Source organism: Catalinimonas locisalis (assembly GCF_038039535.1).
Classification (GTDB): Bacteria; Bacteroidota; Bacteroidia; order Cytophagales; family Cyclobacteriaceae; genus Catalinimonas.
In genome coordinates, this window is the sequence record NZ_JBBPHP010000013.1 from 57,672 (window position 1) to 113,674 (window position 56,003).

General features: G+C 39.8%; 68 protein-coding genes and 4 tRNA genes (2 of these 72 cut by a window edge). 61 read left to right on the forward strand and 11 right to left on the reverse strand.

What is annotated here, in order from left to right; translation table 11 throughout:
* From WJR50_RS16970 to WJR50_RS17220, 51 genes are all read left to right on the forward strand, one after another.
* Window positions 1-326: the 3' portion of a M1 family aminopeptidase gene (locus WJR50_RS16970; protein ID WP_341294503.1), read on the forward strand. 2,236 nt of this gene lie to the left of the window's left edge; only the last 326 of its 2,562 coding nucleotides appear in the window; its start codon lies off the left edge, out of view; it ends in the stop codon at window positions 324-326.
* Between the two features lie 136 nt (window positions 327-462).
* Window positions 463-545, forward strand: a tRNA-Tyr gene (locus tag WJR50_RS16975).
* 61 nt (window positions 546-606) lie between these two features.
* Window positions 607-679 (forward strand) — tRNA-Gly (locus WJR50_RS16980).
* A gap of 29 nt (window positions 680-708) precedes the next feature.
* A tRNA-Thr gene (locus WJR50_RS16985) sits at window positions 709-780 on the forward strand.
* 64 nt (window positions 781-844) lie between these two features.
* On the forward strand, window positions 845-2,032 hold the full coding sequence (gene tuf / locus WJR50_RS16990) for an elongation factor Tu (RefSeq protein ID WP_341294504.1): 1,188 nt from the start codon (window positions 845-847) through the stop codon (window positions 2,030-2,032).
* Window positions 2,033-2,103: 71 nt separating this feature from the next.
* A tRNA-Trp gene (locus WJR50_RS16995) sits at window positions 2,104-2,176 on the forward strand.
* An 18-nt stretch (window positions 2,177-2,194) separates the two neighbouring features.
* The gene (gene secE, locus WJR50_RS17000; RefSeq protein ID WP_341294505.1) at window positions 2,195-2,386 is read left to right on the forward strand and encodes a preprotein translocase subunit SecE; all 192 of its coding nucleotides are present in this window, start codon (window positions 2,195-2,197) and stop codon (window positions 2,384-2,386) included.
* A 2-nt stretch (window positions 2,387-2,388) separates the two neighbouring features.
* Window positions 2,389-2,964 carry a transcription termination/antitermination protein NusG gene (gene nusG / locus WJR50_RS17005; RefSeq protein WP_341294506.1) on the forward strand — a complete coding sequence of 192 codons (576 nt, stop codon included), beginning with the start codon at window positions 2,389-2,391 and terminating at the stop codon, window positions 2,962-2,964.
* Entirely contained in the window at window positions 2,957-3,400 is a 444-nt protein-coding gene (gene rplK / locus WJR50_RS17010) for a 50S ribosomal protein L11 (protein ID WP_341294507.1), read from the forward strand. Before nusG ends, rplK begins: the two co-directional genes overlap by 8 nt.
* Window positions 3,401-3,412: 12 nt before the next feature.
* Window positions 3,413-4,111, forward strand: coding sequence for a 50S ribosomal protein L1 (rplA, locus tag WJR50_RS17015; RefSeq protein ID WP_341294508.1), 699 nt, complete (start codon window positions 3,413-3,415; stop codon window positions 4,109-4,111).
* Window positions 4,112-4,113: 2 nt separating this feature from the next.
* Window positions 4,114-4,644 (forward strand): 50S ribosomal protein L10, encoded by a 531-nt coding sequence (gene rplJ / locus WJR50_RS17020; RefSeq protein ID WP_341294509.1) that lies wholly within the window; start codon window positions 4,114-4,116, stop codon window positions 4,642-4,644.
* Between the two features lie 46 nt (window positions 4,645-4,690).
* Window positions 4,691-5,068, forward strand: a complete 378-nt coding sequence (rplL, locus tag WJR50_RS17025) for a 50S ribosomal protein L7/L12 (RefSeq protein ID WP_341294510.1) — start codon at window positions 4,691-4,693, stop codon at window positions 5,066-5,068.
* Between the two features lie 174 nt (window positions 5,069-5,242).
* Window positions 5,243-9,118: a DNA-directed RNA polymerase subunit beta gene (rpoB, locus tag WJR50_RS17030; RefSeq protein WP_341294511.1), complete on the forward strand. Its 3,876-nt coding sequence runs from the start codon at window positions 5,243-5,245 to the stop codon at window positions 9,116-9,118.
* 64 nt (window positions 9,119-9,182) lie between these two features.
* Complete coding sequence (gene rpoC / locus WJR50_RS17035; protein ID WP_341294512.1) at window positions 9,183-13,517, forward strand: DNA-directed RNA polymerase subunit beta'; 4,335 nt, start codon at window positions 9,183-9,185, stop codon at window positions 13,515-13,517.
* A gap of 3 nt (window positions 13,518-13,520) precedes the next feature.
* A complete protein-coding gene (locus WJR50_RS17040) occupies window positions 13,521-13,856 on the forward strand; it encodes a DUF3467 domain-containing protein (protein WP_341294513.1) in 336 nt (111 codons plus the stop codon).
* Between the two features lie 94 nt (window positions 13,857-13,950).
* Window positions 13,951-14,325, forward strand: a complete 375-nt coding sequence (rpsL, locus tag WJR50_RS17045; protein WP_277477503.1) for a 30S ribosomal protein S12 — start codon at window positions 13,951-13,953, stop codon at window positions 14,323-14,325.
* A gap of 6 nt (window positions 14,326-14,331) precedes the next feature.
* Window positions 14,332-14,799, forward strand: a complete 468-nt coding sequence (rpsG, locus tag WJR50_RS17050; RefSeq protein ID WP_341294514.1) for a 30S ribosomal protein S7 — start codon at window positions 14,332-14,334, stop codon at window positions 14,797-14,799.
* A 3-nt stretch (window positions 14,800-14,802) separates the two neighbouring features.
* A complete protein-coding gene (fusA, locus tag WJR50_RS17055; RefSeq protein WP_341294515.1) occupies window positions 14,803-16,941 on the forward strand; it encodes an elongation factor G in 2,139 nt (712 codons plus the stop codon).
* 25 nt (window positions 16,942-16,966) lie between these two features.
* Window positions 16,967-17,272: a 30S ribosomal protein S10 gene (gene rpsJ, locus WJR50_RS17060; protein ID WP_277477511.1), complete on the forward strand. Its 306-nt coding sequence runs from the start codon at window positions 16,967-16,969 to the stop codon at window positions 17,270-17,272.
* A gap of 202 nt (window positions 17,273-17,474) precedes the next feature.
* Window positions 17,475-18,113, forward strand: a complete 639-nt coding sequence (gene rplC / locus WJR50_RS17065; protein ID WP_341294516.1) for a 50S ribosomal protein L3 — start codon at window positions 17,475-17,477, stop codon at window positions 18,111-18,113.
* 4 nt (window positions 18,114-18,117) lie between these two features.
* Entirely contained in the window at window positions 18,118-18,759 is a 642-nt protein-coding gene (rplD, locus tag WJR50_RS17070) for a 50S ribosomal protein L4 (RefSeq protein ID WP_341294517.1), read from the forward strand.
* A 3-nt stretch (window positions 18,760-18,762) separates the two neighbouring features.
* Window positions 18,763-19,050 carry a 50S ribosomal protein L23 gene (gene rplW, locus WJR50_RS17075; protein ID WP_341294518.1) on the forward strand — a complete coding sequence of 96 codons (288 nt, stop codon included), beginning with the start codon at window positions 18,763-18,765 and terminating at the stop codon, window positions 19,048-19,050.
* A 19-nt stretch (window positions 19,051-19,069) separates the two neighbouring features.
* Window positions 19,070-19,894, forward strand: a complete 825-nt coding sequence (gene rplB, locus WJR50_RS17080; RefSeq protein ID WP_341294519.1) for a 50S ribosomal protein L2 — start codon at window positions 19,070-19,072, stop codon at window positions 19,892-19,894.
* Window positions 19,894-20,172, forward strand: a complete 279-nt coding sequence (rpsS, locus tag WJR50_RS17085; protein WP_302240166.1) for a 30S ribosomal protein S19 — start codon at window positions 19,894-19,896, stop codon at window positions 20,170-20,172. The genes rplB and rpsS overlap by 1 nt, the downstream gene beginning before the upstream one ends.
* Before the next feature lie 2 nt (window positions 20,173-20,174).
* Entirely contained in the window at window positions 20,175-20,552 is a 378-nt protein-coding gene (gene rplV / locus WJR50_RS17090) for a 50S ribosomal protein L22 (protein ID WP_341294520.1), read from the forward strand.
* Between the two features lie 28 nt (window positions 20,553-20,580).
* A complete protein-coding gene (gene rpsC / locus WJR50_RS17095; protein ID WP_341294521.1) occupies window positions 20,581-21,309 on the forward strand; it encodes a 30S ribosomal protein S3 in 729 nt (242 codons plus the stop codon).
* Window positions 21,310-21,346: 37 nt separating this feature from the next.
* Window positions 21,347-21,769, forward strand: a complete 423-nt coding sequence (gene rplP, locus WJR50_RS17100) for a 50S ribosomal protein L16 (protein ID WP_341294522.1) — start codon at window positions 21,347-21,349, stop codon at window positions 21,767-21,769.
* A 2-nt stretch (window positions 21,770-21,771) separates the two neighbouring features.
* Window positions 21,772-21,966 (forward strand): 50S ribosomal protein L29, encoded by a 195-nt coding sequence (gene rpmC, locus WJR50_RS17105; RefSeq protein WP_341294523.1) that lies wholly within the window; start codon window positions 21,772-21,774, stop codon window positions 21,964-21,966.
* A gap of 7 nt (window positions 21,967-21,973) precedes the next feature.
* The gene (rpsQ, locus tag WJR50_RS17110) at window positions 21,974-22,234 is read left to right on the forward strand and encodes a 30S ribosomal protein S17 (protein WP_341294524.1); all 261 of its coding nucleotides are present in this window, start codon (window positions 21,974-21,976) and stop codon (window positions 22,232-22,234) included.
* A gap of 3 nt (window positions 22,235-22,237) precedes the next feature.
* Window positions 22,238-22,606, forward strand: a complete 369-nt coding sequence (gene rplN / locus WJR50_RS17115) for a 50S ribosomal protein L14 (protein ID WP_341294525.1) — start codon at window positions 22,238-22,240, stop codon at window positions 22,604-22,606.
* A gap of 4 nt (window positions 22,607-22,610) precedes the next feature.
* On the forward strand, window positions 22,611-22,928 hold the full coding sequence (gene rplX / locus WJR50_RS17120) for a 50S ribosomal protein L24 (RefSeq protein WP_341294526.1): 318 nt from the start codon (window positions 22,611-22,613) through the stop codon (window positions 22,926-22,928).
* Between the two features lie 2 nt (window positions 22,929-22,930).
* Window positions 22,931-23,509: a 50S ribosomal protein L5 gene (gene rplE, locus WJR50_RS17125; RefSeq protein ID WP_341294527.1), complete on the forward strand. Its 579-nt coding sequence runs from the start codon at window positions 22,931-22,933 to the stop codon at window positions 23,507-23,509.
* 5 nt (window positions 23,510-23,514) lie between these two features.
* On the forward strand, window positions 23,515-23,784 hold the full coding sequence (rpsN, locus tag WJR50_RS17130) for a 30S ribosomal protein S14 (RefSeq protein ID WP_277477540.1): 270 nt from the start codon (window positions 23,515-23,517) through the stop codon (window positions 23,782-23,784).
* A gap of 72 nt (window positions 23,785-23,856) precedes the next feature.
* Window positions 23,857-24,258: a 30S ribosomal protein S8 gene (rpsH, locus tag WJR50_RS17135; RefSeq protein WP_341294528.1), complete on the forward strand. Its 402-nt coding sequence runs from the start codon at window positions 23,857-23,859 to the stop codon at window positions 24,256-24,258.
* A gap of 10 nt (window positions 24,259-24,268) precedes the next feature.
* Entirely contained in the window at window positions 24,269-24,820 is a 552-nt protein-coding gene (gene rplF / locus WJR50_RS17140) for a 50S ribosomal protein L6 (RefSeq protein ID WP_341294529.1), read from the forward strand.
* Between the two features lie 8 nt (window positions 24,821-24,828).
* Complete coding sequence (rplR, locus tag WJR50_RS17145; RefSeq protein ID WP_341294530.1) at window positions 24,829-25,182, forward strand: 50S ribosomal protein L18; 354 nt, start codon at window positions 24,829-24,831, stop codon at window positions 25,180-25,182.
* Window positions 25,183-25,186: 4 nt separating this feature from the next.
* Entirely contained in the window at window positions 25,187-25,702 is a 516-nt protein-coding gene (gene rpsE, locus WJR50_RS17150; protein WP_341294531.1) for a 30S ribosomal protein S5, read from the forward strand.
* 6 nt (window positions 25,703-25,708) lie between these two features.
* Complete coding sequence (rpmD, locus tag WJR50_RS17155; RefSeq protein ID WP_341294532.1) at window positions 25,709-25,888, forward strand: 50S ribosomal protein L30; 180 nt, start codon at window positions 25,709-25,711, stop codon at window positions 25,886-25,888.
* Window positions 25,889-25,893: 5 nt separating this feature from the next.
* Complete coding sequence (gene rplO, locus WJR50_RS17160) at window positions 25,894-26,340, forward strand: 50S ribosomal protein L15 (RefSeq protein ID WP_341294533.1); 447 nt, start codon at window positions 25,894-25,896, stop codon at window positions 26,338-26,340.
* 4 nt (window positions 26,341-26,344) lie between these two features.
* Window positions 26,345-27,661: a preprotein translocase subunit SecY gene (secY, locus tag WJR50_RS17165; RefSeq protein WP_341294534.1), complete on the forward strand. Its 1,317-nt coding sequence runs from the start codon at window positions 26,345-26,347 to the stop codon at window positions 27,659-27,661.
* Between the two features lie 40 nt (window positions 27,662-27,701).
* On the forward strand, window positions 27,702-27,920 hold the full coding sequence (gene infA, locus WJR50_RS17170) for a translation initiation factor IF-1 (protein ID WP_277477556.1): 219 nt from the start codon (window positions 27,702-27,704) through the stop codon (window positions 27,918-27,920).
* A gap of 2 nt (window positions 27,921-27,922) precedes the next feature.
* On the forward strand, window positions 27,923-28,039 hold the full coding sequence (ykgO, locus tag WJR50_RS17175; RefSeq protein WP_277477557.1) for a type B 50S ribosomal protein L36: 117 nt from the start codon (window positions 27,923-27,925) through the stop codon (window positions 28,037-28,039).
* Between the two features lie 2 nt (window positions 28,040-28,041).
* Entirely contained in the window at window positions 28,042-28,419 is a 378-nt protein-coding gene (gene rpsM, locus WJR50_RS17180; RefSeq protein ID WP_341294535.1) for a 30S ribosomal protein S13, read from the forward strand.
* Between the two features lie 15 nt (window positions 28,420-28,434).
* On the forward strand, window positions 28,435-28,827 hold the full coding sequence (rpsK, locus tag WJR50_RS17185) for a 30S ribosomal protein S11 (protein WP_341294536.1): 393 nt from the start codon (window positions 28,435-28,437) through the stop codon (window positions 28,825-28,827).
* Between the two features lie 16 nt (window positions 28,828-28,843).
* Complete coding sequence (gene rpsD, locus WJR50_RS17190; RefSeq protein WP_341294537.1) at window positions 28,844-29,449, forward strand: 30S ribosomal protein S4; 606 nt, start codon at window positions 28,844-28,846, stop codon at window positions 29,447-29,449.
* A gap of 50 nt (window positions 29,450-29,499) precedes the next feature.
* The gene (locus WJR50_RS17195; RefSeq protein WP_341294538.1) at window positions 29,500-30,492 is read left to right on the forward strand and encodes a DNA-directed RNA polymerase subunit alpha; all 993 of its coding nucleotides are present in this window, start codon (window positions 29,500-29,502) and stop codon (window positions 30,490-30,492) included.
* 38 nt (window positions 30,493-30,530) lie between these two features.
* Window positions 30,531-31,178: a 50S ribosomal protein L17 gene (gene rplQ / locus WJR50_RS17200; protein WP_341294539.1), complete on the forward strand. Its 648-nt coding sequence runs from the start codon at window positions 30,531-30,533 to the stop codon at window positions 31,176-31,178.
* Between the two features lie 100 nt (window positions 31,179-31,278).
* Window positions 31,279-32,379 carry a glutamine-hydrolyzing carbamoyl-phosphate synthase small subunit gene (gene carA, locus WJR50_RS17205; protein ID WP_341294540.1) on the forward strand — a complete coding sequence of 367 codons (1,101 nt, stop codon included), beginning with the start codon at window positions 31,279-31,281 and terminating at the stop codon, window positions 32,377-32,379.
* Window positions 32,380-32,436: 57 nt separating this feature from the next.
* Window positions 32,437-33,711 carry a phosphopyruvate hydratase gene (gene eno, locus WJR50_RS17210; protein ID WP_341294541.1) on the forward strand — a complete coding sequence of 425 codons (1,275 nt, stop codon included), beginning with the start codon at window positions 32,437-32,439 and terminating at the stop codon, window positions 33,709-33,711.
* A 124-nt stretch (window positions 33,712-33,835) separates the two neighbouring features.
* Window positions 33,836-34,132, forward strand: a complete 297-nt coding sequence (locus tag WJR50_RS17215; protein ID WP_341294542.1) for an FtsB family cell division protein — start codon at window positions 33,836-33,838, stop codon at window positions 34,130-34,132.
* Between the two features lie 13 nt (window positions 34,133-34,145).
* On the forward strand, window positions 34,146-34,685 hold the full coding sequence (locus tag WJR50_RS17220) for a hypothetical protein (protein ID WP_341294543.1): 540 nt from the start codon (window positions 34,146-34,148) through the stop codon (window positions 34,683-34,685).
* On the opposite strand, the gene WJR50_RS17225 is transcribed toward WJR50_RS17220, so the two are convergent.
* Window positions 34,675-35,754, reverse strand: coding sequence for an Ldh family oxidoreductase (locus tag WJR50_RS17225; RefSeq protein WP_341294544.1), 1,080 nt, complete (start codon window positions 35,752-35,754; stop codon window positions 34,675-34,677). The genes WJR50_RS17220 and WJR50_RS17225 overlap by 11 nt on opposite strands.
* Before the next feature lie 16 nt (window positions 35,755-35,770).
* Window positions 35,771-36,718, reverse strand: coding sequence for a Ppx/GppA phosphatase family protein (locus tag WJR50_RS17230; protein ID WP_341294545.1), 948 nt, complete (start codon window positions 36,716-36,718; stop codon window positions 35,771-35,773).
* A gap of 123 nt (window positions 36,719-36,841) precedes the next feature.
* Here WJR50_RS17230 and WJR50_RS17235 point away from each other — a divergent pair, with 123 nt between their 5' ends.
* The 3 genes from WJR50_RS17235 (at window position 36,842) to WJR50_RS17245 (ending at window position 40,082) form a co-directional block, all read left to right on the forward strand.
* Complete coding sequence (locus WJR50_RS17235; RefSeq protein ID WP_341294546.1) at window positions 36,842-38,419, forward strand: acyl-CoA carboxylase subunit beta; 1,578 nt, start codon at window positions 36,842-36,844, stop codon at window positions 38,417-38,419.
* Window positions 38,420-38,491: 72 nt separating this feature from the next.
* Window positions 38,492-39,523, forward strand: a complete 1,032-nt coding sequence (locus tag WJR50_RS17240) for an endonuclease/exonuclease/phosphatase family protein (RefSeq protein ID WP_341294547.1) — start codon at window positions 38,492-38,494, stop codon at window positions 39,521-39,523.
* Window position 39,524: 1 nt separating this feature from the next.
* Complete coding sequence (locus WJR50_RS17245) at window positions 39,525-40,082, forward strand: rhomboid family intramembrane serine protease (protein WP_341294548.1); 558 nt, start codon at window positions 39,525-39,527, stop codon at window positions 40,080-40,082.
* Between the two features lies 1 nt (window position 40,083).
* Here WJR50_RS17245 and recN read toward each other — a convergent pair whose 3' ends face one another.
* The 7 genes from recN to WJR50_RS17280 all read right to left on the reverse strand — a co-directional run bounded on the left by recN (window position 40,084) and on the right by WJR50_RS17280 (window position 47,764).
* Window positions 40,084-41,733, reverse strand: a complete 1,650-nt coding sequence (gene recN / locus WJR50_RS17250) for a DNA repair protein RecN (protein ID WP_341294549.1) — start codon at window positions 41,731-41,733, stop codon at window positions 40,084-40,086.
* 239 nt (window positions 41,734-41,972) lie between these two features.
* Window positions 41,973-42,881, reverse strand: a complete 909-nt coding sequence (porD, locus tag WJR50_RS17255) for a type IX secretion system protein PorD (protein ID WP_341294550.1) — start codon at window positions 42,879-42,881, stop codon at window positions 41,973-41,975.
* Window positions 42,874-44,082 (reverse strand): bifunctional phosphopantothenoylcysteine decarboxylase/phosphopantothenate--cysteine ligase CoaBC, encoded by a 1,209-nt coding sequence (coaBC, locus tag WJR50_RS17260; RefSeq protein ID WP_341294551.1) that lies wholly within the window; start codon window positions 44,080-44,082, stop codon window positions 42,874-42,876. Before coaBC ends, porD begins: the two co-directional genes overlap by 8 nt.
* A 9-nt stretch (window positions 44,083-44,091) precedes the next feature.
* The gene (locus WJR50_RS17265) at window positions 44,092-44,415 is read right to left on the reverse strand and encodes a DNA-directed RNA polymerase subunit omega (protein WP_341294552.1); all 324 of its coding nucleotides are present in this window, start codon (window positions 44,413-44,415) and stop codon (window positions 44,092-44,094) included.
* Window positions 44,412-45,239 carry an outer membrane protein assembly factor BamD gene (locus WJR50_RS17270; protein WP_341294553.1) on the reverse strand — a complete coding sequence of 276 codons (828 nt, stop codon included), beginning with the start codon at window positions 45,237-45,239 and terminating at the stop codon, window positions 44,412-44,414. Before WJR50_RS17270 ends, WJR50_RS17265 begins: the two co-directional genes overlap by 4 nt.
* A 119-nt stretch (window positions 45,240-45,358) precedes the next feature.
* Window positions 45,359-46,060 (reverse strand): T9SS type A sorting domain-containing protein, encoded by a 702-nt coding sequence (locus tag WJR50_RS17275; protein WP_341294554.1) that lies wholly within the window; start codon window positions 46,058-46,060, stop codon window positions 45,359-45,361.
* Between the two features lie 99 nt (window positions 46,061-46,159).
* Entirely contained in the window at window positions 46,160-47,764 is a 1,605-nt protein-coding gene (locus tag WJR50_RS17280) for an OstA-like protein (protein WP_341294555.1), read from the reverse strand.
* A 68-nt stretch (window positions 47,765-47,832) separates the two neighbouring features.
* Between WJR50_RS17280 and tilS the strand changes: the two genes are divergently transcribed.
* The 7 genes from tilS to WJR50_RS17315 all read left to right on the forward strand — a co-directional run bounded on the left by tilS (window position 47,833) and on the right by WJR50_RS17315 (window position 54,660).
* Window positions 47,833-49,185, forward strand: coding sequence for a tRNA lysidine(34) synthetase TilS (tilS, locus tag WJR50_RS17285; protein WP_341294556.1), 1,353 nt, complete (start codon window positions 47,833-47,835; stop codon window positions 49,183-49,185).
* 47 nt (window positions 49,186-49,232) lie between these two features.
* Complete coding sequence (locus WJR50_RS17290; RefSeq protein WP_341294557.1) at window positions 49,233-49,754, forward strand: Crp/Fnr family transcriptional regulator; 522 nt, start codon at window positions 49,233-49,235, stop codon at window positions 49,752-49,754.
* 102 nt (window positions 49,755-49,856) lie between these two features.
* The gene (mdh, locus tag WJR50_RS17295) at window positions 49,857-50,786 is read left to right on the forward strand and encodes a malate dehydrogenase (RefSeq protein ID WP_341294558.1); all 930 of its coding nucleotides are present in this window, start codon (window positions 49,857-49,859) and stop codon (window positions 50,784-50,786) included.
* A gap of 217 nt (window positions 50,787-51,003) precedes the next feature.
* Window positions 51,004-51,336, forward strand: coding sequence for a hypothetical protein (locus tag WJR50_RS17300; RefSeq protein WP_341294559.1), 333 nt, complete (start codon window positions 51,004-51,006; stop codon window positions 51,334-51,336).
* Between the two features lie 19 nt (window positions 51,337-51,355).
* Window positions 51,356-52,477, forward strand: a complete 1,122-nt coding sequence (locus WJR50_RS17305; RefSeq protein ID WP_341294560.1) for a cytochrome-c peroxidase — start codon at window positions 51,356-51,358, stop codon at window positions 52,475-52,477.
* A 355-nt stretch (window positions 52,478-52,832) separates the two neighbouring features.
* Window positions 52,833-53,600, forward strand: coding sequence for a DUF3050 domain-containing protein (locus tag WJR50_RS17310; RefSeq protein ID WP_341294561.1), 768 nt, complete (start codon window positions 52,833-52,835; stop codon window positions 53,598-53,600).
* Between the two features lie 10 nt (window positions 53,601-53,610).
* On the forward strand, window positions 53,611-54,660 hold the full coding sequence (locus WJR50_RS17315) for a cytochrome-c peroxidase (protein WP_341294562.1): 1,050 nt from the start codon (window positions 53,611-53,613) through the stop codon (window positions 54,658-54,660).
* Between the two features lie 497 nt (window positions 54,661-55,157).
* Here the strand turns inward: WJR50_RS17315 and WJR50_RS17320 are convergent, their stop codons facing one another.
* Window positions 55,158-55,796: a hypothetical protein gene (locus WJR50_RS17320; RefSeq protein WP_341294563.1), complete on the reverse strand. Its 639-nt coding sequence runs from the start codon at window positions 55,794-55,796 to the stop codon at window positions 55,158-55,160.
* Window positions 55,797-55,949: 153 nt separating this feature from the next.
* Window positions 55,950-56,003, reverse strand: the 3' portion of a protein-coding gene (locus WJR50_RS17325; protein ID WP_341294564.1) for an Ldh family oxidoreductase. 1,053 nt of this gene lie beyond the right edge of the window; only the last 54 of its 1,107 coding nucleotides appear in the window; the start codon falls outside the window, past its right edge; it ends in the stop codon at window positions 55,950-55,952.

A 56,003-nucleotide genomic window follows, 5' to 3' on the forward strand; every position in this document is an offset into this window, starting at 1 on the left:
TAGCCGATTATTATGTAGAAAATCAAATTCAGGACAAATATTCATGGTTTTCGGAGAAGTTTACACAAATAAATGATGAAGCTTTATATTACTTACTTAACTATTTTGCCAGATATTTAATAAATTTGCCAGCGGAAGAACAGCAAAGTGGTATTGAGTTACTTGCAGAATATGCTGAGAAACATCCTAAATATTACATTAGGCTGAATGCTTATCGTTCTTTAAGTTTTTTTGATGATCAGGAGGAAGTGCAGGTATTGAGGCAAAATATCAAGGAAGGAGAAAAAGACCAGCGTTTACGCTCTTTATACGAAAGCATCCCATAGGAGGGGAATTTTTTTTGTTTCTTTTAAAGCAGAAGTTTGAATAAATCAAAAAAGCGTTTACTTTTGCACTTCCATTAGAAACAGAGGGGTTTTAAATTCGTTAAAAAAACTGTTTTTAATCGTTTTTTCACATCATGGGGAGATACCAAAGCGGCCAACTGGGGCAGACTGTAAATCTGTTGTCTTACGACTTCGTAGGTTCGAATCCTGCTCTCCCCACTTGTTTTTAATAGTTATTTTGAATTTTTCTTTCAAAGTAACTGTTTGGTTTGAACTTTAAGCGGGAGTAGCTCAGTTGGTAGAGCGACAGCCTTCCAAGCTGTAGGTCGCGGGTTCGACCCCCGTCTCCCGCTCTCTCTTGTAATGCTTGAGCATTGCTTAAGCCGATGTAGCTCAGGGGTAGAGCGCTTCCTTGGTAAGGACGAGGTCACGGGTTCAAATCCCGTCATTGGCTCAAAAGCTGTGGGTTCATTACCTTTATGACTTAAATTTATTTGAAACTGTAACTTATTTAGAAAATGGCTAAAGCAACCTTTGACCGTTCTAAACCACACTTGAACATTGGTACAATTGGTCACGTCGATCACGGTAAAACAACATTAACTGCAGCGATCACAAAAGTGCTTGCTGACAAGGGTCTTGCTGACCTCCGTGATTTTGCTACGATTGATAATGCTCCTGAAGAAAAAGAAAGAGGTATTACAATCAACACTGCTCACGTAGAGTATCAGACAGAAAACCGTCACTATGCTCACGTTGACTGCCCAGGTCACGCTGACTATGTGAAAAACATGGTTACTGGTGCTGCGCAGATGGATGGAGCTATTTTAGTGGTAGCTGCTACTGACGGCCCTATGCCTCAAACTAGAGAGCATATTCTTTTGGCTCGTCAGGTTGGTGTGCCTGCTATCGTAGTTTTCATGAATAAGGTTGACTTGGTTGATGATCCTGAACTACTTGAGCTAGTTGAGATGGAGATCAGAGAGTTGCTTTCATTCTACGAATTCCCTGGTGATGACATTCCTGTAATCCAAGGTTCTGCTTTGGGTGCGCTGAATGGTGAAGACAAGTGGGTAGAGAAAATTATGGAATTGATGACTGCTGTTGATGAGCATATTCCTCTTCCTGAGCGTCTGATTGACAAGGATTTCTTGATGCCTGTTGAAGACGTGTTCTCTATTACTGGTCGTGGTACTGTTGCTACTGGTAGAATTGAGCGTGGTGTGATCAACTCTGGTGACCCTGTTGAAATCATGGGTATGGGAGCTGAAAACCTTAAGTCTACAATCACTGGTGTTGAGATGTTCCGTAAGATTCTTGACCGTGGAGAAGCAGGTGATAACGTTGGTCTTCTGCTAAGAGGTATTGAAAAAGCGCAGATCAGAAGAGGAATGGTTATCGCTAAGCCTGGTACTGTAACTCCTCACCACAAATTTAAGGCAGAGGTTTATGTGCTGTCTAAAGAAGAAGGTGGTCGTCATACTCCTTTCTTTAAGAAATACCGTCCTCAGTTCTACTTCAGAACTACTGACGTTACTGGAGAGATATCTCTTCCTGAAAACGTAGAGATGGTTATGCCTGGTGATAACGTTTCTATCTCTGTTGAGCTTATCAGTCCTATTGCAATGGACAAAGGCTTAAGATTTGCGATTCGTGAAGGTGGTAGAACTGTTGGTGCAGGTCAGGTTACTGACATCATAGAGTAATTCTATAACATATATTCAGTAAAGGCTTGGCTTCCAGGGAGTACTCTGTAAAGTCAAGTCTTTACACTTATACGGGTGTAGCTCAGCTGGTAGAGCAACGGTCTCCAAAACCGTAGGTCGTGAGTTCGAATCTTACCGCCCGTGCTATAAATTGCTAAAGAGATGAATAATTTAGTTGAGTTTGTCAAAGCTTCCTATGATGAGATGAAGAATAAGGTGACATGGCCGAATTATTCGTCTTTACAAAGAAGCTCTGTCTTGGTGTTGATCGCTTCTCTGATATTTGCCTTGCTAATTGGGGTGATTGATTTGGGGTTTGAAAACACGATGACTTGGTTTTATAACGCGTTTTAAATATGGGTGACTTCAAGTGGTACGTGGTAAGAGCTGTTAGTGGAAAGGAAAGAAAAGTAAAGGAGTACCTGGAGAAAGAAATTGCCATTAACAATCTAGGGGAGCATATCCCTCAGGTACTTATCCCCTCAGAGAAAGTGATGGAGATGAGAAATGGCAAGAAAAGAGTGAGAGAGAGAAACTTTTTTCCTGGTTATATCATGATTTCTGCGGATTTGCAGAAACCAAATGTATATGACACTATCACCAACATCCCCAATGTGATTGGTTTTTTGGGCTCTAATGAAAAAGGAGCTGATAAAACTCCTATACCACTACGTCCAAGTGAGGTCAATAGAATTTTGGGTAAAGTAGAGGATACGGATGAGGACGAAGTTAAGCTGGAAACCCCTTATATGGTAGGCGAAGAGGTGAAAGTGATGGATGGTCCTTTCAGTGGATTTATTGGTAATATTGAAGAGGTTTTTGAAGAGAGAAAGAAACTGAAAGTGATGGTCAAAATTTTCGGAAGAAATACGCCGGTGGAACTTAATTACATGCAAGTAGAGAAATTAGATAATAGTAGCAACAATGGCTAAGCAAATAGTTGGATTTTTAAAGTTACAAATTAGGGGTGGACAAGCTAACCCCTCACCTCCGGTAGGTCCGGCACTTGGTAGTAAAGGCTTGAACATCATGGAGTTCTGCAAGCAATTTAACGGAAGGACTCAGGACAAACAGGGGCAGGTGTTGCCGGTAGTGGTAACCATATTCTCCGACAAATCTTTTGATTTCGTAGTAAAAACTCCCCCTGCAGCTGTGATGCTGTTAGAAGCTGCCAAGCAGAAGAAAGGGTCTGCTGAGCCTAACCGTTCTAAAGTTGGTTCTGTAAGCTGGGATCAGGTTAAAGAAATAGCTGAAACTAAAATGCCTGATCTTAATGCATTTAAAGTTGAATCGGCCATGAAGATGGTTGCGGGTACCGCAAAGAGCATGGGTATCACAGTAAAAGGTAAAGCTCCCTGGGATAATTAATAAAACTGACAAATGGCTAAGTTATCTAAAAAGAAAGCAGATATATTGAAGAAATACGACTTTACGAAGTTGTATTCTCTGGAAGAAGCATCCTCAATGGTAAAAGACATCACCACTACAAGCTTTGATGCTTCTGTAGACTTAGATGTTAACCTTGGAGTAGATCCTCGCAAAGCTGACCAAATGGTTAGAGGTGTAGTAGCCTTACCTCATGGTACTGGTAAAGAAGTAAAGGTGCTAGTCCTTTGTACTCCTGATAAGGAAGAAGAGGCTAAAGAAGCAGGCGCTGATTATGTAGGTCTTGACGATTACATCCAGAAGATTGAAGGCGGATGGACAGATGTAGATGTCATCATCACTATGCCTACCGTAATGGCTAAAGTAGGGCGTTTGGGTAGAGTATTAGGTCCTCGTGGACTAATGCCTAACCCTAAAGCTGGTACAGTTACTATGGATATCGGTAAGGCTGTACAGGAAGTTAAAGGTGGTAAGATTGACTTTAAAGTGGATAAATTCGGAATTATCCATACTAGTGTTGGAAAAGCTTCTTTTGATGCTAAGAGAATTGCTGAAAACGCTAATGAAGTTATTCAGACACTAAGCAGACTTAAACCTGCTTCTACCAAAGGAACATATATTAAAGGAATTTACTTGTCTAGTACGATGAGTAAAGGAATCCAAATTGATAAAAATAGTATAGCTGGATTATAATCATGACTAGAGAAGAAAAAGGTGTCCTGATAGACGAATTAGCTGAAAAGTTAAAAAACACCACTCATTTCTATATAGCCGATACCGGAGGCTTAAGCGTAGCTGAGGTAAATGCTTTTCGTGAAATGTGCTTTAAGAAAGGTGTTGAATACAAAGTTGTAAAAAATACTTTGATCAAAAAGGCGCTGGAGAAACTAGATACAGATTACACTCCTTTTGATGAAGCATTGAAAGGTACTTCAGGAATTATGTTCGCTGAAGTTGGTAATGCTCCGGCCAAGATCATCAAGGATTATAAAAAGAGAGACAAAGAGTTTACCAAGCCAGCTTTTAAAGCTGCTTCTATAGATACTGATTTATTTATAGGAGCTCAGCATCTGGATATGCTAAGCTCACTGAAGTCTAAAGATGAACTTATTGGTGAAATTATCACTTTATTACAATCTCCTGCTACCAATGTTATTTCTGCACTTCAAAGTGGAAAGCATAAGCTGGCAGGTATCGTAAAGACATTGTCCGAAAGAGAAGGATAGTATATTAATTAAGTAGTAAACAAATCAATTTAAATAGCGTTTTAAAATGGCAGACTTGAAAGATTTCGCAGAACAGCTGGTTAACCTTACAGTTAAAGAAGTTAACGAACTTGCTACCATCCTGAAAGAGGAATATGGCATTGAGCCAGCTGCAGCCGCTGCTCCTGTTGCTGTTGCAGGTGGAGGTGGTGAGGCTGCTGCCGAGGAAGAAAAGACTTCATTTGACGTAGTGTTGAAGTCACCCGGCGGTTCTAAATTGGCAGTTGTGAAACTTGTTAAAGAATTAACTGGTTTAGGTCTTAAAGAAGCAAAAGAACTTGTAGACGGTGCACCTAAGCCAATTAAAGAAGGTGTAAGCAAAGACGAGGCTGAAGGACTAAAAAAGCAGCTTGAAGAAGCTGGTGCAGAAGTAGAACTTAAGTAATCATTGAAATATTACTAGATTGCTTTGCAATTAGGCCTGGCCATTCAGTCAGGTCTTTTCCTGTTTGTATATACTTTTAAGTCTAAAGGTTCCTTGCACTTTTCAGGATAGCACCTGCAAGTTTTTGAAAACTACCTTTTTATTCCAAATAAAACCTTAAAAAACTAGAAGGCTTTGGCTAATTTATATAAACCCACTGAGCGCGTCAACTTTGCTTCCATTAAAACTGTACTTGATTATCCTGATTTTTTGGATGTTCAAGTAAAGTCTTTTAAGGATTTTCTGCAAATTGAGACGCCCGCTGAAAGAAGAAGTAATGAGGGGCTGTTCAAAGTATTCTCAGAGAACTTCCCCATTTCAGATTCTCGCGAGAACTTTGTACTGGAATTCATTGATTATGTCATTGACCCTCCCAAATATTCTGTTGATGAGAGTATTGATAGAGGATTGACCTTCTCTGTTCCATTAAAAGCAAAGCTTCGCCTTTCTTGTAATGACGAGGATAACGAAGATTTTGAGACCATTGAACAGGAAGTTTTCTTAGGAAATATTCCTTATATGACCGAGAAAGGCTCTTTCATCATCAATGGTGCTGAAAGAGTAATCGTATCACAATTACATAGATCACCGGGTGTATTCTTCGCTCAAAGTAAGCATACCAATGGTACCAAACTTTATTCTGCCAGAATTATTCCTTTTAAAGGTTCCTGGATAGAGTTTGCTACTGATGTTAATGGTGTAATGTATGCCTACATTGATAGAAAGAAAAAGTTTCCTGTAACTACCCTGCTCCGTGCTATTGGTTATGGAAGTGATAAGGATATACTGGATCTTTTTGGTCTTTCGGAAGAAGTAAAAGCTGAGGAAGCGAGTCTGAAACAATATGTTGGAAGAAAGCTAGCTGCCCGTGTGCTTAGAACATGGACGGAAGACTTTGTAGATGAAGATACTGGTGAAGTAGTTTCTATTGATAGAAATGAAGTGCTTCTGGAAAGAGACTCTGTATTGTCTGAGGAAGATATTGATACTATACTTGAGTCAGGTACTGCCTCTATTATTCTGCACAGAGAGGATGTAAATATCACTGACTATTCTATTATATATAATACCCTTCAGAAGGATAATTCTAACTCTGAGAAAGAAGCAGTTGAGCAGATTTATCGTCAGCTTAGAAATACTGAAGCTCCCGATGAGCAGACAGCTCGTGATATTATTCAGAGTTTATTCTTCAGTGATAAGCGTTACGATCTTGGTGAAGTAGGACGTTATAGAATTAACAAAAAACTGAATCTGGAAATAGATTCAGATGTACGTGTTTTGACTACTGAGGACATCATTAAGATTGTAAAATATCTTATTGGCTTGATCAACTCTCGTGCGGTGGTGGATGACATTGACCACTTAAGTAATAGAAGAGTAAGAACAGTAGGAGAGCAGCTTTATAGTCAGTTTGGTGTAGGTCTTGCGCGTATGGCTCGTACCATCAAAGAAAGAATGAATGTACGTGACAACGAAGACTTCAAACCTGTTGATCTGATCAATGCCCGTACATTGTCGTCAGTAATCAACTCATTCTTTGGTACCAACCAGCTTTCTCAGTTTATGGATCAGACTAACCCATTGGCTGAAGTTACGCATAAGCGCCGTATGTCTGCCTTAGGACCTGGTGGTTTATCACGTGAAAGAGCTGGTTTTGAAGTACGTGACGTACACTATACTCATTACGGCAGATTGTGTACAATTGAAACTCCTGAAGGTCCGAACATTGGCCTGATTTCTTCACTTTGTGTACATGCCAAAGTGAACCATATGGGATTCATTGAAACTCCTTACCGTAAAGTTGAAGAGGGTAAAGTGGATATGAGTGGGGACGTACTTTATTTGACCGCTGAAGAAGAGGATACCCATAACATTGCCCAGGCAAATGCTCCATTAGAAACAAATGGAAAATTTGTAAATGAAACTGTAAAAGCTCGTTACGAAGGTGACTTCCCAGTAGTAGAGCCGAATAATGTTTCTTATATGGACGTTGCGCCCAACCAGATTGTATCAGTAGCGGCTTCAATGATCCCATTCCTGGAACATGATGATGCTAACCGTGCTTTGATGGGATCAAATATGCAGCGTCAGGCAGTACCTTTGCTGAAGCCTGAGGCTCCTATCGTAGGAACCGGCCTTGAAGCAAGAGTAGCATTAGATTCTCGTTCGCTAATATTGGCTGAAGAGGATGGTGAAGTTGAATATGTAGATGGAAAGAAGATTGTCATGCGTTATGACCTTACCGATGAGCAGCGCTTGATTAGCTTTGAGGGTGATCTGAAGACCTATAACCTTACTAAGTTCCGCAGAACCAATCAGGATACCTGCGTAAACTTGAAGCCAATTGTGCTGAAAGGAGAGAGAGTGAAAAAAGGTCAGCCTCTGTGTGAAGGTTATGCGACTGAAAATGGTGAGTTGGCGCTGGGTAGAAATATGATGGTAGCCTTCATGCCCTGGCAGGGATATAACTTTGAGGATGCTATCGTTATTTCAGAAAAGGTAGTAAGAGATGATATCTTTACTTCTCTTCACATTGAAGAGTTTGAACTTGAGGTAAGGGATACCAAAAGAGGAGAAGAAGAATTGACCTCTGAAATTCCAAACGTAAGCGAAGAGGCTGTAAAGAACCTTGATGAAAACGGAATTATCCGCGTAGGAGCAGATGTAAAGGAAGGAGATATTCTAATTGGAAAAATCACGCCTAAAGGTGAAACTGATCCTACTCCTGAAGAAAAACTCTTGAGAGCTATCTTTGGTGATAAAGCAGGTGATGTAAAAGATGCTTCATTGAAAGCTTCTCCTTCACTGCGCGGTGTGGTGATTGATACCAAACTTTTCTCTCGCCCTAAGAAGGATAAGGAACTTCGTGCAAAATCTAAGAAAGAGGTTGAAAACCTAAAGGTGAAATATAAGAAAGACCTTTTAGGCCTGAGAGCTACCATGATCAATAAACTGGTAGGTCTGTTAGAAGGTAAATCTTCTCAGGGTGTAAAACATAAGTTTGGAGATGAAATCATTTCCAAAGGAATGAAGTTCTCTAGAGCGAATATTGAGAACAACCTATTCCCTGAAAAGAACATATATAGAGACGAAAGCAACTATAACGTTCCTGAAGAAGCGAACCTGATTTCGGACTTGATCATTGAAAGCTGGACCGAAGATGAGCATGTAAATCATCTGGTGTTTGAGATGGTTAAAAATTACAATCAGACGCGCAATGAGCTTACGGCTCACTTCAAACGTGAACGTTTTACTTTGGAAGTCGGTGATGAACTTCCTGCGGGAATCGTTCAATTGGCTAAAGTATACGTTGCCAAGAAGCGTAAGCTGAAAGTAGGAGATAAAATGGCAGGTCGGCACGGGAATAAAGGTGTAGTAGCCAAAATTGTACGTGAAGAAGATATGCCGTTTATGGCCGACGGTACTCCGGTAGATATCGTACTTAACCCACTGGGTGTGCCCTCTCGTATGAACCTGGGACAGATTTATGAAACTGTACTAGGCTGGGCAGGACTAAGATTAGGTAGAAAATACAGTACCCCCATCTTTGATGGAGCTACGCTTGACGATGTAGCCAAAGAACTCAAAGATGCCGGACTCCCTGATTTTGGTCGGGCAGAATTGTACGATGGCTTGTCTGGTGAAAAATTTGACCAGAAAGTAACTGTCGGTGTTATTTATATGTTAAAACTCGGACACTTGGTGGATGATAAAATGCACGCGCGTTCTATTGGACCATACTCTCTCATCACACAGCAGCCACTTGGTGGTAAAGCGCAGTTTGGTGGACAGCGTTTTGGTGAGATGGAGGTTTGGGCATTGGAAGCTTTCGGAGCTTCTCACGTTCTCCAGGAAATCCTTACTGTCAAGTCGGATGATGTAGTAGGTAGAGCTAAGGCTTATGAAGCCATTGTAAAGGGTGAAAACCTGCCTAAGCCGAACATTCCTGAGTCGTTTAATGTACTTGTACATGAACTCAGAGGTTTGGCCCTTGAAATTACACTTGACTAAAATATTGAATGCCCCATGCTAAAATGCATGGGCTTTCTTCCATTCATGAAATAAACATTCACCTATGGCATTCAAGAAAAATAGAAAAATCTCTAACGATTTCTCCAATGTGACGATCAGTTTGGCTTCACCTGAGTCAATACTGGAGAGCTCTCATGGTGAGGTAACACAACCTGAAACCATTAATTACAGGACATATAAGCCTGAAATGGGAGGTTTGTTTTGTGAGCGTATCTTCGGTCCTGTAAAAGACTGGGAGTGCCACTGCGGGAAATACAAGAGAATTAGATATAAAGGTATTATTTGTGATAGATGTGGGGTTGAAGTTACTGAGAAAAAAGTGCGCCGTGAAAGGATGGGACACATTGAACTTGTGGTACCTGTGGCTCACATCTGGTATTTCAGGTCATTGCCAAATAAGATAGGTTATCTGCTGGGGCTTCCAACCAAGAAGCTGGATCAGATTATCTATTATGAAAGATATGCTGTAGTTCAGCCAGGTATCAAAGCAGAAGATGGAATCAGCTACTTAGATTTCTTAACTGAAGACGAGTATCTGGATATCATCGACAAACTGCCAGCCGATAACCAGAAACTGGACGATACAGATCCTAATAAGTTTATTGCCAAGATGGGAGCTGAGGCATTGGAGATGCTTTTGGCCCGTCTTGAACTGGATGAACTTTCTTACAGCCTGAGACACCAGGCGCAGACAGATACTTCTCAGCAGCGTAAAGCAGAAGCATTGAAGCGTCTGAAAGTAGTGGAATCTTTCCGTGATGCTAAAACCAGAATTGAAAACCGTCCTGAGTGGATGGTGATCAAAATGGTGCCGGTCATTCCACCTGAATTGCGTCCATTAGTACCTTTGGATGGTGGTAGATTTGCTACTTCTGATTTGAATGACCTCTATCGCAGAGTAATCATCAGAAACAATCGTCTGAAGCGTCTTATTGATATTAAAGCCCCTGAAGTAATTCTTAGAAATGAGAAGCGTATGCTTCAGGAAGCAGTAGATTCGTTATTTGACAATTCACGTAAGGTGAATGCGGTACGCTCTGATGGAAATCGTGCTTTGAAATCTTTGAGTGATATGCTTAAAGGTAAGCAAGGTCGTTTCCGCCAGAACCTGTTAGGTAAGCGTGTTGACTATTCTGGTCGTTCCGTAATTGTAGTAGGACCGGAGTTGAAAATGCACGAGTGCGGCCTGCCAAAAGATATGGCCGCTGAGCTATTCAAGCCGTTTATCATTCGTAAGCTGATTGAGCGGGGTATTGTCAAAACTGTGAAGTCTGCAAAGAAAATTGTAGACCGCAAAGATCCTGTAGTTTGGGATATTCTGGAAAACGTATTGAAAGGACACCCAGTGATGCTGAACCGTGCTCCTACATTGCACCGCTTGGGTATTCAGGCATTCCAGCCCAAATTGATTGAAGGTAAAGCAATTCAGCTACATCCACTGGTATGTACAGCTTTTAACGCTGACTTTGACGGTGACCAGATGGCGGTACACGTTCCTCTGGGACATGAAGCTATTCTGGAAGCTTCTATGTTGATGCTTTCTTCTCACAATATTATGAACCCTGCGAATGGGGCGCCTATTACCGTACCTTCACAAGACATGGTATTGGGTCTTTATTATGTGACTAAAGGAAGAAAGAGCACTGATGAACTTCCTGTAGAAGGAGAAGGAATGACTTTCTACTCTCCTGAGGAAGTAATCATTTCAATCAATGAGAAACGTATCTCTAAACACGCTCACATTAAGGTAAAAGTGAAAGTTAGAGATGAAGAGACTGGCGAATTAAGCGAGCAGATTGTAGACACTGTTGCTGGTCGTGTGATTTTTAATCAGCTGATACCTGAAGAAGTGGGCTATGTTAATGAGCTATTAACAAAGAAAAAGCTTCAGCAGATTATCGCTAAAGTATTTAAGATCGCGGGTGTATCCAGAGCAGCAAAATTCTTAGATGATATTAAAGAGCTCGGTTTCCAGTCTGCATACAAAGGTGGTCTGTCATTTGGATTGGACGATATTGTAGTACCAGAGCAAAAAGATAATCTTGTAGAGCAAGCTAAGAACGAAGTAGATGCTGTGAAGAATAACTACTTCATGGGATTGATTACCGATAATGAAAGATATAATCAGGTAATTGATATCTGGACGAGAGTAAACTCTCAGATCACTGGCGCATTGATGAAGCAGATGGAAGAAGACCGTCAGGGCTTTAACTCCATCTATATGATGATGCACTCAGGAGCGAGAGGTTCTCGTGAGCAGATCAGACAGTTAGGAGGAATGAGAGGACTAATGGCTAAGCCTCAGAAAAACCTTCAGGGATCAGTAGGTGAAATTATTGAAAACCCTATTCTCTCCAACTTTAAAGAAGGCCTGGATGTAATTGAGTACTTTATTTCTACACACGGTGCTCGTAAAGGTCTGGCTGATACTGCATTGAAAACAGCAGATGCAGGTTACCTGACCCGTCGTCTGGTAGATGTTGCGCAAGATGTAGTGATTCGTGACTTTGACTGTGGTACGGTTAGAGGACTTCGCGTGGCTGCTTTGAAAGACAATGAAGAAATTGTTGAGCCACTATCAGAGAGAATTCTTGGTCGTGTATCGGTTAACGATGAATTTGACCCTGTTACCAATGAGCTGTTGGTTAAATCCGGTGATGAAATCACGGAAGAAATTGCCCAACGCATTGATAATAGTGGTATAGATGAAATGGAGATTCGCTCACCATTGACCTGCGAAACCCGTCATGGTATCTGCTCTAAATGTTATGGTAGAAACCTGGCATCCGGACAGATGGTACAGATAGGGGAAGCAGTCGGAGTAATTGCAGCGCAATCTATCGGAGAGCCAGGTACTCAGCTTACCCTAAGAACATTCCACGTAGGTGGTACGGCTTCAAATATTGCAGTAGATGCAATGATCAAGTCAAAATTTGATGGTATCGTTGAGTACGAAGAGATCAAATACCTAAAAACCACTGATGAGGAAGGTGAAGAAAAAACAGTGGTGATGGGTAGGTCCGGCGAGATCAAAATCGTAGACGAAAAGAGCGGAAAAGTTTTCTCCAGCAATAACGTACCTTACGGTTCATTCCTTAAGGTAAAAGATGGCGAGAAAGTGAAAAAAGGTCAGGAGCTTTGTAATTGGGATCCCTACAACGCAGTAATACTTTCAGAGTATGAAGGCACAGTAGATTTTGAGTCTATTGAGCAAGGTATCACTTATAAAGAAGAGTTTGATGAGCATACCGGACACAGAGAGAAAGTAATTACTGAAACGAAGGACAAAACCAAAAACCCGGCAATACTTATCAATCCTACTAAGAAGTCAGAACTTGATGAGCCTAAAGCTTACAATATTCCGGTAGGAGCTCACTTGGCGGTAGATAAAGGTGACTCTGTAAGAGCGGGTCAGGTTTTAGTGAAGATTCCTCGTATGATGAGTAAGTCAAGAGATATTACTGGTGGTCTTCCTAGAGTAACTGAACTTTTTGAAGCACGTAATCCTTCTAACCCTGCTGTAGTTAGTGCCATTAACGGGGCAGTAACTTATGGCGGTGTGAAAAGAGGTAATCGTGAGATATTTATTGAGTCTAAAGATGGAGTGAAGAAGAGATACCTTGTGCCTCTTTCTAAACACATCCTGGTACAAGATAATGACTACGTGAAAGCCGGTATGGCACTTTCTGATGGAGCAATCACTCCTGCTGACATCTTATCAATCAAAGGACCGACAGCTGTACAGGAATATTTGGTAGATGAGATTCAGGAAGTATATCGCCTGCAAGGGGTTAAGATCAATGACAAGCATATTGAAGTGATCGTAAGCCAGATGATGCAGAAGGTAGAAATAGAAGATGAAGGTGATACCAGTTTCCTAAGAAGACAAGTAGTAGATAAATTTAGCTTCCGCGAAGAAAATGACTCTATTCTTGATAAGAAGGTGGTACTGGATGTGGGTGATTCTACAAAACTGAAGCCGGGAATGATTATTACCCAACGCCAGTTGAGAGATGAAAACTCATCACTGAAGCGTCAGGATAAAAAGACAGTTCAGGTGAGAGATGCTGAGCCCGCGTTGGCAAAGCCTACACTTCAGGGTATTACGCAGTCATCATTAGGAACGGAAAGCTTCTTGTCAGCAGCATCTTTCCAGGAAACTACGAAGGTGCTCAGCGAAGCTTCAATCCGTGGAAAGCGAGACGAACTGAAAGGATTGAAAGAAAACATTATTGTTGGACATCCTATTCCTGCAGGTACTGGTATTCGCGACTACAATAAAATCATTGTTCACTCTAAAGAAGAGTATGAACAACTTAAATCTTCTCGTGAAGGAAGAAAAGAAGAGAATGTAAGCACAATGGAAACTAACAGTTAATCCATGGCTGAAGAACACAAAGAAGAAAAAAGCACCAATAAGCGTAACCAGATTAGCATTGAGCTTTCAGAAGAAATGGCTGAAGGGGAGTATGCTAATCTGGCTACCATAGCTCATTCAAATAGCGAATTTGTGATTGACTTCATCCGGTTGATGCCGGGTACTCCCAAGGCAAAGGTGAAGTCAAGAATTATCGTTACGCCTGAGCATGCTAAGAGATTACTATTAGCCCTCAAAGATAATATTGACAAATTTGAGGAAGCTTTTGGTCCTGTTAAGCAAAACAACGATGCCCCTAAGTTTCCCATAAATTTTGGGGGGACGGTTGGTGAAGCTTAATCTCAAAATCAAAGAATTCAATTTGTTTTACATTAACATTATCCGTAACTTTGCACCTTAATTTGCAAAAGCAGTACGTAAACGTAAGAAATTAATGCCCACTATACAGCAATTAGTAAGGAAAGGAAGGAAAAAATTGACTTCCAAGTCAAAGTCTCCTGCGCTGGATGCTTGTCCTCAGAGACGTGGTGTATGTACAAGAGTATATACTACTACTCCTAAGAAACCTAACTCGGCTATGCGAAAAGTAGCCAGGGTAAGGCTTACCAACGGGAGAGAGGTGAATGCTTATATTCCTGGTGAAGGTCACAACCTTCAGGAGCACTCTATTGTATTGATCCGTGGTGGAAGGGTAAAAGACTTACCAGGGGTAAGATATCACATCATTAGAGGGGCTCTGGATACCGCCGGAGTAAACGGTAGGCTGCAGGCAAGATCTAAGTATGGAGCAAAAAGACCGAAAAAATAATCCGCTATGAGGAAGACAAAACCTAAGAAGAGGTATGTATTACCTGATCCTAAATTTAAAGATACACAGGTAACCCGCTTTGTAAACTATCTGATGGTAGATGGTAAGAAGAGTGTGGCATATACTATTTTCTACGATGCAATAAAAATTGTAGAAGAGCGAACTAATGAGAACGGATTAGAGGTTTGGAAGAAAGCACTAAGTAATATTACGCCATCTGTAGAAGTAAAGAGTAGAAGGGTTGGTGGTGCTACTTTTCAGGTTCCTCTGGAAGTACGTCCTTCAAGGAAAGTCTCTTTGGGTATCAAATGGATGATTCGCTACGCAAGATTACGTGGTGAAAAAACTATGGCTCAAAGATTGGCTGGTGAGATTGTGGCAGCATCCAAAGGTGAAGGTGCAGCTGTGAAGAAAAAAGATGATACTCACAGAATGGCAGAAGCAAATAAAGCGTTCTCACACTTTAAGTTTTAAGAAATGGCAAAGAGAGACTTACGATTTTTACGTAATATAGGCATCATGGCGCACATTGATGCCGGAAAAACGACAACTACTGAGCGTATCTTGTTTTACACCGGATTGACTCACAAGATTGGTGAGGTGCATGAAGGTGCAGCTACGATGGACTGGATGGAGCAGGAGCAGGAGCGAGGTATTACTATTACCTCAGCTGCAACTACTACTTTCTGGAAATATCCTACCGAGCAAGGCCAGCCAGTAGATGAAACCAAAGATTATAGAGTAAATATAATAGATACTCCCGGTCACGTTGACTTTACCGTAGAGGTAGAGCGTTCATTGCGTGTATTGGACGGAGCTATAGCATTATTCTGTGCTGTATCTGGAGTTGAACCACAGTCGGAAACGGTTTGGAGACAGGCAGATAAGTACAGAGTGCCTAGGATCTGTTTTGTAAACAAAATGGACCGTGCAGGTGCTGACTTCTTCAATGTAGTCAAAGAAATTCAAGATAAGCTTAAGGCAAAGCCAGTGCCTTTGCAGATTCCTATTGGAGCTGAAGATACTTTTAAAGGTGTAATTGACCTGATAGTAAATAAAGCAATCATCTGGGATGAAGAAAATTTTGGTATGACATACAAATATATGGACATACCAGAAGACTTACAGGAAACTGCGAACGAATGGCGTCAGAATTTAATTGAGGCGGTTGCTGAATATGATGACACTCTGCTGGAAAAATTCTTTGATGACCCTGATTCTATTTCGGTAGATGAGATCATGGAAGCTGTACGTAAAGCTGTGATTGATATGTCATTCTCTCCAGTGTTGTGTGGTTCAGCATTCAAAAATAAAGGAGTTCAGGCACTGCTAGACGCAGTTTGTGAATATTTGCCTTCTCCATTGGATATGCCTCCGGTAATTGGACATGATCCTGATGATGAAGAGAAAAAAATAACTCGTAAGCCTGATCCGGATGAGCCTTTCTCAGCATTGGCTTTCAAGATTGCGACTGATCCTTATGTGGGTCGTTTAGCTTTCTTCCGTGTATACTCAGGTAAGCTTGACGCTGGTTCTTATATCCATAATATGAGAACTGATAAGAAAGAGCGTATATCACGACTTCTACAAATGCATGCGAATAAGCAGAATCAGATTCAGGCAGTAGAAGCTGGAGACATAGCTGCTGGTGTTGGATTTAAGGACATCAAAACAGGAGATACTCTTACTGACGAAAAGCATAAAATTGTTCTTGAGTCTATGTCTTTCCCTGAGCCGGTAATTGGCTATGCTATAGAGCCAAGGTCTCAGGAAGATGTGGATAAGCTGGGAATGGCAGTGGCAAAACTGGTAGAAGAAGATCCTACACTACAGGTAAATACTGATCATGAAACTGGTCAGACTATCCTGAGAGGAATGGGAGAGCTTCACCTTGATATCATCATTGACCGTCTAAAGAGAGAGTTTAAAGTTGAAATTAATCAGGGAGCTCCTCAGGTAGCTTATAAAGAGGCCATTACTGCTACTGTAGACCACAAAGAAGTATATAAGAAGCAGTCTGGTGGTAAAGGTAAGTTTGCTGATATCGTATTTGAAATCGGACCTAGAGAGGATGAGAAGCCTGGGCTTGAATTTGAAAATGCAATTGTAGGAGGTAAAATTCCTAAAGAATTTATTCCTGCAGTTCAGAAAGGATTTGAATCTGCTATGGCAAATGGTCCTTTGGCTGGCTATCCAATTGAGTCAATGAGAGTGAAACTGTACGATGGATCATTTCACGATGTAGACTCAGATTCATTGTCCTTTGAGATGGCTGCAAGGTTAGGATATAAAGTGGCTGCTAAAAAAGCTAAGCCAACCTTATTGGAACCTATAATGGCAGTAGAAGTAGTATGTCCAGAAGAGTATACCGGACCTGTGACTGGTGACCTTAACAAAAGAAGAGGTCTCATGAAAGGTATGGATTCTAAAGGAGGAGGTCAGATCTTAAAAGCAGATGTGCCTTTATCTGAACTTTTTGGATACATTACTGATTTAAGAACTATCTCATCAGGAAGAGCAGTAGCAAGTCTTACTTTCTCTCACTATGATCCTGTGCCTACTAATATAGCAGAAACAATCATAGCGAAAGCAAACGGTGAAGCAGTAAAAAGTTAGAAACTATTCTGAGTATATAAATATCATGAATCAGAAAATTCGCATTAAACTTAAGTCATACGATCATAACTTAGTGGACAAATCCTCTGAGAAGATAGTACGTGCAGTAAAGACAACTGGTGCTGTGGTTAGTGGACCTATTCCATTGCCTACGCGTAAAGAAATTTTTACTGTGCTGCGTTCACCGCACGTTAATAAGAAAGCACGAGAGCAATTTCAGCTGTGTACCTACAAAAGGTTGGTAGATATTTATTCTAGCAGTACCAAGACTGTAGATGCGCTGATGAAACTTGAACTTCCCAGTGGAGTTGATGTAGAGATTAAAGTATAATTGTATATACATATTTATAGAAAGAGCCAATTCTCCAGTAGAATTGGTTCTTTTTTATGTTTATAGTAGATCTACAGTATTAAAAAAATAAAAATAACCCTAAATAAGGCTGTGTAATAATTTGATAAGGAAGAAATAATTATCTAAATTTGCAGTCTTTTACGGAAAAAACGCCTGAAAATAGAAAGTTAATAATTAGAAGATGTCAGGAATAATTGGAAAAAAAATCGGTATGACTAGTGTCTACGGTGCCGATGGACGAAGTGTCGCATGCACGTTGATAGAAGCTGGTCCTTGCGTGATAACGCATGTCAAAAACGAAGATACTGATGGCTATACGGCTGTCCAGTTAGCTTATGGCGAGCGGAAAGAAAAAAACACGCCACGAGCGCTTAAGGGTCACTTTGATAGAGCCAAAACTACTCCAAAAAAGAAAGTAGTTGAATTCAGAGACTTCAGAGTAGAATTTGAAGATGAAGATGGGGTGAAGCTTGGAAAAGAAATTTTAGTGGGAAAGGTTTTCAAGGAAGGGGAATTTCTGGATGCGATTGGCACCTCAAAAGGTAAAGGTTTTCAAGGTGTTGTAAAAAGGCATGGTTTCGGGGGTGTTGGTCAGGCAACTCATGGTCAGCACAATCGCGGTAGAGCTCCTGGATCAATTGGCGCATGTTCTTTCCCTTCAAGAGTATTTAAGGGGATGCGTATGGCAGGAAGAACTGGAGGTAGAAGAGTTAAAATGATCAACCTTAGAGTATTGAAAATTGTGCCTGAAAAGAACCTGATTTTGGTTAGTGGGTCTGTGCCCGGTGCAAAAAACTCTTACATCGTACTTGAGAAGTAATATCATGAAAGTTAACATTAAAAATATCAAGGGAGAAGATACAGGCAAGTCTGTTGAGTTGTTAGACGATATCTATGCTATAGAGCCTAATGATCATGCCCTGTATCTTGATGTAAAGCAATATCTGGCTAATCAGCGCCAGGGTACCCATAAATCGAAGGAGAGAGCTGAAATTGCGGGTTCTACCAAGAAAATAAAAAGACAAAAGGGTACAGGTACTGCGCGTGCTGGAAGTATAAAGTCTCCGGTTTTTAGAGGAGGAGGTAGAGTATTTGGTCCACGCCCTCGTGACTACGGTTTTAAATTGAACAAGAAATTAAAAAAGCTTGCTCGTAAGTCTGCTCTGACCTATAAAGCTAAAGGCGATAAGGTTATCATTCTTGAAAGCTTTGACTTAGATACCCCCAAAACTAAGTCATTTATTAACATTTTGACTGCACTTGCGGTACAGCAAGAAAAGTCATTATTAGTAGTAGACAGTGTAAATAAGAATTTGCACCTGTCGGCCCGTAATATTCCTAATACTAAAGTGGTGACAGTTGATAAGTTGAACACTTATGAGATTATGAATGCCGGCCACTTAATTATTAGTGAGGGCGCTGTAGAAAAGATTGAATCCATGTTTAATCCAAAAGTTACCGCATAAATTATGGAAATTTTAAAGAAGCCTTTGGTAACAGAAAAAATTTCGGAACTGAACGAAAGTGGCAAATATGGGTTCATTGTAGACCGGCGTGCCAACAAAGTTCAAATCCGCGAAGCCGTAGAGAAAATGTATGGTGTAACAGTAGAGAAAGTACGCACCATGAATTATTTAGGCAAGGAAAAAAGCCGCTATACTAAGACCAGAGTAATTAGTGGTAGAAAACCCTCTTTTAAAAAGGCTATTGTTCAGGTAGCTGAAGGGGAAATTATAGATTTTTATAGTGGAATATAATTAAGAATATTAGAGTGCTATGGCAATAAAGAAATTAAGGCCGACAACTCCAGGACAGAGACATAGATTATCTCCCAGTTTTGCTGATGTGAGTAAAAAGGAACCAGAAAAGTCTCTGCTTGTTACTTTAAAGAAATCAGGAGGAAGAAATAACAATGGGCGTATGACTATGCGTTACATTGGAGGAGGACACAAGCGTAAGATTAGAGTAGTTGATTTCAAGAGAAATAAAACTGGTGTACCTGCTACTGTTAAAGCGATTGAATATGATCCTAACCGTTCTGCTCGCCTCGCATTGCTATATTATGCTGATGGAACCAAAACATACATCATAGCTCCCGTAGGGATTGAAGTAGGACAGCAGGTAATTTCAGGCAAGGATGTAGCACCTGAAGTAGGGAATGCGCTTCCCCTGTCTTCAATACCTTTAGGTACTATTGTACATAATATTGAGATTACTCCGGGTAAAGGAGGGCAGCTTGCCAGAAGTGCAGGCTCATACGCTCAGTTATTAGCTAGGGAAGGAAAATATGCAACCCTTAAGCTTCCTTCTGGTGAAATGCGTATGGTTTTGAGTATGTGCTTAGCTACAGTTGGTTCTGTATCTAACGTAGACCATATGAATGAAACGTTAGGTAAAGCGGGAAGAAAAAGGTGGAAAGGTAGAAGACCAAGAGTGAGAGGTGTAGTGATGAACCCTGTAGATCACCCTATGGGTGGTGGTGAAGGTAGAGCCTCTGGAGGTCACCCTCGCTCTAGGAATGGCATTAAGGCAAAAGGACAAAAAACCAGAACGCCTAAAAAGTATTCTAATCGTTTAATCATCAGTAGAAAGAAAAAATAATGGCACGTTCTCTAAAAAAAGGACCGTATATAGATTTCCGTTTGGAGAAAAAGGTTGATGCAATGAATCAATCTAATAAAAAGTCTGTGATCAAAACGTGGTCAAGACGTTCCATGGTTTCTCCGGATTTTGTTGGGCATACCTTTGCTGTACATAACGGAAATAAGTTTATTCCTGTGTATGTAACTGAAAATATGGTGGGGCATAAACTTGGAGAGTTCGCTCCAACCAGAAATTTCCGAGGTCACATCTCAAAGAAAGATAAAGGAAAAAGATAATCATGGAAGCAATAGCCAAATTAAATAATGTGCCTACGCCACCTCGTAAAATGAGACTAGTGGCTGACATGATTCGCGGACGAAAGGTTAGCGAAGCATTAAATATATTAAAATTTGAAGCCAAACAAGGCGCTCCTAAGATGGAGAAGTTGTTGTTATCTGCAGTCGCAAACTGGCAGGAGAGAAACGAAGATGCAAGACTGGAGGATGCTGACCTTTATGTTAAAGAGGTAAAGGTTGATGGTGGAAGAATTCTTAAGCGATTGAGGCCTGCTCCTCAGGGACGTGCACACCGCATTCGGAAACGCTCTAACCACATCACTTTGATAGTGGATAGCCGTAATGAAGTAGCGGAAACTACAGAAGACAACCAAGAATAAAAGCAATAGAACTAATAAAGTAGCTTAAATGGGACAGAAAATTAACCCTATAGGTTTTAGACTAGGAATTGTAAAAGGATGGGATTCTAACTGGTATGGTGGTAAGGATTTCTCCAACAAACTAGTTGAAGACCATGAAATAAGAAAATATATAGATGCTCGTCTGCCTAGAGGTGGAATTTCTAAAGTTGTGATTGAGCGTACGATCAAACGTATCACGCTTACTATTCATACAGCACGTCCGGGAGTAGTTATTGGTAAAGGTGGATCTGAAGTAGATCGCCTGAAAGAAGAGTTGAAAAAGCTTACCGGAAAAGATGTACAGATCAACATCTACGAAATTAAGCGCCCTGAATTAGATGCTAAACTCATTAGTGCTTCTATTGCTCAGCAGTTAGCCGCTCGTATCTCATATCGTCGTGCCATGAAGCAAGCATTAGCTTCTGCACTACGTGTAGGTGCACAAGGAATTAAGATTAAGGTTTCCGGTAGGCTGGGTGGTGCCGAGATGGCACGAACTGAACAATACAAAGAAGGAAGAATTCCTCTTCACACGCTTAGAGCTGATATTGATTATGCTCTTACAGAGGCTCAGACTGTTTATGGTAAAATAGGTGTGAAAGTATGGGTATTCAAAGGTGAGGTGTACGGTAAAAGAGATCTTTCTCCTAACGTTGGTGGTCCTCAGCAGAGCGGCGGCAATAGCGGCGGAGGCGGAGGCCGTGGAGAAAGAAGAAGTAGAAGAAGGAAAAAGTAAGACTGCCATCAATCACTGAAAATTAACATTCTGAAACATGTTACAGCCGAAAAGAACCAAATATAGAAAAAAGCAAAAAGGAAGAGTTAAAGGTATAGCTCAAAGAGGACATACTATTGCTTTTGGAAACTTTGCGCTTAAGACACTTGAGCCAGGGTGGATTAACAGTCGTCAGATTGAGGCGGCTCGTATTGCCATGACTCGTTTTATGAAAAGAGAAGGGCAAGTATGGATCCGAATTTTTCCTGATAAACCAGTAACCAAGAAACCTGCAGAGGTTCGTATGGGTAAAGGAAAAGGAGCTCCTGAATATTGGGTGGCAGTAGTTAAGCCAGGGCGTATTCTTTTTGAAGTTACAGGTGTAAGTACCGCAGTAGCTCAAGAGGCTTTGAGACTGGCTGCTCAGAAACTACCCGTGAAGACAAAATTTAGTGTACGTAGAGATTACGCCGGACAATAGTTATGAAAAATTCAGAAATAAAATCTCTTAACAAAGAGGATCTTCTAGAAAAATTAGAAGCAGAGAGAGAAACTCTCCTGAAGCTGAAATTTGCGCATGGCATTTCTCCTATTGAAAATCCCATGAAAATCAGAGCATCCCGCAAGCTCATTGCCCGTTTAAAAACTGAACTAAAAGCTAAAGAATTAGCTAAATAAGTGCTTTATGAGTACCGAAAGAAATTTAAGAAAAGAAAGAATCGGTTTGGTTGTCAGCAATAAGATGGACAAGTCTGTTACTGTTGCTGTGCAAAGAAAACTGAAGCACCCTATCTATGGTAAGTTCATAGGTAAGACAACCAAATTCATGGCTCATGATGAAAAAAATGAGTGCAGTATTGGTGATACAGTTAGAATAATGGAAACGAGGCCGCTTAGTAAAATGAAGCGGTGGCGTTTATTAGAAATTATAGAAAGAGCTAAATAAGCAATGATACAGCAAGAATCCAGACTGAATGTAGCGGATAACAGCGGTGCAAAGGAAGTGCTTTGCATTCGCGTTTTAGGTGGAACAGGCAAGCGATATGCCTCCGTCGGTGACAAAATTATTGTTACCGTAAAATCCGCACTTTCTTCCAGTAACCTGAAGAAAGGAACTGTTTCAAGAGCGGTTATCGTAAGAGCTAAGAAAGAGATTCGTAGGAAGGATGGCTCTTATATTCGTTTTGAGGAAAATGCAGCAGTGTTGCTTAACGCAAACGATGAGCCTCGTGGGACGCGTATTTTCGGACCAGTTGCACGTGAGCTGCGTGAAAAGCAGTTTATGAAGATTGTTTCACTCGCACCAGAAGTACTATAAGATTATGAAAAAGCTACATATCAAGAAGGAGGATACAGTTAAAATAATTGCTGGTAACCAAAAAGGTCGTACGGCTAAAGTGTTGGAAGTCCTACCTGAAAAAAATAAAGCTATTGTAGAAGGAATAAATATGGTGACAAAACATGTTAAGCCTTCTGCACAGAATCCTGAAGGAGGAAGAAGTGAACAAGAAGCTCCGATTCATGTAAGTAAACTTATGGTAGTTGATCCCTCTACTGGTGAACCAACTCGTGTAGGAAGAAAGCAAAATGATAAGGGCAAACTTCAAAGGTATTCTAAGAAAACCGGTGAATTTATTTAAAAATGGCAACTACTACAGACACATATAAACCAAGGCTTAAGGCAAAATATCAAGAGGAGATTGTTGCTGCTTTGAATGAAAAGTTTGGATACAAATCCATTATGCAAGTACCTCGTATTGAGAAAGTTTGTATCAATAAAGGTATAGGAGCCGCAGTGGCAGATAAAAAGCTTGTAGATGTAGGAGTAGAAGAACTATCTACCATCTCTGGACAAAAAGCAGTTCCTACATATGCGAAGAAATCAGTATCAAACTTTAAGCTTCGTGAAGGAATGCCAATTGGTGCTAAAGTTACCTTGAGAGGGAACAAAATGTATGAATTCCTGGATCGCCTGTTAAATGTGGCTCTTCCTAGGGTAAGAGATTTTAGAGGAGTAAATGATAAAGGGTTTGATGGAAGAGGAAATTACACTTTAGGAGTAAAAGAACAGATCATTTTCCCAGAGATCAGTATTGATAAAGTGAATCGTATTTCAGGAATGGATATTACGTTTGTTACTAACGCTAATACCGACGAAGAATGTTATGAATTACTTAAGGCTATGGGAATGCCTTTTGCCAACAGCTCAACTAATAGATAAATACTATGGCTAGAAAATCAGTAATAGCAAGAGAAAGAAAAAGAAAAAGATTAGTGGAGAAATATGCTCAGAAAAGAGCGGAATTAAAAGCTAATGGCGATTACGAAGCATTAGATAAATTACCCAAAAATGCTTCACCTGTGCGTTTACATAATCGTTGTAAACTTACAGGCAGACCCAAAGGGTATATGAGGAAGTTTGGTATTTCCAGGGTTACTTTTAGAGAAATGGCCTCAAATGGAAAAATACCGGGCGTGACTAAAGCAAGCTGGTAAAAGTTTTAGTTTATTAAAAAAAGTTTTACCTTTGCACTTCGTTTTTTAGAGAGCATGTAATATTTATCTATAATGATAACCGATCCCATATCAGATTATTTGACAAGAGTCAGAAATGCCATCAAGGCAAGACATAGAATTGTGGAAATACCAGCTTCCAACATCAAAAAGGAAATCACAAAGGTTCTCCACGAAAAGGGATATATTCAGAACTATAAGTTCGAGGAAGGTGTCAATCACCAAGGAGTAATTAAGATTGCTCTTAAATACAATCCTAAGAATAAGAACTCTGCTATAGTGCATTTGGAAAGAATTAGTAAACCAGGTTTAAGAAAGTATACCAGTGCTGATAATCTACCGCGTGTACTAAACGGCCTTGGTTTAGCAATACTTTCAACTTCCCGTGGAGTGATTACCGATAAAGAGGCGAGAGAGCTGAATATAGGAGGGGAGATTCTTTGTTACGTCTATTAAATTATAGAATATGTCACGTATAGGAAAATTAGCCATAGATATACCTCAGGGCGTCACAGTCACTAATGATAAAAATGTGATCACCGTTAAAGGTTCAAAAGGTGAGCTTACCCAAGTTGTGGATAAAGATATAGAAGTAAAGATTGAAGATAATCAAATTAGATTACACCGACCTACTGAGCAAAAAAGGCATAAGGCTTTACATGGTTTATACAGAGCTCTGATCTATAATATGATAGAAGGTGTATCTAAAGGCTATCAGAAGCAGTTGGAGTTAGTGGGAGTTGGATATAGAGCTAGTGTACAGCAAAATGTACTTGAATTAAACCTGGGTTATTCTCATAATATTTTTATGGGATTACCTGAGGCAATTAATGCTTCTGCTGAAACGGCTAAGGGTAAAAACCCTACCATAACTCTTGAGAGTTATGATAAGCAGTTGATCGGGCAGGTTGCTGCCAAAATTAAATCTTTAAGACCTGTAGAGCCTTATAAAGGCAAAGGAGTAAGGTTTGTAGGTGAAAGAATCAGACGTAAGGCTGGTAAGACGGCAAGTAAATAATTATACCAATGGCTGTTACTAATAAAAAGCTTCAAAGAAGACTCAAGATAAGAAAAAGTATCCGCAGAAAGCTAAGCGGAACTACAGAACGTCCTCGTTTGTCAGTATATAAAAGTAATAAGGCAATTTATGCCCAAATTATTAATGATGAACTAGGTAATACCTTGGCCTATGCGACTTCGCTTGAAATGAAATCGAATAATGCTAATTTGGATATAGCTAAAGAGGTGGGAAAGAAACTAGCTGAAAAGGCTATTGCTCACGGAATATCTCATGTAGTATTTGACAGAGGAGGCTATATATATCATGGTAAAGTGAAGGCTTTAGCTGAAGGTGCTAGAGAAGGAGGATTAAAATTTTAATTAAATGGCACAAAACGTAAGATCAGTAAAAGCTAGTGAAATTGACCTGAAAGAACGCGTAGTTGCGATCAAGAGGGTGGCAAAGGTTGTAAAGGGTGGTAGAAGGTTTAGTTTCGCTGCTATAGTAGTAGTGGGTAATGGTGATGGAGTAGTAGGTTATGGCTTAGGAAAGGCAAACGAAGTAACTGATGCTATCACTAAAGGAGTTGATGACGCTAAGAAAAACCTTCTAAAGGTACCTATTCTCAAAGGAACTATTCCTCATGAAACATTGGGGAAATTTGGCGGTGGCTTTGTTCTCATTAAACCTGCCTCTCCTGGTACTGGAGTTATTGCTGGCGGTGCTATGCGTGCAGTACTGGAAAGTGCTGGCGTTCACGATGTTTTGGCCAAATCTAAAGGTTCTTCAAATCCGCACAATGTGGTTAAAGCTACTTTTGATGCATTGGCTAATATGCGTGATCCCTATGCGGTTGCGGAACAAAGAGGGGTTACTTTAGAAAAAGTTTTTAACGGTTAATTAATCATGGCAAAAATTAAAATTACTCAGGTTAAAAGCTCAATCAAACGCCCTAAAAAACAGAAGGCTACAATACAAGCACTTGGATTAGGGAAAATAAATAAGACTGTTGAAGTGGAAAATACTCCTCAAATTAGCGGGATGGTATCCAAGGTATCTCATTTGGTTAACGTTACTGAAGCTTAATATAAATGGATTTACATACAATAAAACCAGCTCAAGGTTCTGTAAAGACGAAAAAAAGGTTGGGAAGAGGCGCCGGTTCAGGATTTGGAGGTACAGCTTCCAGAGGACATAAAGGTGCCAAATCAAGATCGGGTTATAAGACTAAAGCAGGTTTTGAAGGCGGACAAATGCCTCTTCAAAGAAGAGTGCCTAAATTTGGTTTCAGAAACCCCAACAGAACCTCTTACAATGCGATTAACATAGGTCAACTCCAAAGTTTATCTGAAAAATCAGGTGAGACTTCTTTTACTTTGGAAAATCTACAGAAACATGGCCTTATCGGAAAGAACGATAAAGTTAAAGTATTAGGAAATGGTGAACTATCAGCCAAGATAGAGGTTGAGGCACATGCTTTTTCTGCATCAGCAGAGAAAGCAATAGAAGCAGCAGGAGGATCAGCAAAAAAAATATAGAGCCATGAAGGAATTTATTACCACCATAAGGAATATCTTTTCAATTGAAGAGCTCAGAACTAGGATACTTAATACCCTAGGTTTTCTAATCATTTTTAGATTAGGATCCTTTGTTGTGTTGCCTGGAGTAGATCCTTCTCGCCTTGAGGGTGATGCTGGTGGTATATTTGGCTTATTAGATACATTTTTAGGAGGAGCTTTTAGCAATGCTTCTATTTTCGGCTTGGGAATCATGCCGTACATTTCTGCTTCTATTGTAATACAATTACTCACAGTTGCAGTACCGTATTTTCAGAGATTGCAGAAAGAGGGAGATTCGGGAAGAAAGAAAATTACTCAGATCACACGGGTATTGACAATTTTTATCACTTTCGGTCAAGGCATAGGGTATTTATCATATGCTGTCCCTGCTGAAGCAATATTGATTGATAGATTTTTCTTTACAGTTTCTGCTCTTATTATTCTTACTTCAGGCACAATTTTTTGTATGTGGCTGGGAGAAAAAATTACAGACAAAGGAATTGGAAATGGTATCTCCATGCTTATCATGATTGGTATCATTTCTCGCTTCCCTGGGGCGATTGTAGCTGAATTTCTTTCAAAAGGTATGAATGGAGCTCTTCTCTTTGTAATTGAGATTGTAGCCTTGTTCTTCGTGGTGATGGCATCTGTAATGCTAACACAAGCTGTGAGGAGAATTCCTGTACAGTATGCCAAGCAGGTAGTTGGAAATAAAGTGTACGGAGGACAACGTCAATATATTCCTCTTAAAGTTAATGCATCAGGAGTAATGCCCATCATCTTTGCACAGTCATTGATGTTTCTACCAGGGTTAATTGCTAGTATCTGGGCAGATAGTAATGATTTGGCGGCAACAATTGGTAATACCTTTGCTGATTTTACCTCTTGGCAATATAATTTAGTCTTTGGAATTTTAATTATTCTATTTACGTTCTTTTACACTGCAATTACTATTAACTCCAAGCAAATTGCAGATGATATGAAACGTAATGGAGGTTTTGTGCCTGGAGTAAAGCCTGGTCAGCCTACTGCTGAATTTATTGATTCAGTGCTTTCCAGAATTACATTACCTGGATCATTGTTCTTAGCAATTATTGCTATTATGCCAGCAATAGCTAGCGTAGCAGGTATAACTACCGAGTTTGCTTACTTTTACGGTGGGACATCATTACTCATTATGGTAGGTGTAATTTTAGACACCTTACAGCAAATAGAAAGCTATCTACTAATGCGTCATTATGAAGGTATGATGAAATCTGGTAGAATTAAAGGTAGATCTGAAAATGCTGCAGTTGCATAAATTAGATATTTTTTAAACCTATAAGAATCAGAATTAATATATGGCTAAACAAGCATCAATTGAACAGGATGGAACTATTACAGAAGCATTGTCTAATGCAATGTTTAGAGTTGAGCTTGAAAATGGCCACCAGGTGATTGCGCATATATCTGGGAAGATGAGAATGAACTATATCAAAATATTGCCTGGTGACAGAGTAAAGCTTGAAATGTCACCTTATGATTTAACTAAAGGAAGAATAGTATACAGATATAAGTAACTATGAAAGTAAAAGCATCTATTAAAAAGCGCAGTTCCGACTGCAAAATTGTCAGAAGGAAGGGCAAGTTGTACGTTATTAATAAGAAGAACCCTAGATTTAAGCAAAGACAAGGTTAATTATGGCTAGAATTGCAGGCGTAGATATCCCCGATAATAAAAGAGGAGAAATAGGTCTTACCTATATCTTCGGCATTGGCAAAAGTTCTGCTCAGAATATTCTTACCCAGGCAGGTATTGACTGGAATAAGAAAGTAGGTGAGTGGGATGATGAAGAGTCCAATGCCATTCGTAGCATTATTGCTAATGAATTCAAAGTGGAAGGTGTACTTAAATCTGAGGTACAAATGAGCATTAAGCGACTGATGGATATTGGTTGTTACCGAGGCTTGAGACATCGTAAAGGTCTTCCTGTTAGAGGACAGAAGACAAAAAACAACGCACGTACGCGTAAGGGTAAGCGTAAGACAGTTGCAAATAAAAAGAAAGCTACTAAGTAGAGTTAATAAATAGTTATGGCTCAGAAAAGAAAAGATAAAGCAAAAAAGAGAGTGGTTGCAGTTGAATCTGTTGGCCAAGCTCATATTAAAGCTTCATTCAATAATATAATTATCTCTATTACCAATATGTCTGGACAAGTAGTGTCATGGGCATCAGCTGGTAAGATGGGTTTTAAGGGTTCAAAGAAAAATACACCTTATGCAGCTCAAACTGCTGCTGCTAACTGTGCTCAAACTGCTTATGACCTGGGGATGCGTAAGGTTGAAGTGTTTATTAAAGGCCCTGGTGCGGGACGTGAGTCTGCAATCAGAACCCTTCAAAATACAGGCTTGGAAGTTACAATGATCAAAGATGTAACTCCACTACCACACAACGGTTGCCGTCCACCTAAAAGAAGAAGAGTATAAAATACGATACACGATTATGGCAAGATACAGAGGCCCTAAGTCTAAAGTAGCAAGAAAATTTAACGATCCTATATTCGGTCCTAGCAAGGCACTGCAAAAAAAGGGTTACCCTCCAGGCCAGCATGGTCGTGGAAGGCGTCGCAAGCAATCTGAATATGCGATTCAGCTTATGGCTAAGCAGAAGGCTAAATATACCTATGGCGTATTGGAACGTCAGTTTGCTAACCTTTTTGAGAAAGCGAACAGTAGTCAGGGTATTACTGGTGAAATTCTGTTGCAATTGCTAGAGTCAAGACTAGATAATGTTGTCTTTAGACTAGGAATAGCTCCTACCAGAAGAGGTGCAAGACAGCTTGTAGGTCATAAACATATCACTGTAAACGGAGAAGTTGTTAATGTTCCTTCATTTCAGGTTAAACCCGGTGATTTAGTAGGGGTTAGAGAGAAGTCAAAATCTCTTGAAGCAATTACTAACAGTTTAGCCTCCCATAATGCCAGTCGTTTTAGCTGGTTGGAATGGGATAAATCTCAAATGGCAGGTAGATTTAACAATGTTCCCCAAAGAGATGAAATTCCAGAGAACTTACAGGAACAACTGATTGTTGAACTTTACTCTAAGTAAGTTTTAACTTTCATTCATCTCAATTTTTAAACGAAGTATACCTAACAAATATGTCAATACTAGCATTTCAAATGCCCGAAAAAGTGGTAATGGAAAAAGCAGACAATTTTCATGGTCTGTTCACTTTCAAGCCACTAGAGAGAGGTTATGGAGTTACTGTTGGTAATGCACTGAGAAGAATTTTATTATCCTCACTAGAAGGTTATGCAATTACGGGGGTTAAAATACCTGGAGTGATGCATGAGTTTTCTACTGTAGAAGGAATAGTAGAGGATGTGTCAGAAATCATCTTAAGCCTTAAAAAGGTTCGTTTCAAGAAAGTTACTGATGACTTTGTAGATAGTAAAATTGTAATTCCTATAAAAAATCAGTCTAGCTTTACAGGAGCAGACATACAAAAGTATGTAACTTCTTTTGAAGTACTTAATCCAGATCATGTGATATGTCACATGGACGAATCTCTAGATACCGAAATTGAACTTTATGTAGAGAAAGGTAGAGGTTACGTTCCATCAGAAGAGAATAAACAGAACGATCAGAATTATGGCGTAATCGCATTGGATTCTATCTTTACTCCGATCAAAAACGTTAAGTTCAGTGTTGAAAACACCAGGGTAGAACAGCGTACTGACTATGAGCAGTTGATCCTGGATATTGAAACTGATGGCTCTATTCACCCAGAAGATGCTTTAAAAGGTGCAGCGAATATACTCATTAAGCATTTTATGCTGTTCTCAGATCAAAATATGATCTTAGAAACTCCTCAACAAGGGGAACCTGATACAGTGGATGAAGAGATGCTTCATATGAGAAAGCTCTTGAAAACTCCTCTTAATGATTTAGATCTTTCAGTTAGGGCCTATAATTGTCTTAAAGCAGCTGATGTGAAGACTCTTGGAGACTTGGCTCAGCTTGAAATTTCAGACATGATGAAGTTCCGTAACTTTGGTAAGAAATCATTGGCCGAATTGGAGCAGTTAATTGCAGACAAGAACTTGTCATTTGGAATGGACGTGAGCAAATATAAACTAGAAGAAGATTAACGTAGTAGAAGCAGTAAGCTGAAAATAGTAAGGAAGTAATGAGACACGCAAAAAAATTCAATCATTTAGGACGTACTGCTCCACATCGTAAAGCGATGCTGGCTAACATGGCTACGTCTCTGATTCTTCATAAACGAATCACCACTACTGTAGCAAAAGCAAAAGCACTTAGAAAGTATGTAGAGCCTTTGATCACTAAATCAAAGTCAGATACTACGCATTCTAGAAGAATCGTGTTCTCTTATCTGCAAGATAAAACTTCTTCTCAAGTGCTTTTTAATGAAGTAGCTGAGAAAGTTGCAGAAAGACCTGGTGGTTATACTCGTATCATCAAGTTAGGAAATCGCCTGGGTGACAACGCAGAAATGTGTATGATTGAACTGGTAGATTTTAATGAAACCTATCAGCAAGAAGACACCACCAAGAAAACACGTACCAGAAGAAGTCGCAGGTCCGGTAAGAAGAGTTCTTCAAAAAGCGAAAATGAAGCTAAAACTTCTACAACTGAAGAGGCTACAGTAGAGGAGGAGAAGAAAGAAGCTAAAGCTACTGCTGAGGAAACTACCGAGGCTGAAGTAAAAGAAGAAGAGTCAGCAGCGACTGAAGAGGAGGTGAAAGATCAAACAAGTAATCAATCAGAAGAAGCAGAAGATTCAAGTGATTCTGAGGAAAAAAAGAACCAATAACATTTCATTATCCTTTATAAAGGGATTAGGCTGTTGACAAACACAGTTTAATCCCTTTTTTTTTATCATATTATTATTAAAATTTGCGCAAAAATACCTTATGAAGATCGTTAAAAAAGCACCTGCCGTTCTACTTTTGGAAGATGGAACCTGTTTTCATGGAAATGCAATTGGAAAAATTGGGACTAAAGGTGGTGAAATCTGCTTTAACACTGGTATGTCCGGTTACCAAGAGATCTACACCGATCCTTCTTATTATGGTCAGATCATTGTAAACACCACCTCGCATATCGGAAATTACGGCGTACTGGATACAGAACAAGAATCTAGTACTCCCAAAATTAGTGCACTGGTTGTAAATGATTTTTCTTCAGTATACAGCCGGGAGAAAGCAGACCATGATTTGCAGTATTTTTTGGAAAATGCTGGAATTGTAGGTATCACAAATATAGATACACGTAAGCTAGTAAAACACATTAGGTCTAAAGGAGCAATGAATGCGGTAGTGTCTTCAGAAGTTACTGATCTCAATGAACTCAAGAAAATATTGGATGAAGTGCCCTCTATGGCAGGGTTGGAATTGTCGTCTAAGGTTTGCAGTAAAGAGCAGTATTATTATGGACATGAAAGTGCTCCTAAAAAGGTAGCAGTACTTGATTTAGGAATTAAAACTAGCATTCTAAAAAACCTGACGGAACGGGGATGTTATTGTAAAATATTTCCAGCCAAAACGAGCTATGAGGATCTAAAGGCCTGGGGAGCGGATGGATATTTTATTTCCAACGGACCAGGAGACCCAGGGGCGATGGAATATGCGGTAGAAACTGTGAAAAAAATATTGGAGGAAGATCGCCCTTTATTCGGAATTTGCCTTGGGCATCAGATATTAGCAAGAGCAAATAATATTTCTACTTATAAGATGCATCATGGCCACCGAGGGTTGAATCATCCGGTAAAAAACCTGGAGACAGGCAAAAGCGAGATTACTTCTCAGAATCATGGTTTCTCAGTCAACCTTGAGGAAGCTGAAAAGATGAAAAATCTCAAAGTTACCCATATCAACCTGAATGATAATACAGTGGCAGGTATCAAAATGCTGGACAAAAAGGCCTTTTCAGTACAATATCACCCAGAGTCATCGCCTGGTCCTCATGACTCCCGATATCTTTTTGATCAATTCGTAGAGTTGATGAGCACATAGTCCATAACATTCTTTAAATTTGCCCCATAATCTAAAAGTGTACTTAATTTTTATCTTATGAGTATTATCAAGAAAATTCATGCCCGTCAAATCCTAGACTCCAGAGGTAACCCTACAGTTGAGGTAGATGTAGTCACCGAGAATAATGTACTGGGAAGAGCCGCTGTTCCTTCAGGGGCATCTACGGGCCAACATGAGGCAGTAGAGCTGAGGGATAATGATAAAGGAATTTTTATGGGTAAAGGAGTGACTAAAGCCGTAGAAAATGTAAATAATTCTATTGCACAAAAGTTACTAGGCGTTTCAATATTTGAGCAAACTCTGATTGATCATACTATGCTTGATTTGGATGGCACACCAAACAAATCTAAGCTTGGAGCTAATGCTATCCTGGGAGTATCCTTAGCGGTAGCCAAAGCTGCTGCGCTTGAGCTAGGTCAACCTTTATATAAGTACATCGGAGGAGTGAATGCAAATACTCTCCCTGTACCCATGATGAATATTCTGAACGGTGGTAGTCATGCGGATAACGCTATAGATTTTCAGGAATTTATGATTATGCCAGTTAAGGCAGCAAGCTTCTCTGAAGCACTTCGTATGGGAACAGAAGTTTTTCATCACTTAAAAAGTGTATTGAAAAGCAAGAATCTTTCTACTAATGTAGGGGATGAAGGTGGCTTCGCACCTAACATTTCTTCTAATAAAGAAGCAATTGAAGTGGTATTACAGGCCATTGAAAAGGCTGGCTATAAGCCTGGTGAGGAAATCTTCATTGCTCTGGATGCTGCTTCTACAGAATTTTACGATAGTGAGAAAGGTTTATACAAGTTTGCTTCATCAGGAGAAGAGCTAAATTCTTCCGATATGGCAAACTACTGGAAAGAGTGGGTGGATCAGTACCCTATCATCTCTATTGAAGATGGTATGAGTGAAGATGACTGGGCGGGCTGGAAAACTCACACCGATCTGCTGAAAGATAAATGCCAATTGGTAGGGGACGACCTTTTTGTGACCAATGTGAATCGCCTTCAGGACGGTATTGATCAGGGAGTAGGTAATGCTATCTTGATCAAGGTTAACCAAATTGGTTCTCTAACTGAGACTATTGAGGCTGTAAACCTTGCTAAAAGAAATGGCTATAAAAGTGTGATCTCTCACCGCTCAGGAGAGACTGAAGATAATTTCATTGCTGATCTAGCAGTAGCTTTGAATGCTGGCCAGATCAAAACAGGTTCAGCTTCCCGTTCGGACAGAATGGCTAAATACAATCAGTTGCTTAGAATTCAGGAACAATTAGGGCAAGTAGCTTACTTTCCAGCAAAATTATTGTAGCAGATTATCTGAATTAGTATAAAATTGATTAGTTTAATGCAATCCAATTATGGGTTGCATTTACTTTTTTAAGTGAATGCAATCAATTTAATTTGCTTTACGTTTACTTATCAAATGGACATGCATGCGTTTCCTCAATAAAATACCAAAATTCATTAAGAGTTTTTACTTCCTGTTCACTCTTGGTTTTGTAATTTGGATGCTTTTTCTGGATACCAATGATATTGGTTCACAGATTATGCTGACGAGGAAACTTAATGCTTTAGAAAAAGAGAAAGAGTTTTATCAGAAAAAGATTGATCAGGTAGAAAAAGACCGTAAAGAATTATTGAGTAATGATGAATTGCTTGAAAAATTTGCCCGTGAAAAGTACCTGATGAAAAAGCCTGATGAAGATGTATATGTCATTATTAAGCAGTAAACATTATCTTTTTATGAAGCGATTGGTCATTGCTGTTGTTTTTATCTTAAGTAGTGTAGTTGCATTTGCACAAGAAGAGAGTACCAGAGAAGAGAGAAGCAGCGGTGATTTTTGGGAAAGAATTACAGTAGGGGGCAATTTTGGTCTACAATTCGGTTCCGTTACCTTCATTGACCTTTCACCGATGGTTGGGTATCGCTTTACCGATCGGTTTACTGCAGGGCCAGGCATTACTTATCGCTATCTAAAATACAGAGGCTATGAGGCTAGTAGTATATACGGTGGAAGTTTCTTTGCCAGGCATCTTATTGGGAGCCAGTTTTTTGCACAAGCGCAATACGAAAGCCTTAGTTCCGAATATCTGACCTTCGTAAATCAGGAGCCTTACTTCAAACGTGAGTGGGTATCAGGCTTATTTATCGGTGGAGGTTTGTATCAACCCTTAGGAAGAAGAGGCGCTATTCTATTATCAGCAATGTATAACTTGATGTACGACAACGTAAAATCTCCTTATAATAGTCCCTGGGTGCTAAATGTTGGATTTACTTTATAAAAGGGATTGCAAACTTTTCTGATAATTCCTTTAAATCTTTTACTACAGGATCTAAAAGGGGGATACCTTCCTTTTTTCTTATACTTTCCATTTCTCTTTCGGGATCACCCGGAATCAGTACTTTCTCCTCATTCTCAACAGTTTTCGCTGAACGAAAGCGTTCAATCCACTGATCCATATGTTTTTTGAATTCATCAGCCGGGCGAAAAGCATCTACGCGCATCGCGCCCAGAAAATGCCCAATTCCTTCGCCAACAGGATCTTTAGCCAAAGGTAAAAAACTGACAAATGGAGGGACCCAGGGCCCATAATTAGCACCTGAAAAAACAGCTGAAAAAATATCTACAATAGAGCCTAAGCAATATCCTTTGTGGCTACCACGCTCTCTGTCACTGCCCAGCGGTAGTAATGCGCCTCCGTTGGCAAGTTCATTAGAATTAATGGAAGATTGACCTTTGGCATCCTGCACCCATCCGAGAGGGGCTTCTGCTTTTTTCCGTTGCAGGATCTCCAACTTCCCATTGGCCACAGTAGTTGTTGCAAAATCGGCTACAAATGGAGGTTGCTGATGAGCGGGTATGGCTACTGCAATGGGATTAGTACCCAGTAAACGTTCAGTGGCAAAAGTAGGTGCTACCAAAGGACTAGCATTTGTCATAGCCACACCAATCATATCCTTGTCCAATCCCATCATAGCATGGTAACCTGCGATACCAAAATGGTTAGAATTTTTTACACTTACCCAGCCTGTACCTGCAGAAGATGCTTTTTCCATCGCTACCTTCATGGCAAATGGAGCAACAACTAAGCCCAAGCCTTCATCACCGTCAATAACAGCTGTACTGGGAGTTTCGTGTACGATCTGTATGGCAGGTTTAACATTTATCCTTTTCTTCTCCCATAACCTGACATAGCCTGCAAGCCGTGCTACTCCATGAGAATCAACTCCTCTTAAGTCAGCTTTGAGCAAAACGTCAGTGGCAAGTTCGGCATCATGGGTAGGGCAACCCATTTTTCTAAAAACTTTAAAGGTAAATTGGTATAGGTCAGTGTGGTTGAAATGTTGCATGTAACTGTCGTTACTTTTACTGATTGGCTATAAGTTGGTTGGAAACAGATCGTAGTAAGCCTTCTTTAAGTGCGTATGCGGAGACTCTGATATTTCGTATGTGATATTTGTCTAAAACGAAGTAGATTAACCAGGAAGCAACTACTATCATGTCGGCTCTCAACTCTATCATTCCGGGGATTCTCATCCTCTCTTCATGATTTTTTTCACTTAAGGCACGATGTGTTTTTAAGTAATGATCGTAGTCAAGAGGTAGTTCAGAGGCATCGGGAGCAACCGCAATACTCTCATCAATTACATAAATATCACTTAAGGTATCAAATGTTCCGGATGCGCCTATCAAAGTTCTAGGATGATATTTCTCTATAGCTTCCGTCAGGCTCTGAAGCTCCTTTTCAAAGTATTGTAAAAGCTGTTGAGTATTCTCTTCAGAAATAGGATCAGCAATAGGGAACATCTCCAAAAGCCGTTGAGCGCCTATCTCATAACTCTGCTTCCATAGCACCTGCTCCTGATCACATATAATAAATTCCACACTACCACCCCCTATATCCATAATGAGTGCGTTCTCCTTTTTTAGGCTCATAGCTTCTTTTACACCATAATAGATATAGTCAGCTTCAATATCTCCCGGAATAATATCTATAGTGATTCCTGTCTCATCGTAGACTCTCTTGGCAAGTGCTACTCCGTTTTTGGCATTGCGAAAGGCGCTGGTTGCAGTAGCCACTACATGATCAACTTTATATTGGTCAATCATATCTTTAAAGTGTTGAATTGCCGCAAGAGCCCTCAACTGAGCATCCTCATTGATCATTCCCTGATTAATGCCCCCACGGCCAATCATCACAGCTTTGCGTTCACGATGCAGCAAATGAAACCGCTGACAACTGTCAGTGCTCACAATAAGCAGGTGAAAGGTATTGGTACCTAAATCAATTACGGCAATTTTTTGCTTCTCCATATCTATAAGCTATCTATCAACAGACAGCATGATGTACATACATTTGTTTAATGTAAATGCTCTGCGAAATTAAATGGTTTCTTATATATAACTATATTTAACAGAAATAAATTAATATTTACTATGAAAGAAAGGCAAAAAGATGCACCTGTAACGAAAGCTGAAAAATTACAACACCTTAAAGAAAAGAACGAAAGTGCCTTGCAGGGTGGGGGAGAGAAGCGTATCAAAGCACAACATGATAAAGGTAAGCTTACCGCCAGAGAAAGAGTTAATCTATTGCTAGATGAAGGTTCGTTTGAAGAAACAGGTAAGTTTGTAGAACATCGTAGCACTTCTTTCGGCCTGGAAAATCAAAAATATTTGGGCGACGGTGTTGTTACTGGCTATGGAACTCTGGAAGGGAGGCTGGTATATGTTTATTCTCAGGACTTTACCGTTTTTGGAGGCTCATTATCCGAAGCGCATGCCGAAAAGATTGTAAAAATTATGGATCTGGCCATGAAGAATGGTGCTCCCATTATCGGCCTAAATGACTCGGGAGGTGCCAGAATACAGGAAGGTGTTGTCTCTCTGGGAGGCTATGCTGATATTTTTTACCGCAATACCCTGGCTTCAGGAGTGATTCCCCAGATTTCAGCGGTGATGGGACCCTGTGCCGGAGGTGCAGTGTATTCTCCTGCCATCACAGACTTTATTTTTATGGTGGAGAAAACCTCTTATATGTTTGTTACCGGACCTCATGTGGTAAAAACAGTAACCCAGGAAGATGTAACGGCTGAAGAACTGGGAGGAGCCATTACCCACAGTACCAAAAGCGGGGTGACACATTTTGCCAGCAAAAACGAGTTGCAATGCATCAAAGACATACGCCGTTTGGTAAGTTATCTTCCTCAGAATTGCGAAGAGGATGCTCCTTTCATAGCATATAAACCTCAGGAAGATGAAAGCAGGGCTGTTCTGGATGATATCGTACCCGAAAATCCAAATCAGCCTTATGACATGCGTGAGGTGATAAGCGGTATTGTAGATGATGGCAGTTTTATGGAGGTTCATCAGAATTTTGCTGAAAATATTGTAGTGGGTTTTGCAAGGCTGGGAGGAAGAAGCATAGGGATCGTGGGTAATCAACCTGCTACTTTGGCTGGAGTGCTTGATATTAATGCCAGTGTAAAAGGCGCACGTTTTGTACGTTTCTGCGATAGTTTTAATGTGCCTCTGCTGGTTTTGGAAGATGTACCTGGCTTCCTGCCCGGAACAGACCAGGAGTGGAACGCAATTATTACTAATGGTGCGAAATTGCTCTATGCTTTCAGCGAAGCTACTGTGCCAAGAGTGACAGTCATAACCCGCAAAGCTTATGGAGGTGCTTATGATGTGATGAACTCTAAACACATAGGAGCTGATATGAATTATGCCTGGCCTAGTGCCGAGATCGCGGTAATGGGAGCCAAAGGTGCTGCTGAAATCATTTTCAGGAAAGAAATAGCCGAAGCTGAAGATCCGGAAGCCAAACTGCAGGAAAAAATTGAGGAGTATACCACTACTTTTGCCAATCCCTACATGGCGGCCAAGCGAGGCTACATAGACGAAGTGATTTTTCCACATCAGACAAGGACAAAACTGATGAAAGCTTTCAAAATGTTGGAAAATAAAGTAGATAAGCTACCGAAAAAGAAACATGGCAATATTCCTCTGTAAGTAATGTAAGCTGAGTTTTTAATGCGTATCCTGCTTCATAAGCCCTTAACTTGTCAAGAAACCTTGCTGCTAATGAAACATATAATTTTGGGCTTGATATTTATCTCTGTTTTCAGTTTAGCGTATGCCCAGGAGGATAGAAATATTCCTTCTGATGAAATAAAGCTTCTTTTCTGGAATGTTGAGAATCTCTTTGATACGTATGATGACAGCCTGAAAAATGATGAAGAGTTTTTGCCTTATGGCATTCGTGGGTGGAATATAGAGCGTTATCAGCAAAAGTTATTTCACCTTTATAAGACCTTTATTGCCGCGGGTCAGTGGAAGTTTCCTGAGATTATAGCTTTGGCTGAGATTGAAAACGAAAAGGTACTAAAAGATTTATTAGAGCAAACACCTTTGCTAAGGGCAGGTTATGAGATTGTACATCAGGAGTCGGAGGATAGGAGGGGAATTGATTTAGCAGTATTGTACAGACCAGAGAAAGTCCATCTGCTGGATACAAATTTTATCAGACTTACTTTTCCGGGTGATGGATTCCGAAAAACAAGAGATATAATATATCTGAAGGCTCAAGTTAGAGAAAATTCAGCATTTCATCTTTTTGTAAATCATTGGCCCTCCCGCTACGGAGGTGGTAAAGCATCCGAGGAAAGGAGAATTTATGCTGCTTCTGTGGTAAGTGAGCATGTAGATCAACTTCTGGATCAAGATCAAAATTCAGCAATTATTGTGACAGGAGATTTCAATGATACACCGGCAGATAAGAGTTTACAGGTGTTGGCTGGTAAAGATTCTAGTTTAATGATCATCTCTGACAAAACATTTGCTGGTACACATAAACATCAGGGTTTATGGAATCATTTTGATCACATGTGGGTAAGCAAAGCTCTTTTGATGAGTAGTAATTTTTATGCAAAGGAACATATAGCAGAAATTTTTCACCCTGATTGGTTATTGGAAAAAGATAAGACTTATGGTGGAGTAAAACCTAACAGAACCTATGAAGGGTACCGTTATCATGGAGGATTTAGTGACCATCTGCCCCTTATGTTAACATTAAAAATAAAGCCTAGGATATTGGCAGAAAAAGATAATTATTAACATGCAAAGTATTAGCAGAAGTATAATAGTACCGGCAAGATTGATCATGATCATGTGGGCGGTATTACTTTTTGAGTATACTTATCGGATTGATTTGGCCCTTTTTGGGATAATGCCGCGCACCATAAGAGGACTGGTAGGGATTATAACTGCGCCTCTACTTCACGGAAGTGTAAGGCACCTGGCATCAAATACTATTCCCCTGCTTTTTCTAGGCACTATGTTATACATGTTTTACACCAAGATTGCTACCCGTGTATTTCTCCAATGTTATTTTCTTACTGGAGTATTGGTATGGATCTTTGCACGCCCTGCTTTTCATATTGGGGCTAGTGGACTTATTTATGGACTGGCCTCTTTCCTTATCTTCTTTGGTATTTTCAGGCAAGACTTTAAATCATTGCTGATCTCATTGCTAATCATGTTTATTTATGGTGGACTTTTTTACGGAGTCTTACCCACCCAGGTCGGAACTTCCTGGGAATCTCACCTATTGGGGGGAGTAGTAGGCTTTTTTAATGCGGTAAGTACCAGCAAAACCAGGAGTGTGAGTTATTAACTTAAGTCAATAGCTCTTTAGCATTTTCAAAAGCAATATTAGAAGGGTTGCTTCCGCCAATCATTTTAGCAATTTCCTTAATCCTTTCATCCTGCGTAAGCTTCTTAATTTTGCTTACTGACTTACTGGATGTATTATCTTTATAGACAAAATAGTGCGCATCACCTTTGGCAGCAACCTGAGGTAAGTGGCTGATAGCAATTACCTGATGATTTTTGGCCATTTCTTTCATCATGTTTACCATCTTGATGGCAATCTCTCCGGATACACCGGTGTCAATCTCGTCAAATATAATTGTAGGTAAAGAAATTTTATCTGCCAATATATATTTGATACAGAACATCAACCTGGAAAATTCACCTCCTGAGGCTACTCCTTTAATTTCTTGAGGAGCTATGCCTTTATTGGCACTGAAAAGTATATTGATTTCATCTAATCCACTATCACTTGGAGAAACTTTAGTACGTGCTACATCCAGATGGGCATCGGGAATCCCCAGATTTTTGAGTAGCTTGGCAATGATTTCAGCAAAGTCATGAAATACTTTTTGCCTGGAGCTACTTAAATTTTCTGCATGCACCATCATTTCCTGATATGCTGCGTCTTTAACTGATTTGAGTCGCTGCAACTCTTGATCAAGATTCAGAACTCTTTCCAACTTATGTTCAAGATCAGCCTGAATTTCCAGTAACTCCTCTACCGAATCTACCTGGTGTTTTTGCTGCAATTGATAGATAAGGTTGACACGCTCTCTTACCGTATCTACTTTGTCAATATCAAAATCTACTTCAAGAGCTTCACTTTCTGCTTCACTATTAATATCTCTCAGCTCTATCAGGCAGCTTTCCAGCCGCTGGTAAAGAGAGTCATACTTTTGGGAGTATGAAGAAATCTTGCCCAATGACTGCTTGGCTTGTACAAGCATATCTTCAACACTGTGCGTATCATTAGCCAACAGGGTATTAAGCATATTAAGTTGCTCTTTGATATTACCGGCATTTTCCATCACCCGAAGCTCATCTTCAAGTTTATCCTGCTCACCTGCCTGAAGTTTGGCTTTGTGCAACTCTTTAAGCAGAAACTCATGGTAGTCAGCTTCCCGCTTCATATCAGCAGCTTGTTGTTTCAGTTGCTCATATTCGCCTTGTGCTCTGCGATGATGATAATAGCTCTGTCTGTAAATTTTCAGCAGGTTTTCATTGTCTGCAAAAGCATCAATAATTTCAAGCTGGTAGACATTATTTGCTAAAAGTAAGCTGTCATGTTGGCTATGGATATCCACCATAAATTTGCCCACACCTTTCATGGTTTCCAGCCTCACCGGAGTATCGTTGATAAATGCACGGGATTTTCCACTGGGAGTGATCTCTCTGCGCAAAATACAAACCGGGTCATAATCCAGTTCTTCCTGGTCAAAAATAGACTCAAGTTTGTATTTATTCACTGTAAATGTACCTTCAATTACGCATTTAGAATCCTCATTATAAAGAGTTTTCTTATCAGCACGATTGCCAAGTAGTAAGCCTATTGCTCCCAGCATGATAGATTTACCAGCACCAGTTTCTCCGGTTATGATGTTCAGAGATTCGGAAGGCTCCATTTCCAGAGCCTCTAGCAAAGCGTAATTTTTGATTACTAAGTTTTTGAGCATACAATGCTAAAAAGTAAAGCAGTCAGTTATGTCTAATTTACAATAATTTATGCAGACTAATCCTTAAACAGATAAAAGCATAGGTTTTGTTTACTTGCCGGCAGATTTAGTAAAATGTTATCATCTCTGTAAACACTTTACAAATAGGAATAGTCATAATCTTATACTTGAATTAAGTATGCAAAGCTACAACATGGGATGAGTAATAACAATAGGAGTGAAGATACTTGTAAAAAGTATTAGTTGTTAATGATAACACTGTAATCATCAGTCAGGGTTGGATTAATCTCTACCAGCGCATTATAAGCATCTCTACGAATCTGTGTATCTCCTTTGGAAAAGGTACTTATGATTTCATCATTTTTGGCGTCAAAAAAGGAGATCAGTAGAATTGACTGAGGAAATATCTTACTCACAGTTTGAATCTCTTCCAGAGCAGAGAGCATGTTTTTACGGCTTTCTGATTCATCTTCCAGAAAAGTATCCAGCCCTTTGCGATGGTAATTGTATATACCTCTTCTGACAGGAGTCATTTGAGGGTTGATAAAGTTTTCCGCCAGCCAATAACGATTACGTCTACGGTTACTTCCAAACTGGTCCCAGCCCGCGCCTCCCTGCTGTTGCGCATTACTGACAATTTGTTGAGCCCTTTCAAAGAACATCTGGCCTCCTAATTCGCTGAAAGAATCATAGTCTAATCCCAAAATAATATTGGCATAATAAGCGAGAAGGCTGGTAATATTTGTGGTATAGGAGTTAAGGTTGAACTCTAATGGTTGGGATTCTACATATTGAAATTGCCAATCCCGATCGGCGAAATTGAGCATTAATGACTCATAATTTGTACTATATACCGGGCGAGATGACTGAACCTGAACTGTGGCCTGGAAATTACCCACTGAGGGCATTTGCTCAATATTGATTACAAAGTTACAATTGATTCGTTCTTCAGGGGCAAAAGCATCATCAGTCCACTTACGGTTATTCAGAAATTGCTGAAAAGCATTCTCCATATCTGTAAATACCCTCGTCTCAGTGGTCTGTACGTTTTGAAAATTGACGACCACATTCGCATTAAGTTCCTGTGCAGTTAATGGAGAGCTAACAGCAAGTAGAAATAAGTAAAATATAGAAGATACTTTATACATGGTAATTTTCTATTATGAGCTGAACAATATCCCAGGCAACTTCCTGCTTAGCCTTGAGGGGAAAGGCTTTAACATCATCTTTTTTTGCGAAAAACACTTTAATCTTATTGGTATCATGTCCAAACCCTGCTCCCTTATCATTTAAAGAGTTTAATACGATCATATCAAAGTTTTTTTCTTTGATCTTTTTGTACGCATTTGCCTCTTCATCATGAGTTTCCAGTGCAAATCCCACGGTAAACTGATGCTCTTTTTTCTTTAAGCTCAAAGTTTTAGCAATATCAGCTGTTTTGCGAAGCTCCAGACTTAAAGAGTCATTGTTCTTCTTTATTTTTTTATCAGATTTTACTTTAGGAGCATAATCTGAGACTGCTGCTGCAAAGATGGCTACATCACAGTTTTCAAAATATTGCTCTGCGGCTTCCAGCATTTCCTGAGCAGACTTAACATGTACAAGCGTTATATGCTCATGCGATAATGTTAAATTTGTTGGTCCGCTTACTAAAACAACTTCAGCCCCATTATCTGCCAGTGATGAGGCTAATGCGTATCCCATTTTCCCTGAAGAAGCATTACTGATATAACGCACAGGATCAATGGCTTCTTGTGTTGGGCCTGCTGTTAAGAGTACTTTCTTTCCTTTAAGAAGCAGGGATTTAGTAAAAAAATCCTTTAGAATTTGTAATATATGTTCAGGCTCTGCCATTCTACCCTGACCACTTAAGCCGCTGGCAAGCTCTCCCGTTTCTGCATCAATGATGAGATTACCATATTCTTTTAACCTTTGTAAGTTGGCTTGAGTGGAAGGATGAGTATACATATCCAGATCCATAGCCGGAGCCAGTATTACTTTGCAACGTGCAGATAAGTAAACTGCCGAAAGTAAATCGTTACAAATGCCCTGCGCAAATTTGGCCAGCGTGTGTGCACTAGCTGGAGCTACTAAAATCAAGTCTGCCCATAATCCTAATTCTACATGATTATTCCAGGTGCCTGCTTTGGCATCTGAGGTAAAAGTGGAGAGTACAGGATTTTTGGAAAGTGTGGATAGTGTAAGAGGGGTGATGAAATCTTGAGCTGCATCTGTCATAATTACTTTGACTTCAGCTCCTTCCTTCACCAGGAGACGAATGAGAAAAGCGGCCTTATAAGCCGCTATACTCCCACAAATACCTAATATTATTTTTTTGCCTTGCAGCAATGTTACGAATTATTGCTCGTCCTCTTCTACGCGCCTGAAACCAATTTCTCCATCCAAAAACTCTTCAATTGCCATTGAAGTAGGCTTTGGCATTCTTTCATAGAACTTAGAAATTTCAATTTGCTCTCTGTTTTCAAACACCTCCTCAAGGTTATCTACTGTAGAAGCAAATTCAGCAAGTTTGCCATTTAACTCTTCTTTCATAGCCACAGAAATTTGACGGGCTCTCTTAGAGATAATAGACACTGACTCATAAATATTACCAGTAGGCTCGGCAATTTTATCAGTATCACGAGTTACGATTGATGCGGGTATGTTAGTCTTTTTATTCATTGCTTAATAGATGCTTTACTGTCAGAACTGTCTTTTTGAATTTTACTGATACAAGTTTCGTAGATATTTTCTGCTTCATCCACAAATTTGCTTTCAGGATACCTATCTATAAATGATTGATAGTACTCTATGGTAGTATAATATCTTTCTTTTTGTTTAACCAAAATACTCTGCTCAGCCAATTTAAATTGAGCGGCTACTTTCCAGTAACTGATTTCTTCATTCAAATGTGAGTCAGGATAATCTTTCTGGAAATTATTAAAAGCAATGATAGCTGCTTTGTAGTTTTCAAGCTTGTAGTACAAGGTTGCATTATCATATGCTTTTAGCTCAAGTTTGGCTTGCAATTCATCAAGAATCTGTTCGGCTTTGTCAGTGTATTCACTGTACGGGTACTTATTGATAAAAAGCTGCATAGCCTCTATAGCTTCATAAGTACTGGTTTGATCCAGATTTGGCACAGGAGACTGAAGGTAAAGAGAATATGCGTTCATGTAAAGAGCCTCAGTCGCAAATTGGCTTCTGGTATAGGTATCGAAAAAGTTTTTGAAATAGTGAGCACTCAAGATATACTTTCTCTCATAATAATGAGCATAAGCATAATAAAACTGAGCTTCTTCCGCAGTCTTGGTTCCTTTGATAATAGGCAGTACCTCTTCCAGCAAGACGATTGCTCTATAGTAATCTTTGTCTTGATAGTATTCCAAAGCGGCATCGTACTTCACCTGCCAGTCAGAACTTTTCTGAATTTTCCTGAAGTCACTACATGAAGTGACCAACACCAAGAAAAGACCTACGATTACGAAGTATATATTTTTTTGCAATGCTTATGTGTTTATGTGCTGCAAAGTTAATTGTATCTTAATGAAAATACAATGTATGTTGCATAAACAAAGTTCCTAAGTTAAAGTCAATCAGATAAATAAACGGAAATAGGAAGAGCTTATTTTCTGACTACCATCTTTTTGGTAGCAACATTCTTTCCGTTTAGTTGCAGGGTATAGAAATAAATTCCATTGGAAAGTTGCTCAGTAGGAATTTTAATACTGTTTTCAGAATAGGGAAGCTCCTGTTCAATTACTTGATTGCCCAATAAATTGAGTATCACAATTTTGGCTGATTGACCAAATCCTAAAGAATAGTCAATAGTAGCAGAATTAGCAATAGGGTTGGGGTAAGCATTACTGACCTTCAAGTCAGGGCGCTGATATAAAATTCCACTGGGAAACTCGCCTTGTACATGAAATTTGAATGAGCGCTCAATGGCATTGGAAGGATTGTCGGTATCAAAAAAAAGGAAGCGAATATTGCCCTGAACTTCGTCAAAAATAGCACTTAAATTGAATGAAAGACCATCAAAGGTTTCTCCAGGCTCAAGGGTTTTAATTTCTAACAAACCATTTTTATCCAGACAGTTATCGCCAGCACATATAGAAGCTAATAATTCTTCATTTTCCTGATCTGTCTCTAATACTTTTATTGCTAGCCGTAAGGGTTGATCTGATTCGTTACGAATACTAAGAGGAGATTTATGTAATTCACCAGTCTGCACATAATACTCTTCCTGTGAGTTTAGCAGCGTAAACCCCTGAGGATAAGCACTTAAGCTACAGAAAAAGAAAATGACTGGTAAAAAAAATCTCATAAACGGATATAAAGAATATTTATTTCATAAAATTAACTCAATTTTTTTCTATAAATCAACTAATTTTTAGCATTTTATTACATTCAGTCCAAAAAGAGTTTATCGTCCCGGCGGTGAGTTTTGTAAGCCTTTTTGTTGCCCTTCTGATATAGGTTTTTCACTATTTTCTTCTTCCTGCATGCGCTTCAAAGCAGTTCTTTCAATTACCTGTAATTTAGTAGGTCTTTCTTCAATTCTCCATTGAAAACCCTGTAGTTGTTTGTCCGCTTTACTCAATTCGTGTGGAGGAATGAGCTTTCCGTTGGGTTGAGTATAGAAAGAAATATTATTGAGGGCCCCTTCAGCAAACCTGAGCACCATATCACTACATAGAATATGATTCATGCCAACCATTATTGAATCTTGCTCAAGTACAAAATATATACTTTCTCCATTGCCGTTGACATCAATGTTTTTTATTTGTCCCTGTTCAAAATCCACTATCATTTTACGGCCTTTTACCTGATTGAAGTTTTCAATAGTATCCTTAGAAATTACAAATGAATTCTGAGTGACATTCATTTTCTCTATCTGCCCATTCACTATTTCAAGATTGATAGAATCAGCTACTATCTGACTTTCATCATTCCATAATATGGGGTCACGGTAAAGGTAAAGGATTGAATCAGTGATGTGGTAGGCCAGAGAATCAGCCAAAGCCTGTAAATCACTTCGGTAAATTCTTACATCATGGTAAGCCAGAATCCTTTCTTTGGCTGGAATGGAGTCCTCTACACTTATTAAGGTATCTGCTGACAAAAAAAGTGTGTCCAGACCCATAGGCCTTCTCATCACTGCCTGGCCATACACTTTGGTTATGCCAATGTTTCTACGATAGATAGCACTATCCCCGGTGATGATGACATTATTGTCTTTGGAGACCATCTCTACATTTGATGTAGCCCGGTAGAGTTTCTGTATGTCATCCAGAAAAAGCTGGTCAGCACTAATAACATAATTTTCAGTTTCTACAGTCCCCAGGCCAAATATGGATTGTTTTTCTGTAGTTAAATACTCACTGCCAGCCTTAGCCATAAGTTCGGTCCCATCATTTGAAGTGATAAGTGTGGGGCCTAAGGTGTATGCGATTTTAGATTCAGTATTGTATTGAAGTGTATCAGATTCCAGTTTATAGTCAGGATTGACTAATACAACACTGTCTTTAAAAGATGCCATGTTAGTGGCAGTATGGTAAGAGCCTTCTATACTAGTCAGTACGTTGGTAGAATCTACCAGTCGTCCCCCTTCGTAGTAATAAGCCAGATTAGCAGGCAGATCATAGTCAAGATAGTCGGAGTACAAAGTCATACTTGGAGTGGTATAAATTACATTTCCACGCATTTTAGCAACCCTTACATTGCCATCATAAATCAATTTATCCCCCACTACCTTAATAGTATCTCCCTCTTCAACGCGTACGCGTTCACCAAATACTTCCGTTAAATTTTTCTGATTGTATAAAATCACCGAATCACCAAAAATACGGGTATTACCTTGCCTGAGAATTACATTGCCAATGAGTTTGCGAAATTGTTCATTGGTCTCCGGGTTTTTTCCTCCCTGAAATACCTCAGCATTTTCAATCTGTATATTTTTCTGTCCGAAAGCAGAGAAACAGCAAACAAAAAGGAAAATAAGAGGTAAGTAGAAATATACTATCTTCATTTTTTAACAGTGCTTATATTTTTAGAAGTCAAAAGACCCTAAATGCTTTTGACGAATAATCTTAAGGTATGGTTAACAAATTCAGGGCATTTATTCATGAAACAAATTTATTTGATGAAAATTCTCCCATCTTACTTGCAGTGAGTGGTGGAATAGATTCTGTAGTGATGGCTGACTTATTTGCTGAGGCAAATTTTGACTTTGCTATAACACATTGCAACTTTCATTTGAGAGGAGAAGAATCTGATGGGGATGAGGCTTTTGTACGCCAGCTTGCCAGGCAGTATGAGGTAGATTGTTTTGTTAAGGCTTTTGAAACAACAGATTATGCTGAACAGGAGAAGGTTTCCATAGAAATGGCAGCCAGGAAGCTCCGCTACGATTGGTTCAATACTTTGCTCAATCAGCATAACTATGCGTTTGTAGCTACTGCTCACCACAAAAACGATGTCCTAGAGACCATGCTTTTTAATCTAAGCAGAGGAACGGGAATCGCAGGTCTGCATGGCATCCTACCCAAAAAAGCCAATATCATTCGTCCTCTTTTGTTTGCCGGCAGAAAGCAGATAGAAAACTATGCCAAACAAAAGAAATTAAACTGGAGAGAGGATCGCTCCAACCAGGATGAAAAACATAGAAGAAATCTGATCAGGCGAAAGGTAATTCCGGTGCTTGAAGTTGTGAACCCTAATTTACTACAAACCATGGAGATGAGCCTGGAAAGAATCTCTGGAACAGAAGATGTCTTCAAAGCAGTGGTCAAGGATCTGAAATCAATTTGCATTCGTAATGACGGAAGGGATGTGTATCTGAATATCAATATATTGAAAAATCAGCCGGGACTTAAAGTAGTCCTTCATGAACTGATCAAAGAGTATGGCTTTCAGTATCATCAAAGTAGAGAAATCGCCGAATTTGTAGAGAAACATGAGCGAAATATACAAGTAGGAAAAGTTTTTGACTCCCCCACTCACCGTTTGAATATAGACCGCAAAGAGTTGGTAATCAGTTCGCTCACCGATGATATTGGAGATTTGTATATGATAGACGAGAAAGAGCATATCTTACAGACTGATGAGTTTGAGCTAAACTTTAATGTGCTGGATGCACATAAATATAAGATCATGCCTCTGGCTAATATCGCTGCCCTGGACCATGAGAAACTAAAATTTCCGCTCAAGCTCCGTACTTGGAAAAAGGGAGATTATTTTTTTCCGCTGGGGATGAACCGTAAAAAAAAGCTTAGCGATTTTATGATAGACCTCAAAATTCCGCTAAACTTGAAAAAAAGAGTAATGGTACTTGTTTCCGGTGACGAAATAGTGTGGGTTGTAGGCCACAGAATTGATCACCGTTATAGAGTGATAGATAAGACAAAGCAGGTTTTTGAGGTCAGACAGGAAGTTAAGTCCTTACCATGATACTTTTGTGCGAATAGCCATAAAAGCAGCATTACCTTTATTGATTTATGAAAAACCCTTTTCAACGCTCCTATTCTGCTGAGGAGACCAGCCTATTTAACTTTTTGTCAGGCATCAAAATATTTGAGGCACTCTCTGATGATGAGAAAGCATTTTTCTTGCCCTATCTGTATCTAAGAAAGTATAAGCAGGATGAGGTAGTGTTTTTTAGAAAAGATCCCAGTCATGCACTGTATATTATCAAAAGGGGAAAAGTATCTATATCTTTTGACGTGGGTGATGAATTGGAAGTTTTGAATCAAATCGGTACTGGGCATTCATTCGGTAACAATGCCTGCATTGGAGATACTAACCGTTTTTATAATGCCATTGTCACTTCTCCTAATGCTGATCTTTTTGTGATACCTCACGTAAATATTATGGATATATTTTCAGGCCAGCCCAAGATTAAAGCTAAAATGCTGGCCTCACTTACTGAAATGTATGATGAATACACCAAACAGTTGTTCGCCTCTTATCGGTCTTCCAAAGGGTTTTTTAGCCTGGATTTACTCTATACTACTTTCTAAGTACAATTGAAGCTGTAATTACTATCTTCTTTGCACTACTTTATTAAATTTGTGTCCTGCAGACAATAATTTTTTTACCAAACTATAAAATACATATATACTATGAAAGTAACTGTAGTAGGAGCCGGAAACGTGGGAGCAACCTGTGCCGATGTATTGGCCTACCGTGAGGTAGCCAATGAAGTTGTATTGGTAGATATAAAAGAAGGGCTTGCCGAAGGTAAAGCTCTGGATATCTGGGAAAAATCACCTATCAATCTTTATGACACCCGTACCATTGGATCTACCAATGATTACTCCAAAACTGCCGGATCAGATGTGGTAGTGATCACTTCCGGACTGCCTCGTAAGCCGGGTATGTCGCGTGACGACCTTATTGAAACCAACGCAGGTATCGTAAAAACGGTAACTGAAAATGTAGTGAAGCATTCACCAGAGGCTATTATTATCATTGTATCCAATCCTCTGGATGTGATGACTTATCAGGCACACCTGACTTCTAAAGCACCTCGTACCAAAGTAATGGGTATGGCAGGTATTTTGGATACAGCTCGTTATCGCTCTTTTTTGGCGGAAGCAATCAACGTTTCTCCTAAAGACATTCAGGCAGTATTGATGGGTGGTCATGGTGATACTATGGTTCCTCTGCCTCGTTATACTACCGTGGGTGGAATTCCTGTAACTGAGCTGATTGACAAAGACAAGCTTGATGCTATTGTTGACCGTACAAAGTCAGGTGGCGGAGAACTGGTAAAGCTGATGGGAACTTCTGCGTGGTATGCCCCGGGTGCTGCTGCTGCGCAGATGGTGGAAGCTATTGTAAAAGATCAGCGTCGTGTATTCCCAGTTTGTGTGAAGCTTGAAGGAGAATATGGTATCAGCGATTGCTACCTGGGCGCGCCGGTGATCCTCGGCAAAAACGGAATTGAAAAAATCATTGAGCTTGAGCTTACTGATGACGAAATGCAACTGCTGAAGACTTCAGAAGGACACGTAAGAGAAGTGATGCAGGTGTTGGATAAAATGTCTTAAACCTCATTGCACATATTCTTCTTGATAAAAAGGCTTTAGCGATAAAGCCTTTTTTTATGCTTTTTACGTAAACTTATTATTAGAAAAAAATAGGCTCTGCTCTTCTTGCTGATTGTAATGCTTGCTTGTAATGCTTGCTTGTAATCCTGTGCCTCAGCAAGCGCATGCCGAGAGTGATAAAGAGGAGTCGGGTCAGAATTTTCTTTAGGGTCAGGTTATGGCTATACATAATGAAGTGATGCCTGAAATGACTCGCATTTTTCGCTTGCAAAAGAAATTAAAAATACTCATTGACAGTTTACAAAGTGAAGGAACAATAGCTACTTTCTCAGTAGACTCATTACAAAAGCTTAACGATGATCTACAGAAGGCTGATAAAGCGATGATGAACTGTAAGCGTTTCAGTGAATTTCAGGTTGAAGGCAAGCAACATGAGGAAATTATAGAAGCGCTTGTATCAGAAAAGGAGAGTGTCATCGTTGTTAGAGAGAAAATGCTAGACAGCATTCAAAAAGCTGAAGACATTTTACAATACATTGAAACCCCTTAGCTACCTATATCCCTACAGTGTGTACATCCTTTTTTCGCTCTTATTTACACTGGCTTGCAGTAGTGAAAATGAGCCGGAAAGAGAGCTTGTGTACGATCCTACCCCTTATCAACCTGAGCTACCATGGTACTTTCCTGATGCGGTAAACTTACCCGCCGATAATTTATTAACAGAAGAAGGAGTGGAATTAGGGCGCATGCTTTTTTATGAGAAACAGTTATCCGTTGATCAAAGCGTATCCTGTGCCTCCTGTCATCAGCAAGATAAAGCCTTTACTGACGGGAGACAGTTTCCGCAGGGAGTGAATGGTGGACAGGTCAACAAGAATTCAATGTCACTGCACAATCTGCTGTGGGTTAGTCATCTGAACTGGGATGGCAGGTCAGCTAGCCTGGAAGAACAGGCTATGGGGCCGTTGACCAATCCTTTGGAAATGGGCTTAGCTGATGTAAATGAAGCAGTATTGCGATTGCAGACAACACAAATTTATCCGCCCAAATTTTTTGAAGCCTTTGGTTCGGATAGCATTACTGCAGAAAATCTTCTCAAAGCCCTGGCTCAGTTTGAGCGAACTCTCATCAGCAATCAATCCAAACTGGATCGCTACTGGCGCAATGAGTACGAGCCTACAGATCTTGAACTGAAAGGTATGACACTCTTTTTTACCCATCCCGAACCTTCTCAGGGAATTAGAGGAGGAAACTGCGGTGATTGCCATCTTGGCCCATTTACCGGTGGGGCTGCTGATGCCTTCAATGGTTTTCATAACAATGGATTGGACCAGGACAGTGATTTGGAAGATGGGTTGGCAGGATTTACTGGAAATGCTTTTGACAAAGGAAAATTTCGTGCTCCTTCTCTGAGAAATATTGCGCTAACTGCTCCCTATATGCATGATGGCCGATTCAATACGCTGGAAGAAGTGCTTGCGCACTATGATGAACATATTCAAATAAGTAGTACCCTTGATCCTCTGATACAGGAAGCCAGTAATGAAACTATCATACAAGGGGAGCCCATAAAACTGCATCTTTTGCCAGAAGAAAAAGAAGCCATACTGGCTTTTTTGCATATGCTTACCGATAGCACTTTTATTGAAGATGAACGTTTCTCAAATCCGTTTACACAAGGAGAACAATAGCCATCACTCTGACCTTAAGGGCAGATAGTTCTTTGGAAGTTGGCAATACTACTAATGCCTCAAAAAAAACTGGTGCTTTAAGCTTAAGTTAAGCCATGGCATGGAACTGGAATACCAATTATAAGTTTATACTATTAGAAGCATAGGAGGCTGCTAATGATCAGACAAAGGTCTGGCTGTGTAGTTGGTAAGATCTGAACTACAGAAAATGTACGTAACTATTAGGGCCGAGAACTGTACCAGAACGCAATCTGATCCGGGGATTGAATTCAAAACTTCAGGCTAATAAATTTGATCCTTGTCCACGATAGCTATGCTTCCAGCAAGTTTACCATATAAAAGTGTTGAATAGTTTATGAATGTACATATCGCAAGAATAGAAAACGGACTATCACCTTTAAAACAGCAGCTAGTAAGTCATCCACTTTATCAAAAAATCAAGTCTCCCCAGCATTTGCATACTTTTATGGAGCAGCATGTATTTGCGGTTTGGGACTTTATGTCTTTGCTCAAATTTTTACAGAGAGAACTAACCTGCGTTCAGCATCCCTGGCTTCCGACACAGCATACCTCAACTGCGAGAATGATTAACGAAATTGTGCTGGGTGAAGAAACAGATATAGACCGTCATGGAAGACCCGCCAGCCATTATCAGTTATACCTTCAGGCAATGGATCAGGCAGGAGCTGATTATTCGCTGATCAAGAGACTGGAAACCATGCTTCGCAAAGGTATACCGCTTGCTCAGGTTATTGCTTCATTGCAACTCCCCAGTCAGGTCAAAGCATTTATTGGCTTTACCTTTCAGACTATTGACAGAGGAGTTTTACACGAAGTTGCTGCAGTATTTACCTGGGGTAGAGAAGATCTGATTCCCGATATGTTTACCTCACTTGTAAAAGATATCCAGAAAAATCATCATACCAATCTGGAGGATTTTGTGTATTATCTGGAGCGTCATATAGAGCTGGACGCTGATGAACATGGGCCTATGGCAATACAGATGATGGAAGACTTATGTGGGGATGACCAGCAGAAGTGGAATCAATGTTATAAAGTATCTCAGAAGGCCTTGAAAGCGAGAATAAACTTGTGGGACGGTATTGCCAACGCCATTACATAAATTCAGATATATGAAAGCATTTAGCATAGCTAGTTTCTATTTGTTATTGTGCTTTCTGTTTGCCTGTGCTGCTGACCAAAATAAAACAAGACTATTTACTTTAGATATTCCGGCAAACTTCCAATGGCCTATGCCTGTTCCTGAGCATAATCCCACTACAGTAGAAGGTGTAGCTTTAGGAAAAAAGCTTTTTTACGATCCCCAACTATCTGTCAATAATCAAATTTCCTGTGCAAGCTGCCATATACCTTCCCTGTCTTTTACAGATGGTCAGGCACTGAGTAGCGAGGGGGTAAGTGGTCACCAACTGGACAGACATGTACCACAATTAATCAATGTAGCCTGGAATGATGGGCTTTTCTGGGACGGTGGTGCAAAAAACTTAGAATCAGTAGTGTTCGGACCTATCACTCATCCTGATGAAATGGGGGAAAATCTCAATCAGCTGGTCGGCGAACTTCAGCGAGATGCTTCTTACCCGGTATTATTCAAAAATGCTTTTGATACCGATTCTATTCAATCAGCGCTGATTGCACGAGCACTGGCTCAGTACATGCGCACTTTGGTCAGTGCAGATAGCCCTTACGATCACTATGTTAGGGATGAGAAAGGTGGAAAGTTAACGGCAGTGGAAAGACAAGGTATGGAGTTGGTCAAAGAGAAATGTGCCGCCTGTCATGCTTTTGAGCCAGGAAAAAATGATTTCTTTACTGATTTTTCTTATCATAATAATGGACTGGATCAATTTTTCTCGGAGGATAAAGAGCGAATATTGATGGGCAGGTTTCGTGTTACCTTTGATTCCACACAAATAGGTGCCTATAAGACCCCAAGCTTACGAAATCTGGCACACACGGCCCCTTATATGCATGATGGGCGTTTTCAGTCTTTGAGCGAAGTGCTGGATCACTATGCTACAGGAGTAAAGGATTCTCCTTTTCTTGATTCACTATTTAGAAAGAATGGTGATAAGTTGGGCATCCCCTTAAGTGCCCAGGAAAAAGAAACAATCTTAGCCTTCCTCATGACTTTAAATGATCAGACTGTTGTAACAGATTGATTTGCTGATCAGGCTATGCTACAATCTTCCCGCTCCAGTGACCCTGTATAAATCTTCATTCAGCACTTCATTACTCTTAAAAAATGTTTAAGAAAATGACTAGAAGTTTAATCAGTCAGTGAATAGAAACAATGCTAAATAGGACTTAATAAATAATAAATTTAAATAAATAGCTAAATCAGGGAAATTTAAAAAATTTTCAAAATAATTTATCTTATTCAGGTAATTTTTCATATATTGGTAGTAAGAATTAAGATCATTTACTGATTATTTAATTCTTGCTCGCACTTTTTCGCTCTATTACAACAATCTATTACACTTAATTGAAGCTTCTGTCTTATATTTAAGGCTTGAAGCTTTTTTTTGTTTAAGCCTCCCCGGCACAAATATGATTTTGTAATGAATACAAAATCCGAAATAAAATATTTTCAGTTTTTACTGTTTTCGTTTATTTCTTTTTGGAGGGTTTCTGTGACTGACGGAAGGAGAATATGATATTAAACTTCTCCTTCAATTAATTCTAATACAATTCCAGTCTGCTCCAAAAACTGGCTTACTGCTTCATCTTGATTCTCTATCACGCTTTCAGTATCAATATCATCAATCATATTCTGCAGGGTATTGAGTTCGGCTTGCAGTTCTGGAGAGTCCTCAATATTCAGTGACTCAATTGTTTCAGCTACCATTACGAAGTAAGTTTTTACCAGAGTAGCTTTTTCCTGCTCCTCAGCATCAGCAATTTTATTGGATTGCTCTTTCAGTTGGGTAATAGTAGCTTTATTGAGCTGTATTTCCGGGCTTGCAGAAAGTTCCTCCAAGGCATCACCAAGATGATCCAAGGCATTTGAAACATAATCACCAAGGAGAAAACTATCATCCTCCGGGTTGTTCTCACTTACAAATACAAGGTATTTGTCAATTGACTGAAAAGCCTGGTTTGAAGAGTCAACTTCTCTTTCACTTTCAGGAACTTCAGTGCGTTCCTCAATTTCATCAGTGATTTGCTGCTCTCTCGTTTCATCCAGTAAAACCAATTGGATAACCACAAACCCAATGACTGCTGCAATGACGGTCGGAATAACCCATCTTGACCTTCTTTTTCTTCTTTGGTTATTATTGTTGTTGATGTCTGACATAGAATAAAAAATTTAGGCTAAAAAATAAGATTAAGGCAAACTCAGAAAAATTGTGTCTAAAAATGTTATACCCTCCTATCTTCTACGAAGATAATTTTGAATAGGTACAGTTAATGGGGAATTTTGAAAATGAAATGACAGAACGCCTCAAAATTAAGATGCTTCACTGAGTTTAAAAGGCACCCCTGTTGTACGCGATATTTCTAT

Coding starts and splice junctions, on each gene's coding strand:
- tuf (WP_341294504.1), top strand. CDS start 845: ATGGCTAAAGCAACCTTTGACCGTTCTAAACCACACTTGAACATTGGT.
- secE (WP_341294505.1), top strand. CDS start 2,195: ATGAATAATTTAGTTGAGTTTGTCAAAGCTTCCTATGATGAGATGAAG.
- nusG (WP_341294506.1), top strand. CDS start 2,389: ATGGGTGACTTCAAGTGGTACGTGGTAAGAGCTGTTAGTGGAAAGGAA.
- rplK (WP_341294507.1), top strand. CDS start 2,957: ATGGCTAAGCAAATAGTTGGATTTTTAAAGTTACAAATTAGGGGTGGA.
- rplA (WP_341294508.1), top strand. CDS start 3,413: ATGGCTAAGTTATCTAAAAAGAAAGCAGATATATTGAAGAAATACGAC.
- rplJ (WP_341294509.1), top strand. CDS start 4,114: ATGACTAGAGAAGAAAAAGGTGTCCTGATAGACGAATTAGCTGAAAAG.
- rplL (WP_341294510.1), top strand. CDS start 4,691: ATGGCAGACTTGAAAGATTTCGCAGAACAGCTGGTTAACCTTACAGTT.
- rpoC (WP_341294512.1), top strand. CDS start 9,183: ATGGCATTCAAGAAAAATAGAAAAATCTCTAACGATTTCTCCAATGTG.
- WJR50_RS17040 (WP_341294513.1), top strand. CDS start 13,521: ATGGCTGAAGAACACAAAGAAGAAAAAAGCACCAATAAGCGTAACCAG.
- rpsL (WP_277477503.1), top strand. CDS start 13,951: ATGCCCACTATACAGCAATTAGTAAGGAAAGGAAGGAAAAAATTGACT.
- rpsG (WP_341294514.1), top strand. CDS start 14,332: ATGAGGAAGACAAAACCTAAGAAGAGGTATGTATTACCTGATCCTAAA.
- fusA (WP_341294515.1), top strand. CDS start 14,803: ATGGCAAAGAGAGACTTACGATTTTTACGTAATATAGGCATCATGGCG.
- rpsJ (WP_277477511.1), top strand. CDS start 16,967: ATGAATCAGAAAATTCGCATTAAACTTAAGTCATACGATCATAACTTA.
- rplC (WP_341294516.1), top strand. CDS start 17,475: ATGTCAGGAATAATTGGAAAAAAAATCGGTATGACTAGTGTCTACGGT.
- rplD (WP_341294517.1), top strand. CDS start 18,118: ATGAAAGTTAACATTAAAAATATCAAGGGAGAAGATACAGGCAAGTCT.
- rplW (WP_341294518.1), top strand. CDS start 18,763: ATGGAAATTTTAAAGAAGCCTTTGGTAACAGAAAAAATTTCGGAACTG.
- rplB (WP_341294519.1), top strand. CDS start 19,070: ATGGCAATAAAGAAATTAAGGCCGACAACTCCAGGACAGAGACATAGA.
- rpsS (WP_302240166.1), top strand. CDS start 19,894: ATGGCACGTTCTCTAAAAAAAGGACCGTATATAGATTTCCGTTTGGAG.
- rplV (WP_341294520.1), top strand. CDS start 20,175: ATGGAAGCAATAGCCAAATTAAATAATGTGCCTACGCCACCTCGTAAA.
- rpsC (WP_341294521.1), top strand. CDS start 20,581: ATGGGACAGAAAATTAACCCTATAGGTTTTAGACTAGGAATTGTAAAA.
- rplP (WP_341294522.1), top strand. CDS start 21,347: ATGTTACAGCCGAAAAGAACCAAATATAGAAAAAAGCAAAAAGGAAGA.
- rpmC (WP_341294523.1), top strand. CDS start 21,772: ATGAAAAATTCAGAAATAAAATCTCTTAACAAAGAGGATCTTCTAGAA.
- rpsQ (WP_341294524.1), top strand. CDS start 21,974: ATGAGTACCGAAAGAAATTTAAGAAAAGAAAGAATCGGTTTGGTTGTC.
- rplN (WP_341294525.1), top strand. CDS start 22,238: ATGATACAGCAAGAATCCAGACTGAATGTAGCGGATAACAGCGGTGCA.
- rplX (WP_341294526.1), top strand. CDS start 22,611: ATGAAAAAGCTACATATCAAGAAGGAGGATACAGTTAAAATAATTGCT.
- rplE (WP_341294527.1), top strand. CDS start 22,931: ATGGCAACTACTACAGACACATATAAACCAAGGCTTAAGGCAAAATAT.
- rpsN (WP_277477540.1), top strand. CDS start 23,515: ATGGCTAGAAAATCAGTAATAGCAAGAGAAAGAAAAAGAAAAAGATTA.
- rpsH (WP_341294528.1), top strand. CDS start 23,857: ATGATAACCGATCCCATATCAGATTATTTGACAAGAGTCAGAAATGCC.
- rplF (WP_341294529.1), top strand. CDS start 24,269: ATGTCACGTATAGGAAAATTAGCCATAGATATACCTCAGGGCGTCACA.
- rplR (WP_341294530.1), top strand. CDS start 24,829: ATGGCTGTTACTAATAAAAAGCTTCAAAGAAGACTCAAGATAAGAAAA.
- rpsE (WP_341294531.1), top strand. CDS start 25,187: ATGGCACAAAACGTAAGATCAGTAAAAGCTAGTGAAATTGACCTGAAA.
- rpmD (WP_341294532.1), top strand. CDS start 25,709: ATGGCAAAAATTAAAATTACTCAGGTTAAAAGCTCAATCAAACGCCCT.
- rplO (WP_341294533.1), top strand. CDS start 25,894: ATGGATTTACATACAATAAAACCAGCTCAAGGTTCTGTAAAGACGAAA.
- secY (WP_341294534.1), top strand. CDS start 26,345: ATGAAGGAATTTATTACCACCATAAGGAATATCTTTTCAATTGAAGAG.
- infA (WP_277477556.1), top strand. CDS start 27,702: ATGGCTAAACAAGCATCAATTGAACAGGATGGAACTATTACAGAAGCA.
- ykgO (WP_277477557.1), top strand. CDS start 27,923: ATGAAAGTAAAAGCATCTATTAAAAAGCGCAGTTCCGACTGCAAAATT.
- rpsM (WP_341294535.1), top strand. CDS start 28,042: ATGGCTAGAATTGCAGGCGTAGATATCCCCGATAATAAAAGAGGAGAA.
- rpsK (WP_341294536.1), top strand. CDS start 28,435: ATGGCTCAGAAAAGAAAAGATAAAGCAAAAAAGAGAGTGGTTGCAGTT.
- rpsD (WP_341294537.1), top strand. CDS start 28,844: ATGGCAAGATACAGAGGCCCTAAGTCTAAAGTAGCAAGAAAATTTAAC.
- WJR50_RS17195 (WP_341294538.1), top strand. CDS start 29,500: ATGTCAATACTAGCATTTCAAATGCCCGAAAAAGTGGTAATGGAAAAA.
- rplQ (WP_341294539.1), top strand. CDS start 30,531: ATGAGACACGCAAAAAAATTCAATCATTTAGGACGTACTGCTCCACAT.
- carA (WP_341294540.1), top strand. CDS start 31,279: ATGAAGATCGTTAAAAAAGCACCTGCCGTTCTACTTTTGGAAGATGGA.
- eno (WP_341294541.1), top strand. CDS start 32,437: ATGAGTATTATCAAGAAAATTCATGCCCGTCAAATCCTAGACTCCAGA.
- WJR50_RS17215 (WP_341294542.1), top strand. CDS start 33,836: ATGCGTTTCCTCAATAAAATACCAAAATTCATTAAGAGTTTTTACTTC.
- WJR50_RS17220 (WP_341294543.1), top strand. CDS start 34,146: ATGAAGCGATTGGTCATTGCTGTTGTTTTTATCTTAAGTAGTGTAGTT.
- WJR50_RS17225 (WP_341294544.1), bottom strand. CDS start 35,754: ATGCAACATTTCAACCACACTGACCTATACCAATTTACCTTTAAAGTT.
- WJR50_RS17230 (WP_341294545.1), bottom strand. CDS start 36,718: ATGGAGAAGCAAAAAATTGCCGTAATTGATTTAGGTACCAATACCTTT.
- WJR50_RS17235 (WP_341294546.1), top strand. CDS start 36,842: ATGAAAGAAAGGCAAAAAGATGCACCTGTAACGAAAGCTGAAAAATTA.
- WJR50_RS17240 (WP_341294547.1), top strand. CDS start 38,492: ATGAAACATATAATTTTGGGCTTGATATTTATCTCTGTTTTCAGTTTA.
- WJR50_RS17245 (WP_341294548.1), top strand. CDS start 39,525: ATGCAAAGTATTAGCAGAAGTATAATAGTACCGGCAAGATTGATCATG.
- recN (WP_341294549.1), bottom strand. CDS start 41,733: ATGCTCAAAAACTTAGTAATCAAAAATTACGCTTTGCTAGAGGCTCTG.
- porD (WP_341294550.1), bottom strand. CDS start 42,881: ATGTATAAAGTATCTTCTATATTTTACTTATTTCTACTTGCTGTTAGC.
- WJR50_RS17265 (WP_341294552.1), bottom strand. CDS start 44,415: ATGAATAAAAAGACTAACATACCCGCATCAATCGTAACTCGTGATACT.
- WJR50_RS17275 (WP_341294554.1), bottom strand. CDS start 46,060: ATGAGATTTTTTTTACCAGTCATTTTCTTTTTCTGTAGCTTAAGTGCT.
- WJR50_RS17280 (WP_341294555.1), bottom strand. CDS start 47,764: ATGAAGATAGTATATTTCTACTTACCTCTTATTTTCCTTTTTGTTTGC.
- tilS (WP_341294556.1), top strand. CDS start 47,833: ATGGTTAACAAATTCAGGGCATTTATTCATGAAACAAATTTATTTGAT.
- WJR50_RS17290 (WP_341294557.1), top strand. CDS start 49,233: ATGAAAAACCCTTTTCAACGCTCCTATTCTGCTGAGGAGACCAGCCTA.
- mdh (WP_341294558.1), top strand. CDS start 49,857: ATGAAAGTAACTGTAGTAGGAGCCGGAAACGTGGGAGCAACCTGTGCC.
- WJR50_RS17300 (WP_341294559.1), top strand. CDS start 51,004: ATGGCTATACATAATGAAGTGATGCCTGAAATGACTCGCATTTTTCGC.
- WJR50_RS17310 (WP_341294561.1), top strand. CDS start 52,833: ATGAATGTACATATCGCAAGAATAGAAAACGGACTATCACCTTTAAAA.
- WJR50_RS17315 (WP_341294562.1), top strand. CDS start 53,611: ATGAAAGCATTTAGCATAGCTAGTTTCTATTTGTTATTGTGCTTTCTG.
- WJR50_RS17320 (WP_341294563.1), bottom strand. CDS start 55,796: ATGTCAGACATCAACAACAATAATAACCAAAGAAGAAAAAGAAGGTCA.